This window comes from Streptomyces sp. CA-146814, assembly GCF_050942385.1.
GTDB lineage: Bacteria > Actinomycetota > Actinomycetes > Streptomycetales > Streptomycetaceae > Streptomyces.
Genome location: NZ_CP192068.1, coordinates 4,300,119 through 4,355,779, shown reverse-complemented (window position 1 = coordinate 4,355,779; position 55,661 = coordinate 4,300,119). Strand labels below are relative to the sequence as shown.

Below are 55,661 nucleotides of genomic sequence, written 5' to 3'. Positions count from 1 at the left end.
CCGGAGAGGTGCGCGATGACGTGGTGGAGGCCGGGGAGGCGGGCGAGGCGGCGTTCCAGGCCGGTCCGGTCGCGGGCGCCCTCCAGGAGACCGGCGAGCACCGTCTCGGGGACGCGGTCCGGGCCGATGAGCACGAGCGCGTCGCCGCCCCGGCGGAGGTGGCTGACCTGGCGGACCAGCGGGCGGGCGACGACCCAGGGACGGCCGGAGGGATGGGCGACGGTGACGGTGCCGCCCGCCCCTCCTGCGGTCCGGGTGGTGTCCGGTGAGGGAAGCTGCCCGGCCACCGCGTGGGCCGCCACGCTGTCCGGCAGGACGACGAAGTAGTCACGCAGCAGGCCGGGCATCTTCACCTTTCGGAAGTTCTCACACCGTGCACAGGGAACCGGTCGGCGGATCAGATGATGCGCCGGACCCAGTACTCCTTGTACGAGCCGTAGAAGTACCCGGCGGTCTTCTTCGAAAAGTCCCCCTGCTTGAACAGCGACGGCTTCACGTAAGCCTTCTTCTGCTGCTTCATGACACCTTCCCTTCTGTGCGGTTGACGACCGTTATGCCCAACTGACGTCCGCATAACTGGAGTTATCGCTGCGACTGGTGTTCACCTGGTGAACACCAGAGCCATCATGTCCCGCTGCCGGACCGGTACGCGTGATTCCGACTTACCGTGCGAAGTTGGCCGGATAGCGCGAGCGGGAAGGGTGCGCCGGCGACCGCCGGACGGCCTGCGGAGGAACCGACCGGTCAGCATGTGCAGTCGCACACCGACGCCTTGTCCCGGCTCAGTGGACTGGACCAATGGCTGTACGTGGCCCTCGTACCAGGCCGTACACGGCAGCGAGCTGCCAGAAGATCGAACCGGCGGCGACGGGGCGGAGGAGCCAGCGCCGCACGCTCTCCCCCAGCCCCCGCAGCGGCCTTATCCCACCCGCACCCGTGCGCGCCACCGGAAACCGGCGTTCACGCGAAAGCGCCCTGCCGTACAGGAGTGAGCACTGCAAGTAATCATTCGGCCAAGCCGACTTCCGGCCGCCGGCGGCCGGGACGCCCTGAAGCGCCGGGCACACCGAGGCGTCAGGCGTTCTACGGTGTCGGCGCAGGCGGTGGAGTCGTCAGGATCGCTCGAAGCGGCTCGGGAAGGGGAACTTCCACTCCAGGAAGCCGTCCACGGCCCGCCGGATCGAGTCCCGGGCCGCGACAGCGGTGTCCACGTCGTTGAGGCAGAAGAAGTCGACGTCGTTGTGCTTCCTCAGCCGCGCGAGCCTCTCGTGGAGGTCCGGCCTGCCGACGTCGACGTACCGGAAGGAGTAGTCGCCGGGAACGGCCCGCCCGGTGAGGATCGCCCAGTGGTGGTGGAAGGTCGCGGCCACCGCCACGTCCGCCGTCGAGCGGAACCGCGAGTGCGTGGTGCGTTCGAGCTCCGGGAAGCCCGCTTCCGCTATCTCCCGCATGACCGCGCGCGACTGGGGGTGCGGAGTGTGCAGGAACTTGTTGGTGATGAACCGGTCGTGGTGCTGCTGGATGACCCGGCGCACGTTCTTGCCCGCGGAGTTCGGGGCCGGCTCCGTACTGTGCGGGAGGCCCAGACCCAGCTTGTACGGGGAGAACGGGATGCGGGCGATGCCGTTGCCGTGGAAGAAGTGCTCGGCGCGCACGGGCCGGCCGAAGAACACGTCGTCGTTGAGGTACAGGTAGTCCTCGGAGAGCCCGTCGATCCGGTACAGGCAGGTCTCGATGGCATGCGAGTTGAAGACCGGGAGCGCCGACGCCGGGAGTATGTCCCGGTGGTCGACGACCGTGATACCGGGCGCGTTCACATCGAGCCAGGACGGCGTCTGGCCGTCCGTCACCAGATACACGTGCCGGATGAAGCTGGCGTGCATCTCCAGCGACCGCAGGGAGTACCGCAACTCGTCGCTGTCCGTGTAGCGGGACATCCCGACTTCGCGCTTGGCGATGGCGGAGGAGCCTTCCCGGTAGGCCTCCCGCTTGGCCGCCAGCTCCGGCTCGTCGCCGTCGACCCAGGTGTAGACCGCGTCGACGGCGAAGGAGACCTCTTCCACGGTCCGCTGGGCGAACGGCTGGAACGTCGGTATCTGCAGGCCGCTCACGGTGGCCGTCGCCGGCTTCTGGGCCTCCGACGGGATGACCTCTGATATCCGGTTGAGGCGGGGCGCGACCAGCGACTCCGGAAACGTGTCCGTGAGCTCGCTGCCCGGGACGCTGAACCACAGCCTCCCGCCGTCGCCGGCGGAGCCGTCGGCCTCCTCGCCCTGCTGCCAGAACTCGATGTCGCAGCCGTCCACGAAACCGCCCAGCACCTGGCCGTGCGGGCCGAGGTGGACCACGCCCATACGCAGCACCTCGGCCTCCCGGACGGCCTGCGGCAGCCGGCCGTCCGCGCAGTGTCCGGCAACGGACAGGCTGTCGCCCTGGTCCACGGCTCCCAGGTAGACAGGCGTCCCGGACAGCTCCCGGGTCGCCGCGTCCAGGAAGGCCGCCCGGTGCTTCCTCTCCACGCCGACCACGTGCCGCAGCCAGTCGCGGCCCGGCACCAGGAAGTAGGGGATGCCGGCTGTCTCCAGCACGTCCGAGACGAGCTTCAGCGACTGGGCCGCGGCATCGGTGGAGACATAGCTCTTCGCCGGCGCGCCGAGAACACGCAGCCCCCCCACGGCGACGGGGACCACGTCGGGACGGACCCGTCGCAGGGCGGCTCGCCGCCGGGAGACACGTAGGCGCCAGATCGGCGCGGCCGCCCCCCTCTCAACCTTGCGGGCGGCCCGTGTGCCGACGCGCCAGACGCGTGAGGCCCTCCGGCGCATGAGGCTCATTCCCGCGTTCCATCAGGTCGCCTTTCGAACGAACTGGGGAACGGGAAGTACTGCTCGAGGAAACCGTCCATGCGCATGCTGACTTCTTCGCGCTGCTCCGGGGCGACATCGACGTCGTTGAGGCAGAAGAAGCTGAACCGGCGCGTCGCGAGAAGGTTGTCCAGCCTCTTGTCGGCGTCCTCGCGGCTGATGTTCACGTACCGGAAGCTGAACTTGCCGGGGATGCCCTTCCCGGTGATCAGCGCGTACTGGTACAGGAGGGGCGCGGTGAGCGCCACGTCCTGGGGCGAGCGGAAGCGCGACGCGGTCGTCCGGGCGATGTCCTCGGAGAACATCTCCTCCAGCTCCAGCAGCGTCTTCCGCTGCTGGGGAAGCGGCGTGTGCATGAAGTTGTTCGTGGTGAGCGCCCCGAACTTCTCCATCAGCAGCCGGCGCACGTTCTTGCTCGCGGAGTTCGTCGCCGTCTCCTCGGCGTGCGGCTTGCCGACACCGATCTTCAGCGGCGACACCGGAACCCTCATGACACCGCTGGGGTGGAAGAAGGCCTCGGGCGTGACGGGACGGCCCACGAACACGTCGTCGTTGAAGTAGAGATAGTGGTCGGAAATGCCCGGAATGTGGTGCAGCCGGGTCTCGATGGCGTGGGAGTTGAAGACCGGGAGGACGCCTTCGGGGAAGATGTCCCGGTGATCGACGACGGTGATGCCGTCCGCGTCCGGGTCGAGCCAGCTCGGCGTCTGCCCGTCGGTGACGATGTAGACGTTGCGCACGAAGGGCGCGTACATCTGCAACGAGCGCAGCGAGTACTTGAGCTCGTCGTGGCTGGTGTAGCGGGAAGCGTTGACTTCCTTGTCCAGGATCTCGGCGGTGCCCTGGCCCTTGTACCGCGCCCGCTTCTCGCGCATGGCCGGCTCTTCGCCGTCGACCCAGGTGTAGACGACGTCGACGGGGAACGTCACGTCGCCGATCGTGGGGACGGCGAACGGTGCGAACGTCGGTATGTCCCGGTCGCCGACCCGACGACTCGCCAGCTCCTGCTCGGAGTTGGGAAGCACCTCCGCGACCCGGTTGCGGCGCGGCGCGACCAGCGACTGGCTGAAGATGTCCGCGGAGGCCTGCGGCTGGATCTTGGCCAGCTCCTGCTCCGCCCTCGGACCGGCGATGAGCTCGGCCCCGCTCTTCCAGAACTCGACGTCGCACCCGATCTCGGGCCCGCCGAGGACCTGGCCCGCGGGCCCGAGGTGGATCTCGCCCACCCGCAGCACCGAGGCCGTCAGGAGGGCCGAGGGCAGCTTGCCGTCGAGATACAGAGCGGGGCGCTTCAGGACGCGCCCCACCGTCGGCTGCCCGATGAAGACCGCCTTCCCGGCGTACTCCTCCTCCATCGCGTCATGGAAGCGAGCGCGGTCCGCTTCGTTGACGCCGATGGTGTACCGGACCTTGGAGATACCGGGGACGAGGAAGTAGGAGACGCCCGCCCGCTCCAGGGCGCGGGTGGCGATCGCCAGGTTCTGCGCAGCGGCGTCGGCGGCCGAGAATCCCTGCACGACGCGCCCGTAGAGCTCTTGGCCGTTCACCAGGACCCGGCTGACATCGGGCTGGTCGCTGACGGCCCTGCGCCGGGTGCGCGCCGAAAGCATCCGCCATGACTGTTCCGCGGCCTTCCGCTGAACTCGCGGGCCCATTCTGCGTGCGAATGAACGAACAGTCACATTCTTTCCTCTCTACCGTCGGGAAGCCGGGGAGCCAGTCGTGACCTGAGTGCGATACCTCTGCCCGGTCACGAACATCCGCCGCTTCCCACCCACCGCCCACTCGCCTGGCCGGCGTGCTTCAGCACGCCGAAGGATAGCCCGAAGCAGTCCTTTTACCGAACGGCAGTTTAACGACCGGCAGCCGGTTCCCGTTCCGTGCGCTCCGGCCTCCGAGGGCCGTCGCCGCCGCGATGCCCCTGCCGCCCCACGGCTGTCCTGGTCAGTGCACCGGCATGGGAGCGTCCCCGGGAGCGCCGCGCGGCCCTGACCGCCGTCCGCTCACCTCCTGGACAGTGACCTTTGTCGCACGACGTAACCGCCCCAGGCCGCCAGTCCGGCGCCCAGCAGGAGCGGGATCATGCCGTAGCCGACGATCGTCCCGGAGTGCGCGAACCACCGTCCGCCGTCGGACACCTGGGTCGCGGTGATCGTCTCCGGGTCGTTCCTGCCGTCGTGGTCCGTGAAGCTGATCCGGGTGCGGCCGACGCCTTCCGCCTCACCGAAACAGTGCCAGACCGTCTGGCCCTTGCTGGTGCGGGTGTCACGGCACTCGACGGCGCCGAACGTCTCCACCCGCATGCCGAGGAGACCGGCGAGGCCCGTGCCCGTCGCCACGACGAACAGTCCCGCCGCCGACAACGCGACCCCGGCGAGGAGCAACCCGGCCCCCTTGAGACGCGCCCTGTACCTGGACCCGCCGCGCCCCGCTCCGCCGTACCCCGCCCGCGTAACCGTCATGCCCACCCCCGTACCCGTACCCGTACGCGTACTCGCACGACAGTCGCACTCGTACGCGTACGAACTCGCCAACCGTCCCCCGCAGTGTCCCAGCAACCTCGGACACGCCACAGGGGCGGCGCCTCCCGTGAAGGAGATGCCGCCCCTGCGGGACGTGCGTGGAGCTTCGATCGACCGGCGCGAACCGGACCCGATCAGAAGTCCATGTCACCGCCCGGCATGCCACCCGGGGCGGCCGCGCCGGCCTTCTCGGGCTTGTCGGCGATGACGGCCTCGGTGGTGAGGAAGAGCGCGGCGATGGAGGCGGCGTTCTGCAGAGCGGAGCGCGTGACCTTCGCCGGGTCGAGAATGCCCTCGGCGATCATGTCGACGTACTCGCCGGTCGCGGCGTTGAGGCCGTGACCGATCGGCAGGTTGCGGACCTTCTCCACGACGACGCCACCCTCGAGACCACCGTTGACGGCGATCTGCTTGAGCGGGGCCTCCAGCGCGAGCTTCACGGCGTTGGCGCCGGTCGCCTCGTCGCCCGTGAGGTCGAGCTTGTCGAAGACGGCCGAGGCCTGGAGCAGAGCCACGCCACCACCGGCGACGATGCCCTCCTCGACGGCGGCCTTGGCGTTGCGCACCGCGTCCTCGATGCGGTGCTTGCGCTCCTTGAGCTCCACCTCGGTGGCGGCGCCGGCCTTGATGACGGCCACGCCGCCGGCCAGCTTCGCGAGGCGCTCCTGGAGCTTCTCGCGGTCGTAGTCCGAGTCGGAGTTCTCGATCTCGGCACGGATCTGGTTGACGCGACCCTGGACCTGGTCGCTGTCACCGGCACCGTCGACGATCGTGGTCTCGTCCTTGGTGATGACGACCTTGCGGGCGCGGCCGAGCAGGTCCAGGCCGGCGTTCTCCAGCTTGAGACCGACCTCCTCGGAGATCACGGTGCCACCGGTGAGGATGGCGATGTCCGCGAGCATGGCCTTGCGGCGGTCGCCGAAGCCCGGGGCCTTGACGGCGACGGACTTGAACGTGCCCTTGATCTTGTTGACGACCAGGGTGGAGAGCGCCTCGCCCTCGACGTCCTCGGCGATGATCAGCAGCGGCTTGCCCGACTGCATGACCTTCTCCAGCAGCGGGATGAGGTCCTTGACGCTGCCGATCTTCGAGTTGACGATCAGGATGTACGGGTCGTCGAGCGACGCCTCCATACGCTCCATGTCGGTCGCGAAGTAGGCCGAGATGTAGCCCTTGTCGAAGCGCATGCCCTCCGTCAGCTCGAGCTCCAGACCGAAGGTCTGGGACTCCTCGACGGTGATGACGCCTTCCTTGCCGACCTTGTCCATCGCCTCGGCGATCTTGGCGCCGATCTCGGTGTCGGCGGCGGAGATGGAGGCGGTCGAAGCGATCTGCTCCTTGGTCTCCACGTCCTTGGCCTGCTCCAGCAGAGCGGCGGAGACGGCCTCGACGGCCTTCTCGATGCCGCGCTTGAGGGCCATCGGGTTGGCGCCTGCGGCGACGTTGCGCAGACCCTCGCGGACGAGAGCCTGGGCGAGAACGGTGGCGGTGGTCGTACCGTCGCCGGCGACGTCGTCCGTCTTCTTGGCGACCTCCTTGACCAGCTCCGCACCGATCTTCTCGTACGGGTCCTCGAGCTCGATCTCCTTGGCGATGGATACACCATCGTTGGTGATCGTGGGCGCGCCCCACTTCTTCTCGAGGACGACGTTACGGCCCTTGGGGCCGAGGGTGACCTTGACGGCGTCGGCGAGCTGGTTCATCCCGCGCTCGAGACCGCGCCGTGCCTCCTCGTCGAACGCGATGATCTTGGCCATGTGAAGTGGTCCTCCCGGACAGGGGTGGATTGCTCCGGACCGAGAGGCGCCCGCGACGGACGGCCTGCGTGCGTGGTGGTTCCTTGCCCCACCGCGCCTGCGGGCCTCACCGGCCCGGTCCAAGTTTCTGTCACTCTCACCTGGAGAGTGCTAACGCCAATGATTAGCACTCGACCCCTGAGAGTGCAAGCGCCTCAGGCCAGGGCCCGCCATGTGGTCCGGGCGCGCGAGCCGGGCGCGCACGAAGGGCCCGGTCCCCTAATTCACTCCGGGGCCGGGCCCTGCATGCGTGAGTAGTGACGTCGGACGGCCGCGCCGGGCTCAGCCGACGGCGAGCTTGACCATGTCGGCCTGGGGCCCCTTCTGGCCCTGCGAGATCTCGAATTCAACTCGCTGACCCTCTTCGAGGGTGCGGTACCCGTCCATCTGGATCGCGCTGTAGTGGACGAAAACATCCGCACCACCGTCGACCGCGATGAAGCCGTACCCCTTCTCCGCGTTGAACCACTTGACGGTGCCCTGAGCCATGCCTAACTCCCCTATAACTGGCCCTTGCACGGGACCGCACTTCGCGGGCCCGGGTCGGAACTCACCCTCCGACAGGAGAGGGTGCGCGGCGCCGCAGCGCGTCGACCGCGGCCGAATGTATCCGCCCAACTGCCCTCTGCAACAGGTCAATCGGACGAGAATTCCGGGCACGGGCGAACGCCCGAATATGCGAGATTGCTGAAATTTACGGGCAAGTCGGGCCAGGCAAAGGCCACTTATGCCTCAAGGGGTTCACGTACTTTGGCTGCTTCTTATCGGGGCCGGGCGCATTCTCATATGCGGGCGGCACGCGCAGCGGAGGGGGCTTCCCCAACTCTACCGCGCTCAACCATGCAGAATTGCCCCCTCCGCTTTCTCTCGCGGAGGGGGCAACGGTGGTTCAGCCGATGGCGGTCGGATCAGCAGCCGCCGGCCACGGCCGGGATGATCGAGATGCCGGCGCCGTCGGGCGTGGCCGCGTCGAGCCCGCCCTCGAAACGCACGTCGTCGTCGTTGACGTACACGTTGACGAAGCGGCGCAGCTTGCCCTGGTCGTCCAGGACGCGGGCGGCGATGCCCGGGTGGTCCTTCTCCAGGGAGTCGATGACCTCGGAGAGCTTCGCGCCCTCCGCCGTGACCTCGGCCTGGCCGCCCGTGTAGGTGCGGAGGATGGTGGGGATGCGGACCTTGACGCTCATGGCGGACGCCTTTCTGGCTGCTGCGGTCGGGGCGATCGGGGCGATCGGGGTGGTCAGGCGGAGGCGAGGCCCGCGGCGCGGAACGCGTCCAGGCTCGGCTTGATGGTCGCCGTCGCCTGCGAGGTCGCGGAGACCGCGTCGAGCGTCTTGAGCCCGTCACCGGTGTTCAGGACGACGGTGGTGAGCGCCGGGTCGATCACGCCGGCCTCGATCAGCTTCTTCGTCACGCCGACCGTCACACCGCCCGCCGTCTCGCCGAAGATGCCCTCGGTGCGCGCCAGCAGCTTGATCGCGTCGACGACCTGCTCGTCGTTGACGTCCTCCACCGCACCGCCGGTGCGGCGGGCGATGTCCAGGACGTACGGGCCGTCCGCCGGGTTGCCGATGGCCAGGGACTTGGCGATGGTGTTCGGCTTCTGGGGCCGTACGACATCGTGTCCGGCCTTGAAGGCGGCGGAGACCGGGGAGCAGCCCTCGGCCTGGGCGCCGAAGATCTTGTACGGCTTGTCCTCGACCAGGCCGAGCTTGATCAGCTCCTGGAACCCCTTGTCGATCTTCGTCAGCTGGGAGCCGGACGCGATCGGGATGACGATCTGGTCGGGGAGCTTCCAGCCGAGCTGCTCGCAGATCTCGTACGCCAGCGTCTTGGAACCCTCGCCGTAGTACGGCCGCAGGTTGACGTTGACGAAGCCCCAGCCCTCGCCGAGCGGGTCGCCGATGAGCTCGGAGCAGAAGCGGTTGACGTCGTCGTAGTTGCCCTCGATGCCGACCAGCTCACCGCCGTACACCGCGGCCATGACGACCTTGCCCTGCTCCAGGTCGTGCGGGATGAACACGCACGAGCGCAGTCCGGCGCGGGCGGCGGCGGCGCCGACGGCACCGGCCAGGTTGCCCGTGGAGGAGCAGGAGAGGGTGGTGAAACCGAAGGCGCGGGCGGCCTCGACGGCGATCGCGACGACGCGGTCCTTGAAGGAGTGCGTCGGGTTGCCGGAGTCGTCCTTGACGTACAGACCGCCGGTCACGCCCAGCTCACGGGCGAGGTTGTCGGCCTTGACCAGCTTGGTGAAGCCGGGGTTGATGTTGGGCTTCTCCGCGACATCGGCGGGAACCGGCAGCAGCGGGGCGTAGCGCCAGATGTTGTCCGGGCCGGCCTCGATGCGCTTGCGCAGCTCCTCGGCGGAACCGGTGGGCAGGTCGTATGCCACTTCCAGTGGCCCGAAACAGGACGCACAGGCGAAAAGGGGGCCGAGCTCGAAACGCTCGCCGCACTCGCGGCAGGAAAGCGCCGCGGCGGGACCGAGGTCCACGGAGGCGGTGGTGGCATTACCTGCAACGGTCTGAACAGCCATGATGGCGGAGGCCCTTTCTCCTCATCTTCCTTGCAGCGCATTTCGCCACAAGACGGAATTGGCACCTTCCCCACCGTGACCTCGCGGTCGGTAGGAGGGTTGCCGGGACTTCAACGGGCCGTTCCCTCAGTCCCTCTGGATGAGCTCTGTGGCACTGGATCTTCGATCCAGGCGTTTGTGTGACGACGGACCCCGACATGCGACGGTCATCCGCGTTGTTCAAGACTGTAACCGAAGGACCGGACTGTTGAGATAGTCGTCCGAACGGCGAGATGGATCACACACAGCTCACATGCGAGGAGTTCAGACCGTGCTCGAAGAGGTGGAACGCTGGCTGACCAGGCGTTCCTGGTCGTCCGCCGACCGCCCGCTGAACCGGCTCACCGACGCCCGGGCCGCCGACCCGCACCGTACGTCGGTGAGCGTGGTGCTGCCCGCGCTGAACGAGGAGGCCACGGTCGGCGCGATCGTGGCGACGATCCGGCGCGAGCTGATGGAGAAGGTCCGGCTGGTCGACGAGCTGGTGGTGATCGACTCCGGTTCCACCGACGCCACGGCCGCCGTCGCGCGCGCGGCGGGCGCCCGGGTGGTGCACCGCGACGCGATCCTGCCACGGATCCCGGCCCTGCCCGGCAAGGGCGAGGTGCTCTGGCGGTCGCTCCTGGTGACCAGCGGCGAGATCGTCTGCTTCGTCGACGCCGACCTGAGGGACTTCTCGGCGGACTTCGTCTCGGGAACGGTCGGCCCGCTGCTCACCGACCCCACCGTGCAGTTCGTCAAGGCGATGTACGACCGTCCGCTCGGCGACAGCGCAGGTCAGGGCGGCCGCGTCACCGAGTTGGTGGCACGTCCGCTGCTCAATCTGCACTGGCCGCAGCTGGCCGGCTTCGTGCAGCCGCTGGGCGGCGAGTACGCGGTGCGGCGCTCGCTGCTGGAGCGGCTGCCGTTCCCGGTCGGTTACGGGGTGGAGCTGGGGCTCCTGGTGGACGCGCTGCACACCGTGGGGCTGGACGCGCTGGGCCAGGTGGACGTGGGGGTGCGGCGCCACCGCCACCAGGACGGGCAGGCGCTGGGCCGGATGGCGGCGGCGATCTACCGCACGGCGCAGCTGCGGCTCTCCCGGGGCCATCTGGTGCGGCCGGCGCTGACGCAGTTCGAGCGGGGTGCGGAGGGGTTCGTGCCGCGCACGCACGCGGTGGACACGGAGGAGCGGCCGCCGATGCGGGAGATCGCGGAGTACGCGGAGCGGCGGGCGGCGTGACGCACTGAGGCGTTTGGCGGCTTCCCTTACGGGCTAGGTTCCGCTACATGGTCACCGAGCACGCACCCGCCCCCACCGCCCAGGTCCTCGTCGCGTCCAACCGCGGCCCGATCACGTACACGCTCGGCGAGGACGGAACGCTCGACGCCAAGCGCGGCGGCGGCGGTCTCGTCTCCGGGCTGAGCGCCGTCGACGACAAGCTCTGGGTCTGCGCGGCCCTCGGCGACGGCGACCGCGAGGCGGTGCGGCGCGGGGTCGGTGAGCCGGGCGTACGGATGCTGGACATCGACGCCGAGGTGCACGCCGACGCGTACAACGGCATCGCGAACTCGGTGCTGTGGTTCGTCCACCACCTGCTGTACCAGACGCCCGTGGAGCCGGTCTTCGACGCGGAGTTCCGGCGCCAGTGGGCCTCGTACGAGGCGTACAACCGGGCCTTCGCGCAGGCGCTCGCCGAGGAGGCGGGCCCGGAGGCGTCGGTGCTGGTCCAGGACTACCACCTGGCCCTGGTCCCCGGCATGCTCCGCGAGCTGCGCCCGGACCTGCGGATCGGCCACTTCTCGCACACGCCGTGGGCGCCGGTGGACTACTTCCGGCTGCTGCCGGACGACATCGGTGAGCAGCTGCTGCGCGGCATCCTGGGCGCGGACCGGGCCGCGTTCCTGACCCGGCGGTGGGCGGACGCGTTCATCGGCTGCTGTACGGAGATCCTCGGCGGGACGGGCCGGACCAGGGTCGGCGTGCACGGGCTCGGGGCCGACGCGGACTTCCTGCGGCGGCGCTCGCGCGAGGCGGACGTGGACGAGCGGATGGAGGCGCTGCGGGAGCAGGTGGGCGAGGACAGGAAGACGATCGTGCGGGTGGACCGCACCGAGCTGTCCAAGAACATCGTGCGCGGCCTGCATGCCTACCGGACCCTGCTGGAGACCCGCCCGGAGTGGCGCGAGCGCGTGGTCCACGTGGCCTTCGCCTACCCCTCGCGCCAGGACCTCGCGGTCTACCAGGACTACACGGCGGCGGTGCAGACCCTGGCCACGGAGATCAACGGGGCCTATGGCACGGAGAGTTGGACGCCGGTCGTCCTCCACGTGAAGGACGACTTCGCGCGCTCGCTCGCCGCGTACCGGCTGGCGGACGTGGCGCTGGTCAACCCGATCCGCGACGGCATGAACCTGGTCGCCAAGGAGGTCCCCGTCGTCTCCGACCACGGCTGCGCGCTGGTGCTGTCGCGGGAGGCGGGGGCGTACGAGGAGCTGGGCGAGGACGCGATCGTGGTGAACCCGTACGACGTGGTGGCCACGGCGGAGGCGCTGCACGAGGCGCTGTCGATGGGCGCCGAGGAGCGGACCGGCCGCACGAAGCGGCTGGCGGAGGCGGCGACCGCGCTCCCGCCGCAGCAGTGGTTCCTGGACCAGCTGGAGGCGCTGCGGCAGGAGTGAGGGGCGCCTACAGCTGATCGGCCAGGGCCGCCAGGAAGTCGACCACGGCGGCCGGGCCCGGCACCGACAGATCGGCGCGCTCGGCCAGTTCGGGCACTTCGGCGCTGCCGCTGCAGACCAGGAGGCCCGGGATGCCGTCCGGGCCGCCGCCGCGCAGCTTCTCCACGGCGGCGAAAGCGGCGAGGTCGCCGAGGTCGTCTCCGGCGTACACGACGGACGCGGCGTCGACCTCCCGTACGTACTCCGCGAGCGCCACGCCCTTGTCCATGCCCGGCGGGCGCAACTCCAGGACCTGGCGGCCCGGTTCGAGGATCAGCCCGTGCCGGGCGGCCAGCTCGCCGAGCGGGCCGCGCAGGGTCTCGAAGGCCGCCTGCGGGTCGTCGGCGCGGCGGGTGTGGACGGCGACGGCCTGGCCCTTCTCCTCGGTCCAGGTGCCGTGCCAGGCGCCGAACTCGTGCAGTACGCCGGGGAGTTCGGCCCGCGCCTCGGCGACGCCGGGGTGGGGTGCGGGGGCGGTCACGGTGCCGGTGGCGGCGTCCCAGCGCTCGGCGCCGTAGTGGCCGAGGACGACGAGGCGGTCGAGGCCGGGGACGCCCGCGAAGCCGCCGTACCGTACGGCGACGCCTGCGGGGCGGCCGGTGATCACGGCGATGGAGGCGACCTTCGGCGCGAGCGCGGCGAGCGCCTCCACGGCGCCGGGGTGGGCGCGGGCGCGCTCGGGGTCGGGGACGATGTCGGCGAGCGTGCCGTCGAAGTCGAGAGCGATGACCGCGCGGTCGGGGCGTTCGAGAACGGCCTCCAGGCCCTCGCGGCCGGCCGGGGTGGTCGGGGTCGGGATCGGCGGCTGTGCGGAGTGGCTGCCCATGGGGTGAGCGTAGCGGGGTGCGGCGGGCGACGGGGCCCGGGCCCGACCGGGGCTCCGCCCCGCACCCCGCTCCTCAATCGCCGGAGGGGCTCAAGAATGCTCCCCCCCCAGAGGACAGCCGGGGGCGGCAAAATCAAGCCCCTCCGGCGATTGAGGAGCGGGGGTCCGGGGGCAGAGCCCCCGGAAAGGCTCAGCGCCGCTCGCGCCGCGCCGCTCGCAGCCGGCGGAGGCGGTTCACCGTGACCGGGTCCTCCCGCAGCGCCCGCTCGTCCTCGATCAGCGCGTTCAGCAGCTGGTAGTAGCGGACCGGGGAGATGCCGAGCTCCTCCCGGATCGCCCGCTCCTTCGCCCCGGGCCCCGCCCACGGCCTCCGCTCCAGCGCGAGCAGCGCACGGTCACGGTCGGACAGCCCCGGGGCGGCAGGCTCGGACTCGGCGTCGGATGCGGTCATACAACCAACCTAACCGGGCAACCGACCCCGCCGCGCCCGCCGCTACTCCGCGCTCTCCGCCTTCGCCGCCTCCGCCGCTATCTCCCCGAGCACCCGCTCCGGGGACCCGCCGGGAGCCACCGCCTCGCCGATGTTCGTCTTGATCGACTCGCTCACCGTCGCCCAGGACGTCTTGCCGAAGGGGGGCAGCTGGGAGTTGGGCAGCGCCGCCAGGAACTCGCGCAGCTTCGCGTGCTTGGAGTCGGTCTCCATCTCGGCGGACGCGCTGCCGGTCACCGGGAGCAGGTCGTACTCGTCGGCGAAGGCGAGCACGTTCTCGTCGGAGTAGGCGTAGTCGAAGAACTCGCCGATCGCCTTGCGGTTGCCGTTCTGCTTGAAGCCCATCATCCAGTCGGCGACGCCCATCGAGCCCTTGGTCGGCCCCTCGGCGCCGGGCAGCGGCACCATGCCGACCTTGACGCCCTTGGCCTCGGCCTCCTCCATCAGGGTGGGGTGGCCGTTGAGCATGCCGACCTCGCCCTTGGTGAACGCCTCGAAGGCCTTCGCGCGGTCCAGCTTGCCCGGCGCGACGGGACCGGTGAGGCCCTTGCCGACCAGGTTGTCCCGCAGCCAGCTGAACGTGGCGATGTTCTGCGCCGAGTCGATGTCGTAGAGACCGACGTCGTCGACGTAACCACCGCTGTTGCTGAGCAGCCACATCAGCGTCTCGGCCTGCGACTCCTCCTGGCCGAGCGGCAGGGCGAAGGGGTACTTCACGCCCTTGGCCTTGAGCGCGGTGGCGTCCTTCTGGATGTCGTCCCAGGTCTCGGGTGCGTCCAGGTCCGCCTGGCCGAAGAGCTTCTCGTTGTAGAAGAGGAGCCGGGTGCTGGCGACGAACGGGAGCCCGTACAGCGTCCCGTCGACCTTGCCCGCGTCGGTGAGGGTGGGCAGGAAGTTGGCCTGGGTGCGGATGGAGAGCATCTGGTCGGCGCTGTAGAGCTTGCCGTCCTTGGCGTAGTCCGCGTAGGCGCCGATCTGCGCGATGTCGGGGGCCTTGCCCGCCTTCACCATCTCGGCGACCTTGCGGTCGACGTCCTTCCAGGAGTAGACGTTGACGTCGATCTTGATGCCGGGGTTCTGCTTCTCGAAGCCCGCCGCGACACCGCTCCAGTACTTCTCGGAGCTGTTGGCCGAGCTGTTGCCGTAGTCGGCGGCGACCAGCGTGAGGGTGACGTCGCCCGTGCCGCTGTCACCTCCGCAGGCCGACAACGTTGCCGTCATACCCAGCGCGGCCACCACCGCGGTCAGAACCGTAAAGCGCCGCTGCACAGCCTCGCCCATCCTCGTTGTTCCATCTGGTCTCGGGCGGTGGCGCAACGTCACCGTGCGGACCTCTGATAGATCGGCCACGGCGCCGCCACCCGTCCTGCCACCGTCCGGATGAACTGCGATTTTCCCCCACACCGGAGGGGAGGTCTACACCACCGGCGTATCGCTTCGGCAACGTATGCGGACCTCAGGGGCCACAACTGGCTTACGTGCTCTGGCAGTCGGGGCCCCGAACCCGTATGTTGGTCCAGACCATTGACTCGAACAGACCCGCGCCCGGCGTGCCCATTTCGTGGCTTTCCAGCAGAAAACGGTCCGCCTTCACTCGTTCATCATTTTGTATGGGTGCGCAACAAACCGCGCTAGTGGACTAGACCTTTTAGGGGTCGGCGGGCGAAACTGTCTCTCGTGAGACATGTCATCGCCCTCGATGTGGGCGGCACCGGAATGAAGGCCGCGCTGGTCGGGACCGACGGCACGCTGCTCCATGAGGCGCGGCGGGCCACCGGCCGGAAGCGCGGCGCCGACGCGGTCGTCGAGACCATCCTCGCGTTCGCCGCGGAACTGCGCGCCCACGGCGAGGAGCACTTCGGCGAGAGCGCCGTCGCGGCGGGCGTCGCGGTGCCCGGCATCGTCGACGCCGAGAAGGGGATCGCGGTCTACGCCGCCAACCTGGGCTGGCGCGACGTACCGATGCGCGCCCTGCTCGGCCAGCGCCTCGGCGGGATCCCGGTCGCCCTCGGGCACGACGTCCGCACCGGAGGGCTCGCCGAGGGCCGCATCGGGGCGGGCCGGGGCGCGGACCGCTTCCTGTTCGTGCCGCTCGGCACCGGGATCGCCGGAGCCATCGGGATCGCGGGCCGGATCGAGGCGGGCGCCCACGGGTACGCGGGCGAGATCGGCCACATCGTGGTCCGCCCCGAGGGCCCGGACTGCGGCTGCGGCCAGCGCGGCTGCCTGGAGACGCTGGCCTCCGCCTCCGCGGTGACCCGGGCCTGGGCCGCCGCCTCCGGCGACCCCGAGGCCGACGCCGCCGACTGCGCCAAGGCCGTCGAGTCGGGCGATCCGGCGGCGATCGCGGTCTGGCGGGACGCGGTCGACGCGCTCGCCGCCGGACTCGTCACCGCGCTCACCCTGCTGGACCCCAGCACGCTCATCATCGGTGGCGGTCTCGCCGAGGCCGGGGAAACCTTGTTCACACCACTGCGTGCGGCCGTCGAGGAACGCGTCACGTTCCAGAAGCTGCCCCACATCGTCCCGGCGGCCCTCGGGGACACCGCCGGATGCCTGGGCGCGGGGCTGCTCGCCTGGGATCTACTCTCCACGGAGGTTTCCGCCTGATGGCCGGACGCGCAGCAGACAGCACGGTCCTCGCGGGCGCCCGGGTGGTCCTTCCCACCGGGACCGTGGAGGACGGCCGGGTGACCGTCGAGTCCACCCGGATCTCGGACTCCGCCCCCGAGGACGCCCGGGTCATCGACCTCACCGGCCACTGGGTGGTCCCCGGCTTCGTGGACATGCACAACCACGGCGGCGGCGGGGCCTCCTTCACCTCCGGCACCGTCGACGAGGTCCTGCACGGCATCCGTACGCACCGCGAGCACGGCACCACCACCCTGGTCGCCTCCACCGTCACCGACGGGATGGACTTCCTCGCCCAGCGCGCCGGGATCCTCTCCGAGCTGGTCGAGCAGGGCGACCTGGCCGGGATCCACTTCGAGGGCCCCTTCATCTCGCCCTGCCGCAAGGGCGCCCACAGCGAGCAGCTGCTGCGCTACCCGGACCCGGCCGAGGTCCGCAAGCTGGTCGACGCCGGGCGCGGTGCCGCCCGGATGGTGACCCTCGCCACCGAGCTGCCCGGCGGGCTCGACTCCGTACGGCTGCTCGCCGACCTCGGGGTCATCGCCGCGATCGGCCACACCGACGCGACGTACGAGCAGACCGTCGAGGCGATCGACGCGGGCGCCACCGTCGCCACGCACCTGTTCAACGCGATGCCCCCGCTGGCCCACCGCAAGCCCGGTCCGATCGCCGCGCTCCTGGAGGACGACCGGATCACCGTCGAGCTGATCAACGACGGTACGCATCTGCACCCGGCGGTCCTGGAGCTGGCCTACCGCCACAAGGGCGCCGGCCGGGTCGCGCTGATCACCGACGCGATGGACGCGGCCGGCTTCGGCGACGGGCTGTACGACCTGGGCCCGCTCGCCGTCGAGGTCAGGGACGGCGTCGCCCGGCTGGTGGAGGGCGGCTCGATCGCGGGCTCCACCCTCACCCTGGACACCGCGTTCCGCCGGGCCGTCACCATCGACCGGATCCCGGTGGAGGACGTCGTACGGTCCATCTCGGCCAACCCGGCCCGCCTCCTCGGCGTCGACGACCGGGTCGGTTCGCTGGAGCCGGGCAAGGACGCGGACCTGGTGGTGCTCGACGCGGACTTCGTCCTGGCGGGCGTCATGCGCAAGGGCGAGTGGGTCATCGAGCCCAAGACGGCCTGAGGCCCTCTCCCGGTGAGCACGGGGTGAGCACGTAACGAAGAGATGGCGGTCGAGCCCGGGGACTGGGCCCGGCCGCCCTCCCTTTGACATGATCACCAGGCCCGCAAGCACCGGCACGGGCCCTGCGCGGACGGACCGACGGATCGAGGGAGGTGCCGGGCCAGGTGATCCTGACCGTCACTCTGAACAGCGCGCTCGACGTGACGTACACCGTCGACGCCCTCGTCCCGCACGCCAGCCACCGCGTCGGCGAGGTCACCGAACGCCCCGGCGGCAAGGGCCTGAACGTCGCCCGCGTGCTCGGCGCGCTGGGCCACGACACCGTGGTGACCGGCTTCGCCGGCGGCGCCACCGGAGACGTCCTGCGCACCCTCCTCGCGCCGCTCCCGCCGCGCGACGCCCTCGTCCCCGTAGCCGGGAACACCCGCCGCACGCTCGCGATCACCGACCGCTCGACCGGCGACACCACCCAGCTCAACGAGCCGGGACCGCAGGTGAGCGCCGGCGAATGGGCCGCGTTCCTGCGGACGTACGGAGAGCTCGTCGCGGACGCCGAAGCGGTCGCGCTCTGCGGCTCGCTGCCGCCCGGCGTCCACGTCGGCGCCTACGCGGAGCTGGTCCGGATCGCCCGCGCCGCCGCCGTACCCGTGCTCCTGGACACCAGCGGCGAACCGCTGCGCCGGGGCATCGCCGCCCGCCCCGACCTGGTCAAGCCGAACGCGGACGAGCTGGCCCAGCTCACCGGCTTCCGCGAGCCGCTCCGCGCCGCCCGGGACGCCCGCCGCCGCGGCGCCCACACGGTGATCGCCTCGCTGGGCCCCGACGGCGTCCTCGCCGACACCCCGGACGGCACCTGGCGCGCCGCTCCGCCCGCACCCGTCCGCGGCAACCCGACCGGAGCGGGCGACTCCGCGGTGGCCGGTCTGCTCTCCGCGCTGGCCGAGGGGCTCGACTGGCCGCAGCGGCTGGCGCGGGCGGTGGCGCTGTCCACGGCGACGGTCCTGGCCCCGGCGGCCGGCGAGTTCGACGCGGCGGCCTATGCGGAGCTGCTGCCGCGCGTGCGCGTGGAGCGGGCCGGCGATCCGGCCTGAGCTGCCCGGAACGCGGAACGGCCCGCCGGCGATGAGCCGGCGGGCCGTCCTGCGAGACGGAGCTGCTTACTTCTGCGTGACTTCCAGCCAGTCGAGCAACACGTCGCACTGGTTGCCCTCCTCGCAGGAGATCTTGATCTCGTTCTCGCCCTTCTGGAGGTCGACCGGCGCCCAGGTGGTCTGCCAGTTCTTCTCCAGGTTCGGGTCCGACGAACTGATGAAGTTCTTCAGGCCGATCGGCTGCGAGTTCGGCTTCCCGTTGACCGTCAGGGTCGCGTTGGCGTCGACGGCCGGGATGGCGTAGCGCACGGTGAGGCGGTACGAGCCCTCGGTCGGCATCTTCGCCTTCCAGGTCACCGAGGAACCGACCTGGTTGAAGCCCGAGACATAGCTGCCGCCGACGCCTTCGGCGCCCTTCACGGACTTGTCCGTGATGGTCGAACCGCCGAGCGTCAGCGTCGCCGCGTCCTGCTTCGGGAGCTCGACCGGCTTCGGCTCCTCATCCGGCTTCTTCTCCGGCTGGCCGCTCTCGTCGACCTTCTCGGCGGGGCCCTCCGAGGAGACGGCCTCGTTGTTCTTCTCGTCCTTGTCGCCGTCGCTGCCCGAGAGCAGCGCGGCGCCGATACCGACGAGGACGACCGCGACCACGGCGACCGCCGCGATCAGCAGCGCCTTGGTGTTCGGTCCGCCGCCACGGCCGCCGGAACCGCCGCCGGACACCGAGCCGTGGTGCGCGGCGGGCGCACCGCCGGGGTAGGTCTCGGGCGCCGCGTACTGCGGGTTCGGCTGGTGGTACTGGGGTGCGGGTGGCTGGCCGTAGCCCTGCTGGGGCGGGTAGCCGTAGCCGCCGCCCTGCCCCGGCTGCGACGGGACCTGCTGCTGCCCGTACTGGCGCTCGCCGACCGTCCGTACCTGGTTGTACGACGTCCTGGGCACGCCCGGCTGCGCGGCCGGCCCCGGGTAGCCGTAGCCGCCCTGGCCGGGCGGCTGGGCGCCTGCCGCTTGACCGTCCGCGTACAGGTAGCCGAACGGATCGTCGTCCTCGGGCTTGCTCGCGCCGTTGTTTCCGGCCGTCATCCCTGGGTCACTCCTCACCATCTCGCCAGCCGTCGCCGACCGGCCGAGCCTACCTCGTACGGAGCACAGTCCGAATGGCGATCATGGACCGGGCCGGTTCGGAGGGGCGTGTACGGGGTAAGGGTGCCTGTCGGTCGTGAACATCATCCGGCCCTGCGGTGGACCTTGGACCGCGACCGCTTCTCGACGTACATCCGCTGGTCGGCGGAGCGCAGGACCTCTTCCACGCTCATCCCGCACTCGGCCCAGCCGATGCCGAAGCTCGCCCCGACCCGGACCGCGCGCCCATCGACCCTTATGGGCGGAATGATGGCATTTCGCAGACGTACGGCCAGGTCAGCGGCGTCCGCCGCACCGAGGCCGTCCGCGAGAACGACGAATTCGTCACCTCCGAGCCGCGCGACCGTATCGCCGTCCCGGACACAGGTGGAGAGCCGCCGCGCGACCTCTATGAGAACCGCGTCACCTGTGTGGTGGCCGAAGCGGTCGTTGATGGACTTGAAGCCGTCGAGGTCGCAGAAGAGGACCGCGAGCCCCTTCGTGCCGTCGTCGTGCTCAGCGTCCGGCGCGATCGTGTGCACATGGTGGTCGTAGAGCCCGCCGGGCGCCTCGCCTTCGTACCCGTCGGCCTGGTAGCCGTGGGTGAGGGACGACTCGACGTCTCCGTACGCCGCGTCCAGCGCCTCGATCGCGGTCGCGGCCGGGGAGTTCGGCCGCTCGCAGATCCGGGCGCTGAGGCGGGACTTCAGCTCGGCGCTGTTGGGCAGGCCGGTGAGCGCGTCGTGCGAGGCGCGGTGGGCCAGGTTCAGCTCGTGGCGCTTGCGCTCCTCTATGTCCTCGACGTGGGTGAGGAGGAAGCGCGGCCCGTCGGCGGTGTCGGCGACCACGGAGTTGCGCAGCGAGACCCACAGGTACGTCCCGTCCCGCCGCCCGAGCCGCAGCTCGGCCCGGCCGCCCTCGGCGGAGGTCCGCAGCAGGGTGCCGATGTCCTCGGGGTGGACCAGGTCGGCGAAGGAGTAGCGGCGCAGGACGGAGGCGGGACGGCCGAGCAGCCGGCAGAGGGCGTCGTTGGTGCGGAGCAGCCGGCCGTGCTGGTCGCCGCCCATCTCGGCGATCGCCATGCCGCTGGGCGCGTACTCGAAGGCCTGGCGGAAGGACTCCTCGCTGGCCCGCAGCGCCTGCTGCTCGCGCTCCAGCCTGACCAGTGCGCGCTGCATGTTCGCCCGGAGGCGGGCGTTGCTGATCGCGATGGCGGCCTGGGAGGCGTACATCTGGAGCGCTTCGCGCCCCCATGCGCCGGGGCGGCGCCCGTTGCGCGGCCGGTCGACGGATATGACCCCGAGGAGGTCCCGTCCGCCCCCGGAGGCGTACATCGGCGCGTAGAGCCGGTCCAGCGGGTGCCACTCGTCCTCGAAGCGCGGCTCGGGACCTTCGGTGTGCCACTGCGGTACGTCGTCGTCGAGCAGGACCCAGCCTTCGGTGTGCGGGATGAACCGCAGCTGGTCCCAGGCCTCGCCCATGGTCAGCCGGCGGTCCCAGGAGGCGCGGGAGCCGACGCGGCCGGTGATCAGCGCCTCGGCGGCGGCGTTGCCCGCGAAGGCGGCGATGACGAGGTCGCCGTCGGGCCGGACCAGGTTGACGCAGCCCAGCTCGTAGCCGAGACCGGTGACGATGCCGTCCGCCACGGTCTGCAGCGTGTCCGCCAGACTCCGCGCCGTGTTGAGGTCAGCGACGGCCTGGTGCAGCTGCCGCATGGTCGCAAGGCGGACGTAGGGTTCCGACTCGGCCTCCATCGCTCGCACTCCCCGAGACCTCGACAGCAACTCCAGATTTCATATCGACGTACTTGTTGCAGTGTCACGGCCACTGAATCACAGTGAGCTGTGCACCCGGTACACAGGGTCAGCAGAAAATGGACTCTGTGACTCAAGTCACAACAGATGGTCCAGTGGTTGAGGGTGACTCTTCGGGCGTTCCGTCGTTTTCCTGGCGCACATCCGGCCGTCCGGATCCGGCCACAGTCCGCGGTCCGGACGCCGCGTGGCCCGGTGGGGCTCAGGTCCTAGGACCCGTCTGGTCCCCTGGCCCGATGCCGGGGCCGCCGTACGCGGTTAGCGTTCCGGTGTGCTGCAGACGACTCCCGCGACCCCGAGCCCCGAGCCCATCCCCCATGCTGAGGGGGTGAGCAACGACGAGTTCCGCGCAGCACTCGCGCGGCTGGCCGCCGGAGTGGTGCTGGTCACCGCCCAGGAGCCGCCGCTCGACGAGGAGGGCCGCGGCGAGGACGTCGGGATGACGGCCACCGCCTTCATGTCCGTGTCCCTGGACCCGCCTCTGGTGATGGTGAGCCTGCGCAACGGCTCCCGGATGGACGACCTGCTCGACGAGCAACCGCTGTGGGCCGTCTCCGTCCTGGCGGCGGGCCAGCGGCAGATCGCGGGCCGGTTCGCCATGAAGGGCCGGATCAGCGACCGGCTGCTCTTCCAGGACCTGCCGTACGTACGCGGCGAGGTGACGGCGGCGCCGCTGATCGGCGGTGCGCTGGCGACGCTGGAGTGCCGTACGGAGCAGCGCGTGGTGGCCGGTGACCACACGCTGGTGATCGGGCGCGTGCTGACGGCGGAGGTGCCGAGCGCGGACGGGGAGCCGCTGGCGTACTTCAAGGGGCGCTACCGGCAGCTGGGGTGACGTCTACGCGCTACCGGCGGCGGGGGTGACGTCGACCCGCTACCGGCAGCCGAGGTGACGGCGTGACAGGGGCGTGGGCCCCGTGGTCACCAGTCCCGGCCCGAGCGGCCGCGCTTGGTGTCGCCGCGCTGCTTCTTCTCGCGCAGCCTGCGCTCGTTGATCCCGCGCGGGATCTTCCGCTTGATCCGCGGCTTGGGCGGCGGCGCCGTGGCCTCCGCCAGGAGCGCGGCGAGCCGGACGGCGGCCGTCTCGCGGTTGCGCCACTGGGAGCGGTGCTCGGACGCCCGTACGGAGATGACGCCGCCCACCAGCCTGCTCGCCAGCCGCTCCAGCGCCCGCGCCTTCCAGACCTCCGGGAGCGCGTCGGTCGCCGCGAGGTCGAAGCGCAGCTCCACCTGGGAGTCGCTGGTGTTGACGTGCTGGCCGCCGGGCCCGGAGGAGCGCGAGAAACGCCACATGAGCTCGGCCTCCGGCAGGGAGACCGAGCCGCGGATGACATAGGGCCCGGACATGTCATCCATGTTCCCCGCCCCGCACCGGATTCGTCACCTTCTTTTGCGCCCGTCCTTGCGCCCGAGGCCCGCGCCCGGCACCTCTTCAGGAGGAAGTTCGGCAAAGAAAGTAAAGAGAGCAGGAACCTCATGGTCTGCTGACTGCGTTAGGACGGGTGACGGTAGCTTTCGTGATGGCACGAAAGCCCGCACACGACGAGGAAAGGGACTTCCCATGGCTGTAAGCCTGTCCAAGGGCGGCAACGTCTCGCTCACCAAGGAGGCCCCGGGCCTGACCGCCGTCACGGTCGGCCTCGGCTGGGACGTCCGCACCACCACCGGCACCGACTTCGACCTCGACGCCTCGGCGATCGCGGTCAACGCGGCGGGCAAGGTCGTCTCCGACGGCCACTTCGTCTTCTTCAACAACAAGTCGACGCCGGACCAGACCATCGTGCACACCGGTGACAACGTCACGGGTGAGGGCGAGGGCGACGACGAGCAGATCAACGTCAACCTGGCAGGCCTGCCGGCCGACGTGGACAAGATCGTCTTCCCGGTCTCCATCTACGACGCCGAGGCCCGCAGCCAGAACTTCGGCCAGGTCCGCAACGCGTTCATCCGCATCCTCAACCAGGCCGGCGGCGCCGAGATCGCCCGCTACGACCTGAGCGAGGACGCCGCCACCGAGACCGCCATGGTCTTCGGCGAGCTCTACCGCAACGGTGCCGAGTGGAAGTTCCGCGCGGTCGGCCAGGGTTACGCCTCCGGCCTCAGCGGTATCGCCCGCGACTTCGGCGTCAACCTCTGACCCGAGCCGCACCCCGTTTCCACCGGGAGCCCCCGGCCGCGTACACGTGCGGCCGGGGGCTCCCGCGCGCGTGCGTGATGTCCCGTCAACTCACATGTACGGCCCCATGTACAGCGCAGCGAAATCACGCCACTCCACCGAATACCGGACACCCGCACACCCCAGTCGGACAAGGACTGGTCAAAAAGTTGTGAGGTAATTGTCGGCACACCGTCAACTTCGCCCATTCGGTGGCACGCTCTCCGCTCGTAGTCCCCCCACAGGACGACCAACGGAGAACACACATGAACCTCCACGCCACCCCCCACACCTCCCGCACCACGCGGACCACCCGCACCACCCGTCGGCTCGCAGCGCTCGCGGCGGTCGCCGCGATGGTGGTCGCCGGAGTCCAGACCGGTTCCGCGGTCGCCACCCCCGGCGACAACGGCGGTGACGCACCGGCCCCCTCCACGGCCGCCGCGCTCGGCATCAACTCCTCGGCCGACCGCGCCACCGCCATCAAGTCGGCACGGACCAGGACCGCCGCGGCGGCGAAGGCCCTCAACCTCGGTGCCGGCGAGAAGCTGATCGTCCGCGACGTCATCACCGACGCCCACGGCACCGTCCACACCCGGTACGAGCGCACCTACGACGGCCTGCCCGTCCTCGGCGGCGACCTCGTCACGCACACCGCCGCCACCGGCACGCTCCGAAGCGTCGACAAGGCGACGGACGCGAAGATAGCCGTGGCGTCGACCACGCCGAAGCTGAAGGCCGCGGCGAGCGCCCGCAAGGTGATCTACGCGAGCCACGGCGGAACGCCCGTACTCGCCTGGGAGACCGTCAAGAAGGGCGTGCAGAAGGACGGCACGCCGAGCCGCGTCCACACCATCACCGACGCCACCACCGGCAAGAAGCTGCACAGCTACGAGGCGGTCGAGACCGGCACCGGCCACAGCCAGTACAGCGGCGAGGTCGAGCTCACCACCACGAAGACCGACGCGGGCTTCGAGCTCACCGACGCCGAGCGCGGCGGCCACAAGACGTACGACCTGAACCAGGGCTCCTCCGGCACCGGCACCCTCGTCACGGATGACGACGACACCTGGGGCGACGGCACCGGCGAGGACCGGCAGACCGCCGCCGTCGACGCCCACTACGGCGCCGCGAAGACCTGGGACTTCTACAAGTCGGCGCTCGGCCGGGACGGCATCCGCGGCGACGGCAAGGCCGCGTACTCCCGCGTCCACTACGGCGAGAACTACGTCAACGCCTTCTGGGACGACAGCTGCTTCTGCATGACGTACGGCGACGGCGAGGGCAACAAGAACGCGCTCACCACCATCGACGTCGCGGGCCACGAGATGACCCACGGCCTCACCTCCGCCACCGCGAACCTGGAGTACGCGGGCGAGTCCGGCGGCCTCAACGAGGCGACCAGCGACATCCTCGGCACCTCGGTGGAGTTCTTCGCCGACAACGCATCGGACGCCGGCGACTACCTCATCGGCGAGAAGATCGACATCAACGGCGACGGCACCCCGCTGCGCTACATGGACCAGCCCTCCAAGGACGGCAGCTCCGCCGACTACTGGGACGAGAACCTCGGCAACCTGGACGTCCACCACTCCTCCGGCGTCGCCAACCACTTCTTCTACCTGCTCGCCGAGGGCAGCGGGAAGAAGACGGTCAACGGCGTCGAGTACGACTCGCCTACCTCCGACGGCTCGACGCTGACGGGCATCGGCCGGGAGAAGGCGTACCAGATCTGGTACAAGGCGCTCTCCGTCTACATGACCTCCACCACCGACTACGCGGGCGCGCGCGTCGCGACCGAGAAGGCGGCGACCGACCTGTTCGGCGCGGACAGCGAGGAGCTGAAGGCGGTCTCGGCCACCTGGACCGGCGTCAACGTCAAGTAACCCCGGCCGTACGGAACACGGAAGCCGGTCAGCCCTCCACGGGCGGCCGGCTTTCGCCGTACAGCCAGGCGTCCCACAGCGCGGTGAGGTCCTGGCCGGTCTCCTTCTCCACGTACGCGGTGAAGTCGTCGGTCGCGGCGTTGCCGTGCCGGTGCGCCTTCGTCCACCCCTTGACCAGCGCGAAGAACGCCGCGTCGTCGTCGATGGCGAGCCGGATCCGGTGGACGACCATCGCGCCGCGCCCGTACACCGGCGGTTCGAACAGGTCGGCGGCGTCCGGCGGATCGGCGGGCGGGAAGGCCCAGTTGGCGTCGTCCGCGTACGCCTCGTCGAAGCTCTCCCGGACCGGTACGCCGTCGTGGTCGGCGGCCCAGAGCCACTCCGCGTACGTGGCGAAGCCCTCGTTGAGCCAGAGGTCGCGCCAGGTCGCCGGGGTGACGGAGTTGCCGAACCACTGGTGGGCCAGCTCGTGGACGAGGAGCGCGGTGTCGGGCGGGCCGGGGAAGACGGGCCGGTTCTGGGTCTCCAGCGCGTACGCCGAGTCGCCCTCGCGCTCCACGATCGCGCCGGCGGAGGTGAACGGGTACGGGCCGAACTTCTGCGCCGACCACGCCAGTACGGCCGGGATCTCGTCCAGCACGTCCCGACTCGCGGCCGCCGACTCCGGGTCCACGGCCGTGAACAGCCGGATCCCGTCGGGCGTGCGCGACTGCTCGGTGGTGAACCGGCCGACGGCGACGGTCGCCAGATAGCTCGCCATCGGTTCGGTGGTGCGCCAGCGGTAGGCGGTACGGCCGTTCTCCGTACGGCGGGCGACCAGTTCTCCGTTGGAGACGGCCGTGAGCTTCTCCGGAACGGTGACCTCGATGTCGTACGCGGCCTTGTCGCTCGGGTGGTGGTTGCCGGGGAACCAGGCCATGGAGCCGGCCGGCTCACCGAGGGCGACCGCGCCGTCCGCCGTCCGCAGCCAGCCCTCCTTGCCGCCGTCGGCGTCCGTGATGGCCTGCGGCGCGCCGGAGTAGCGCACGACGGTGGTGAACGTGCGCCCCTTGCGCAGCCGTTCCTCCACCGCGGCGCCCGGCCGGATCGTCAGCTCCCGGCCCGCCCGGTTCACGGCCGCCGGACGCCCCTCCACGGTGGCGGACTCCACGTCGAGCCCGGCCAGGTCGAGGTGGAAGGCGCTCAGGTCCTGCGTGGCGCGGGCGGTGATGGTGGCCGTGCCGCGCAGCCGGTTCGCGGCCGGGTCGACGTCGAGCTCCAGGCCGTAGTGGGTGACGTCGTAGCCGCCGTTGCCGAGCCCCGGGAAGTACGGGTCGCGCAGTCCCACGGCCCCCGGAGTGCCCTCGACGCCGCCGGAGCAGCCCGCGGCGAGGAGGACGAGGGCGAGGAGGACGGAGGTGGCGGCGGCCGGGAGGCGGTGGTTCACCGGACGATCCTAGGCGTCCCTAGGCGTCCCTAGGCGTCCCTCGGCGTCCCTCGGCGTCCCTAGGCATCGGAAGCGGTGCGGCTGTGGACGGCAAGGAGCCGCCCGCCCCGGGGGACGGGCGGACGGCTCTGTCTCAGAGGATGGCGATACCGAGGGGTCGGTTGCCTGCTTCCAGCCGTACTGGCTCGTTTTTCTCGTCGGCGAGGTCGACGACGGTGATCCCGTTCCAGTAGCCGTCGCGGGTGAACCCGCCGGTGACGTACGCCGTGCGGCCGTCCGCCGACACCGCCACGTCCTCGTGCGGCCCCTCCAGCGGAACGACCCGCTCCGTACCGTCGGGGGCGCGGACGGTGAGCGAGGGGTCCTCGTCGTCCGAGCCGATCGGACCGGTGCCGACGACGAGGAGGGTGCCGTCGGGGGTGAGGGTGGCGCCGTGCTGGTGGGTGTCGGCGGTCATGCGCTCGACCGCCACCTCGCCGGTGCGCGGGTCGAGAACGGCGAGCCGCTCGCCTTCGAACGGCAGCAGCAGGGTGCCGTCCGCGGGGCGTACGACGGCGTAGTGCGGCTTCAGCCAGGAGCCGAGCCCGCCTTCGGTGCCGTAGGGGGCGACCTCCATGCGCCGGGTCCTGAGCGTGCGGGCGTCGACCGCCGTGACGTCGAAGGAGTCGTGGTTGGTGGCGTACACCTCACGGCCGTCCGGGGAGACGTCCACGTCGAAGGGGCGGCGGCCGACCGGGGCGGTGCCGGTGACCTCGCGGGTCGCGGTGTCGATGACCTCCAACGTGCCGTTGCCGTCCGGCACGTTGACGCCGACATAGACGTGCCGGCCGTCGGGGGCCAGGGCGATGCCCATGCCGCCGCCCCGGTACTCGCCGGTGGTGACGGGCCCGGTCTCCGTCTCGTACGGGATCAGGGCGAGCCGGGTCCGCCGCTGCGTGTCCACGACGGCGACGCCTTCGGCGGTGGCGACCCAGGCCCGCCCGTCCGCACCGACGACGAGACCGTAGGGGGCGGTGCCGACCTCGACGGAGGCGATGGGGGCGCCGCCCTCCCCGGACCCGTCCCGGCCGGGGTCGACGAAGGTGACGGTGTCGCTGCCGAAGTCGGCTACGAGCAGGGTGCCTTGGGGGGTGCGGCCGGTGGCCTGGGGGGAGGTGGTGGTTCCCGTCGCGTCCGAGGCGGAGGCGGTTGTTCCCGTCGCGTCCGGGGTGGCCTCCGTCGTGCCGGTCGCGCAGCCGGCCAGGACGGCGGCCGCGGCGAGCGCCAGCGTGAGCCGGCGCGCGCGGGAGACACCAGACGCACGAGGCGCACTAGGAGCACTGGAAGCAGTAGGCGTACTGGGAGCACCAGGGGCACGAGGTGTACGGGCCGGAGCGGCGGTCCGCGCCCCGCGTACGCCGGTCACGCGGCGGCCCGCAGCAGCGCGGCGATCTCCGCGAACCCGCGCCGCTCGGCGTGGGCCAGGGCCGTGACGCCGTCCCCGTCCGGCAGCCCAGGGGACGCCCCGGCCGCGAGCAGCAGCTCCACGATCTCCTGGTGCGCCCGGCCGCCGTCGCCGAGGATCACCGCCTCCAGCAAGGCCGTCCAGCCGAGCCGGTTGACGTGGTCCACGTCGCTGTCGGTGCGGCGCAGCACCTCCCGTACGTACGCGACATGGCCGCGCTCGGCGGCGGGGATCAGCGAGATGCCGCCGAACCGGTTGCGCAGGGTCAGATCCGGCCCGGCCGGCAGCAGGACGTCCAGCATCGCGACGCTGCCGGTGACCCCGGTGACCAGCCACGGGCTGTCCTCGCGCCGGTCCTGCGCGTCCGGATCGGCCCCGGCGGCCACGAGCAGCCGGGCCGCCTCCACATGGTCGCCGAGTGCCGCGAGGAGGAGCGGGGTGCGCAGCTCCTCGTCGCGGACGTCGACGCGCGCGCCGCCCTCGATCGCGGTGCGCACACCGTCGGGGTCGCCGGTGCGTGCGGCGGTGAGCAGGGCGTGATCGAGGGCGTTCATGGGCCTCTCCGTTCCGTACGTGGTGCTGAGGTGATTACCGGGCGAGGGCGGCGACGCCCGCCTTGGCGAACTTCTCGTCCAGGTCGCCGCTGGGCGCGCCCGCCACGCCGATGCCCGCGACCGGGGCGCCCTTGACCTGGACCGGGGCGCCGCCGCCGAGGAACAGGGTGCCGGGGATGTCCTTCAGGTTGGGAGCCTGCTCCAGGCGCTTGACCAGCTCGGAGGTGGGCGCGTTCCAGGAGACGGCGGTGAACGCCTTCTTCACGGCGGACTCCGGCGACTGCGGACCGGCGCCGTCGCCGCGGAGCGTCACGATGGTGTTGCCGTTGCGGTCGACGACGGCGACCGAGACCCGCTGGTTCTCCTTCTTCGCGGCGTCCAGCGTGGCCTGCGCGGCCTTGGTGGCGGCGGCCACGGTGAGGTGCGTGCTCTGCTGGAGGTTCCGGTTGTCCGTGTCGGCCTTGACCGCGGCGGCGGGAGCGGCGGCCGGGGCGGAGGCGTTCGCGGAGACGGCCCCGAAGGTCCCGGCCCCGAGGGCGGCGACGGCGACGGTACCGGTGAGGACACGGGCCCGCAGCGACAGCTTCTTCATGGTGGCTCCTTGGTGGTTTCCGGGCCCGTCCCGATGACGGTCCCGGCGTTTCGCTCTCTGCCATCGATCCTCCGGCCGGATCCGGCCCCGTACGGTCGGCGTACCGGCTGCGAACGGCGCGCGGGACGGCTGACGCCCCTGTCGGCCGATCGGTTGATGCGGGGGTGGTCGGATGGGGCCACCATGGAGGGATCCGTGCAGGTCAACGAGGGAACGTGAGGTACAGGGTGGAGCGCCGGACCGGTGTACGGGAAGCGGAGGCGGACGGTACGGCCTCCGGCCCCGACCCCGACGCCCGCTGGCTCGCGCTCCTCATGCACGCGGCGTTCTTCCTGCTGCTCGGGGCCTCGCTGACCCGGTTCCTGATGCGGCACCCGGGCGAGGCCCGTACGCCGTGGATCATCGCGCTGTCGATCACGCTGGCGGTGCTGTACCTGCTCGGCCCCGTCCTCGGCTCGCGGCCCACTCCGCGCCGGCTCGCCTGGCTCGGGGTCCTGGTCGCCGTCTGGATGGTGCTGGTCGTGCTCGCGCCGAGCTTCGCGTGGTGCGCGGTGCCGTTGTTCTACACCGGGCTGCGCATCCTGCCGCCGCGCGCGGCGCTCGCGCTGGTGGCGCTGCTCACGGCCTTCGTGGTGGCCGCGCAACTGCGCCTGGCCACCGGCTTCGACCCGAACCTGGTGCTGGCCCCACCGGCCGTGGCGGCCGTCGCCACCGCCGTATTCGTGCATATGCAACGGCAGGCCGTACGCCAACGGGACCTGGCGGCCCGTCAGCGCGAGCTGATCGACGACCTGCTGCGCACCCGGCGCGAACTGGCCGCCACCGAGCGGCGCGAAGGGACCCTCGCCGAGCGCCAGCGGCTCTCCATGGAGATCCACGACACGCTGGCGCAGGGCCTGTCCAGCCAGCAGATGCTGCTCCAGGCGGCCGACCGCACGTGGGCCGCCGACCCGGACGCGGCCCGCCGCCATGTCCGTACGGCCACGGGCATCGCGGAACGCAACCTCGCCGAGGCCCGCCGCTTCGTCCACGACCTGGCCCCGGCCGACCTGGCGGAGGGCGGCGGCCTGGAGGCGGCCCTGCACGCACTGGCGGCCCGCGAGAGCGCCCAGGCGCCGGGGACGCTCACCGTGCGCTGCCATGTGGAAGGCGCCCCGCATGCCCCGCTGCCGGACCGGGTGCAGTCCGCGCTGCTGCGGATCGCGCAAGGGGCCCTCGCCAACGTACGGGAGCACGCGGGCGCCACCGCCGCCGGGCTGACCCTGACCCACCTGGACGACCGGGTGGTCCTGGACATCGGCGACAACGGCCGCGGCTTCACACCGGAGCCCGGCGCCCCGCGCGCGACGGGCACGGGCGGGGCGGGGAGCACGGGCGGGGCGGCGAGCACCGTACGCGGCCACGGGCTCCCGGCGATCCGGGCCCGCGTGCAGCAGCTCGGCGGCACGCTGACGATCGAGTCGGCGCCGGGCGAGGGCACGGTGCTCTCGGCCGAGATCCCGCTCACCCCGACGGAGAACCCCACGGAGGCCCCCGCATGACCGCCGAGGCACCCCCGCCCGCCCCCTCCCCCGTACGCATCCTCCTCTGCGACGACCACGCGGTCGTCCGCGCCGGCCTGCTGGCCCTCCTCGGCAGCGAGCCGGACATCGAGGTCGTCGGCGAGGCGGGCAGCGGCGAGGAGGCCGTGGTCCTCGCCGCCCGCCTCACCCCGGACGTCGTCCTCATGGACCTCCAGCTCGGCGCCGGCATCGACGGCGTGGAGGCGACCCGCCGCATCGCCGCCGCCGGCACGGTCCACGTCCTGGTGCTGACCACGTACGACACCGACGCCGACATCACGCGGGCCATCGAGGCGGGCGCCACCGGCTATCTGCTGAAGGCGGAGCGCCCGGAGGAACTCTTCGCCGCGATCCGCTCCGCCGCCGAGGGCCGCACCACGCTCTCGGCCCCGGTCGCCAGCCGCGTCATGGCCCGCATGCGCAGCCCCCGCCCCACCCTCACCGACCGCGAACGCGACATCCTGGCCCAGCTCTCCCAGGGCCTCGGCAACCGCGACATCGCCCGCGCGCTGTTCATCAGCGAGGCCACGGTCAAGACCCACCTGGGCCGGATCTACGACAAGCTCGGCGTCGACACGCGGGCGGGCGCGGTGTCGGTGGCGAAGGAGCAGCGGCTGCTGCCGTAGGGGCGGGGGCCCAGGCCTGTCCGACTCCATGGCCGGAAACGGTCCTGCGGAACTTTCGTCCAAGACACGCGCGACGAAGTCGGCAACGGTGGAGCCATGCGCGGACACCAGGACACCGAGAACGGCTGGGAGGTGGCCCACCTCCCAGCCGGCCCATCGCTCGACGGCGTCCGCATGGCGGGCTTCCGGGACCGCGCCGCCGTGGGGCTGGACATGCAGGTGCTGCCTCAGCCCGCCGTGATCGTCGTCATCGGCCTCGGGGACGTCCTCCTCACCGTCGAGGACACCGCCGGCCAACGGCCCATGAGGAGCTTCATCGCCTCTCAGTCGCCCGGCCCTGCCCGGATCCGGGGGGAGGGCGTCGCCTGTGTCGAGGTGTCCTTGGCGCCCCGGGCCGTCCATGCGCTGCTGGGTGTCTCTCCGCGCGAACTGGACGGCTCGGTCACCGCACTCGACGACCTCTGGGGCCGGCCGGCGCGGCGCCTCCACGAGCGGCTGTCCGACGCCACGACGTGGCAGGAACGCCTCGCGCTGACGGACGCGTTCCTTACGAGGCGGGCTGCGGGAACACCGCCGATGTCGCCGGAGGTCGCCGCCGCCTGGGACACCATCGTGGCCCGGCGGGGCCGGATCCGGGTCGCCGACCTCGCCGCGTCCTTCGGCTGGAGCCGCAAGCGGCTGTGGTCCCGGTTCACCGACCAGATCGGTCTCACACCCAAGCGGGCGGCCATGCTCGTCCGCTTCGACCATGCGGCGCGGGCGCTCTGCGCGGGTGAGAGCCCCGGGGACGTGGCTCTGGCCTGCGGCTACGCCGACCAGCCACACCTCCATCGCGACGTACTGGCCCTGGCCGGATGCACACCGGGCGCGCTGGCGAGCAGGACGACGTCCGCCACGTGAAACCACCGCACGAGAAACCACCCCACAGGGAGAGGAAGACACCAGTGACGAACAGCGATGTGTCAGGAGCGGCAGAGGCGGCAGGCGCGGCGGACGCGGCAGGCCGGGACCTGATCGGCCGGCTCGCGTACGGAAGCCTGGCGGCGCAGACCCTGCGCGCGGCGGTGCGGCTGGGGGTGATGGAGCTGGTGGGGGACGCACCCCGCCCGGCCGCCGATGTGGCCGCCGAGGCCGGGGCCGAGCCCCAGCCCATGACCCGGCTGCTCCGCGCCCTGGCCGGGCTGGGCCTGCTGTCGGAACAGCCCCCCGGCTCCTTCTCGGTGACCCCGGCGGGCGCGCTCCTGCGCCCCGGCCGCCCCGACTCGCTCGCCTCCTTCGTCCGGATGTTCACCGAGCCCATGATGCTGCGTGCCTGGGAGCACCTGGACGACAGCGTCCGTACCGGCGAGATCGCCTTCGACACCGTCTTCGGCACCGACTTCTTCAGCCATCTCGCGCAGCACCCCGAGCTGTCCGCCGAGTTCAACGCGGCGATGAGCCAGGCCACCGCGGAGACCGCGGCCGCGCTCCCGTACGCCTTCGACTTCGGCCGGTACACCTCGGTCACGGACGTGGGCGGCGGCGACGGAACGCTTCTGGCCGCCGTACTCGCCGCCCATCCGGGCCTCACCGGGGTGCTGCTCGATACGGCGGAGGGGCTGGCGGGCGCGCCGGACACGCTGGCGGGCCGAGGGCTGGCGGAGCGGTGCTCCCTGACCCCCGGCGACTTCTTCCAGACGGTCCCCGCGGGCTCGGATCTGTACCTCGTGAAGAGCGTCCTGCACGACTGGACGGACGATCAGGCGGTCACGATCCTGAGCAACTGCCGCAAGGTGCTGCCACCCGGCGGGCTCGTCCTGATCGTGGAGCCCGTGCTGCCCGACGTCGTCGACGGCACCGACGCCGGGGCCACCTACCTGACCGACCTCAACATGCTGGTGAACGTGGGCGGCCGGGAGCGCACCCGCCAGGACTTCGAGGAGGTGTGCCACCGCGCGGGCCTGACCCTCACGGCGGTCACCCCGCTCGCGAAGGCCGCACCGTTCACCCTCATCGAAGCCACGGCCGCGGCCACCGGCGACTGAGCGGCACCGAGCAGCCCTGGGGGCCGCCACGGCGGCCCCCACGGTGGTCAGCTCTCGTCGAACACCGCGTCGGCGGTGGACGCGGTGACGGCCCGCTCGAACCACACGTCGAGCACGTCAAGATCCTTGCAGCCGGTGATCCGCTGCCGCACCTCATCCGGCACCTCGACCCCCCGTACCGCGAGGATCCGCAGGATGTCCTCGCCGCGGCCTTCCACCCGGCCTTCCAAACGCCCTTCGTCGCGGAAGGATTCGGCGACGAAGCCGCGGAAGTGACTGAGACCAGTGCCCATCAGGTTCCTCCAGAGCTCGCGGGCCGAGGTCGTTCCCAGGCCCGCTTCGGTGAATTCGGCGAAGACCGCTGCGGCGTCGGCGTCCGTGGCCCGGAGGGCCTCGGCGAGCGCGTCCAGTATGGCAGCGATGTCGTGATCGTTACTATGGGTGATCGCGGAGAAGACAGCCATCGGCAGGTCTTCCGCAGCTCTCGCGGCGTCCGTGATCATCGGTACGTTGTGCGGACCGAGCACCAGCGGGAACACGGCGAGGCTCGGGTGCTTCTCCAGGCCGATACGGATCGGCTCGGCCGCCCACTCGGCCGTTCCCTTGTCCCGGCAGACGACGAGCAGCACCGGCGGGTACCGGAACTTCGCGTAGAGGTGGGCGAGGTAGTAGGCCCAACTGCTCCGCTTGTCCGGGTCCTTCCTGCCCTGCGCCTCGATCGCCAGCAACAGGCTGTCGCCGCCGACCAGGTCGATGCGCAGCAGCGTGTCCACGTGCCGTTCGAGCGGCCTGATCTCCGTGAGATCCGTGTCCATGAGCGACACCGCGACCGATTCCGGGAAGGGGATGCCCAGGGTGCGGAAGGCGCTGGCGAACAAACCCGGATTCTTCTGGAAGATCGGATGATGAGCCTCATGGGGCGAACTGACCATAAGGCGAAGCTAGAGCCGTCTGGCATATGCGTGAGGCATAACGATCTCCGTTCACCCGTTCGTGTCAGCCCGGCCCGACCCGGCATGACACCATCGATCCGTGCTCGACATCGGCTACTCCCTCTCCCGCCGCTTCCCCGATCCCCCGCAGACCGACTACCGCCGCGCGGAGGTCCGCGCGCTGCGGCACGATCTGTTCTCCGGTGACGTCTACCTCGCGGACACCAAGGTGGACCGCGAGGTGTCCACAGCCTGGGGATGGGTGCCGGTGCTCGACTTCGCGTGGGCGCTGTGCGACATCGTCGAGCAGATCGACCAGGACCCGCGCGGCAACCGCTCGCACCGGCGGCAGTACGCGGAACTGGACTTCACCGAGTCCTCGGACGTCATGATCTTCGAGCGGCGGTTCGGCTGGGTCGACGTCGAGGCGGACTGGATGCCCGGCGACGAGCCGCCGCTGACCTTCAGCCACTCGCTCCTGCGCCGCGAGGCCCGCGACTTCCTGCACGACCTGATCGCCGACCTGGCCGACCTGCACGACGGCCTCGCCGACAACCCGGTGATCTGGGACCTCCAGGCCCGCTTCCCCCGCCTCTGACCGCGCCCCGCGGACGCGTCACCCCTCCACCCGCACCCCGATCTGCGCCGCGAACGCCGGGGCCAGCTCCATCAGCTGCGCCGGGCTGATCACCGCGCCCGCCAGCCGGTCCACGCCCCGGGCGATGTCCAGCTCCGCCACCGACCGCAGGTCCACCGACTCCATCCGCACCGCGCTGAAGTCCGCCCGCTTCAGCACACAGTCCCGGAACTCCACCCGCACCAGGTGCGCGTCCCCGAAATCGGGCTCCGAGAGCACGCAGCCCTCGAAGACCACGTCCTTCAGCCGGGCCTTGCGCAGGTTCAGGTAGTCGATCTTCCCGCCGCGCACCACCACCCGCTCCAGCACCGCCCCGTGCAGCTGCACCCCGCCCAGCCGTGCGTCCACCACCTCCACGTCCCGCAGCGACGCCTCCGCGAGATCCGTGCCCACGCCCCGTACGCCGGTCAGCACCGAGTCCATGAAGCGGGCCCGCGCCAGCTCCGTACGGTCCAGGGCGCAGCCCTCCAGCGCGCAGTCCATGAACCGCGCGCCCCGCCCCGACGCGTCCGCCAGGTCCACGCCGTCGAACCGCACCCCGTCGTAGTCGCCGTCCGGCTCCAGGCCCTCGCCGTCGTACGGAACGAGCGGCGGCAGCCGCACCTCCGGGCGCCGCGCCGCCGCGACGGTGTCCTTCTTGGCCTTGGCCGTCCTGGTCGTCCTGCCCGCACTCGTCGCCATGCCCCCATCGTGACGCACCCCACTGACAACGCCCCGGGCCGCATGTCACGCGCCGCCGCCTCCGATCCGTCGCATCATCAAAGAGGCGAAGGAGTTCCAGCCATGGAGCGCATCCAGAGCAACACCCGCACCCACATCCACGTCATCGGCGGCGGCCTCGCCGGGCTCACCGCCGCGATCACCGCGGCCGAATCCGGCGCGCGGGTCACCCTGTACGAGGGCCACCGGACGCTCGGCGGACGGGCCAGGACCGCCGACGGGCCGTACCGCACGAACGAGGGACCGCACGCCCTGTACCACCGCGGGCCGCTCTGCACCTGGCTGGCCCGGCGCGGTCTGCTCGGCCCGGTCGCCTCCGTACCGCTCCTCGAAGGGCTCCGCTTCCGCTTCCGGCGGGCCGGAGCCCTGCGCGCGCTGCCGCCCGCCGCCCTGCTGCGGCTCTCCCGCCGCAACCCGCGCACGGCCCCGGTGGACGCCACCTTCCAGGAGTGGGCCGCCGGCCAGGCCGGGGACGAGGGCGCCCGGGCGGCCGCGCGCTTCGTCGCCGCCGCGCTCTTCCACCACGACCCCGGCGCGCTCTCCGCCCGGTTCGTCCAGGAGCGCTTCAGCCGCCTCACCTCGCTGCCGCCCGAGGCCCGCTACCCGGTCGGCGGCTGGGCGCGGCTCGTCGAGCGGATGGCCGGCCACGCGCGCGGCCTCGGCGTGGCCGTCGAGACGGGCGCCCGCATCGACACCCGTACGCTCGGCGAGCTGGCCCGCACCGGACCGGTCACCGTCGCGACCTCGCTCGACGCCGCCCGTGTCCTCCTCGACGACGCGTCGCTGACCTGGGAGAGCGGCCGCACCGTCCTGGTGGACCTGGCCGTACGGACCCGGCGCGGCGACCCGTTCATCGTGTCGGACCTGGACGCGCCCGGCTGGCTGGAACGGTTCACCGCCCAGGACCCCGGACTCGCCCCGTCCGGGGAACAGCTGCTCCAAGGCCAGTTCCCGGTCGGCCCGGACGTGCCCAGGGCCGAAGGCACCGCCCGCGCCGAGCAGCTCCTCGACCTCGGCTTCCCCGGCTGGCGCGAGCGCACCACCTGGCGCTCCGAGGCCCTCGCCGACGGCCGCACCGGCGCCGTCGACCGCCCCGGCACCACCTGGCGGGACCGGCCCGCGATCGTCCGCGGCGACGGGATCTTCCTGGCGGGCGACCAGGTCGCCGCCCCGGGGCTCCTCAGCGAGGTCTCTTTCACCAGCGGCCTCGAAGCCGCGCTGCTCGCCGTGAAGGACGCCGGAGGGTCATCCGGCCGCCGCTCCGGATCCGGGGTTGACCTCAACCGAACCTGAGGTACGAGGGTGAGGGCACAAGCCCGCCAGGCCCCGCCGCGCCAGCCCGCCAGCCCGCCAGGCCTCGCCCGCCGCCCCGTCCCGCCGCCCCGAGGGAGCCCTTCATGCACGCCATCCGCCTCCACGCCTTCGGCCCCGCCGAGAACCTCACGTACGAACGGACCGAGGATCCCGTCCCCGGCCCCGGCCAGGTCCGCATCGCCGTGGAGGCGGCCGGCGTGCACCTCCTGGACACCGCGCTCCGGGAAGGACACACCGGCCCCTTCCCGGCACCCGCCACGCTCCCCACCATCCCCGGCCGCGAGGTCGCCGGAACCGTCGAGTCGCTCGGCGAGGGCACCGACCCCTCCTGGCTCGGCAAGCGCGTCGTCGCGCACATCGGCACGGCACCGGGCGGGTACGCCGAACTCACCGTCACCGAGGCCGACAAGCTCCACGAGATCCCCGGAAACCTCGGCGCCGCCGAAGCCGTCGCCATGATCGGCACCGGCCGCACCGCGCTCGGCATCCTCGCCTTCACCGACCTCGGCCCCGACTCGGTGGCCGTCGTCACGGCGGCGGCGGGCGGGATCGGCACCCTCCTCGTCCAGTACGCCAAGAACGCCGGGGCCACCGTCATCGCGCTGGCCGGCGGCCCCGCCAAGGTCGCCCGGGCCCAGGCGAACGGCGCCGACCTCGCCCTCGACTACACCCTCCCGGACTGGCCCCACCACGCCCGCGCCTTCCTCGACGCGACCGGCCTGCGGGCCACCGTGGTCCACGACTCCGTCGGCGGGACCACCGCCCGCAGCGCGGTCGACCTGCTCGGCAAGGGCGGCCGGCACATCGTCCACGGCTGGTCCGGCGAAGGCCTCCACGACGGCCGGCCCCTCACCTTCACCCCGGAGGAACTGGCCGAACGGGCCATCACCTCCACCTCCGTCCTCGGGCCCCGGCTGATCGAACGCGGCGGCGGTCTCCGCACCCTGGAGACCCGCGCCCTCGCCGAAGCGGCGGCCGGCCGGCTCCGCCCCGCCGTCCAGCGCTACCCGCTCGCACAAGCGGCCGCCGCGCACCGGGCGTTGGAGACGCGCGGCACGATCGGCAAGGTGGTGCTGGAGCCGTAAGCCATAAGGAATCAGCCTCCTCAGGCCCCCAGCCGCGCCAACGCCCCGTCCGTCAGCCGGTACACCGTCCACTCGTCCTGCGGCCGCGCGCCCAGGGACTCGTAGAACGCGATGGACGGGGCGTTCCAGGCGAGCACCGACCACTCCAGCCGCTCGTACCCGCGCTCCACGCAGATCCGCGCCAGCTCCGTCAGCAGCGCCTTGCCGTGGCCGCCGCCGCGCCGGTCCGGGCGGACGTACAGGTCCTCCAGGTAGATGCCGTGCACCCCGCGCCAGGTGGAGAAGTTCAGGAACCACAGGGCGAAGCCGACCACCTCGCCGCCGTCCTGTCCGGCCGTCGCCACATGCGCGTACGCGGCGGGCCGCTCGCCGAACAGGGCCTCCCGCAGCTGCTCCTCGGAGGCGACCACCTGGTCGAGAGCCTTCTCGTACGCGGCGAGTTCACGCACCAAGGCGTGCAGGACAGGAACGTCATCAGGGACAGCGGTACGGATCATGGGGGCAGCGTAGACAGCCCTTCCCGGCGCACCCGTCACCGCGTCCGCAGCAACCGTCACCGCATCCGCCGCACGCGCCACGCATCCGCAGCACCCGTCACCGCACCGCGTCCACAGCACCCGTCACCGCATCAGCAGCAACCGCCGCGCGATCTCCGCATGATCCGGCGCGATCCGCCGCTCCCCGCCGCCGACCGCCCACACCGCGTTCTGGAGCACCCGCCCCAGCGTCCAGGCCCGCGCGCGCTCCCGGTCCCGCTCCAAGCCCAGCGCCTCCGTCAACGCGTCGAACCGCCACACCACCTCACCGGCGTCGAACAGGTTGTGCAGCGCCGGGAACAACTCGAACCCCGGGTCCCCCGCCAGCGGCTTCGGGTCCAGCGCCACCCACTCCCCCGCCCGCCCCGAGTCCGCGCGCCCCGCCAGGATGTTGTCGTAGTGCAGGTCCCAGTGGAGCAGCCGGTCCCCCGGCTCACCCGCCACCTCCCGCACCGCCGCCACGCAGTCCGCGAGCAGCCGCCGTTCCTCCTCGTCCGCCAGCCGCTCCACCACCCCCGGAGCCGCCGCCAGCATCCGCTCCACCGCATCGCCCAGCGTCCGCAGCCCCGCCGGCGCGGGCACCGCCGCCAGCCGGCCCAGCACCTCACCGAGCACCGTCACCGCCGCACGCGCCCCGGCCACGTCAACCACACCACCCGCACCACCCCCAGCAGCCACCCGCGACAACGGCCGCCCCTCGTCCAGCCGCTCCAGCAACAGCGCCCCGGTCTCCGGGTCATGGCCGAGCACCTCCACCGCCCCGGCCCCCGCCGCACCCCACGCCCGCAGCGCGACCGGCTCGCCCGCCGTCTCCTCGTCCACCAACTGGAGCTTCAGCACGGCCGGCACCCCGTCCGCCTCCCGCACCACCGGCAGGACCAGCGCACACATGCCGTACATCACGGCCCCGTCCCGCCGCAGCCCCCACTCCTCCAGGAACCGGCCGGCAAGGCCCGGCAACGCGGCGACGAAGGCCCGTCCGGCCGCGCCGTTGAATGCGTACTGAGAGGCGATCAGCTCGTCCGGGATGTCAATCACGCCAAGGATCCTAGGGGCGTGCGTCAATCGGACCATGCCCCGAAAACGGCCGGGCCCCACCACCGAGGGCAACGGGAGACCCGCCGGCCTCCGCGCCACCGCCGTACGCCGCTGGATCGCCACCGCACCCGGCACCTACCTCTGGCTGGCGGTCCTCTTCGTCACCACCGTCGTCCTGCACCGGATGTCCCCCGCCTTCGAGGACGACTTCCTGCGGGACCGCTCCACCAACCTCCACGAGCTCGCGCAGAACCCCGTCCGCGCCCTGATCTCCAGCGCCTTCTGGATCGACGGCGGCCGCTGGCTCCCGTACGCCGTCCTGTTCACCGTCTTCCACGCCACCGCCGAACACTGGCTCGGCACCCTGCGCTGGCTCGCGGTCGCCGTCGCCGCGCACGTCGTGGCCACGCTGGTCAGCGAGGGCGTCCTCGCCTGGGCCATCCGGGACGGGCACGCCCCGCAGTCGGCCACCACCACCCTCGACGTCGGCGTGAGCTACGCCCTCGCCGGGGTGATCGCCGTCCTCACCTACCGCGTCCCGCACCCCTGGCCGTACGTCTACGTCTTCGCCGTCCTCGTCTTCTACGGCATCCCGCTGGTCGCCGACGGCCGCACCTTCACCGACGTGGGCCACTTCACCGCCGTACTGACCGGCCTGGCCTGCTACCCCCTCACCCGCACCCGCCGGAAGACGCGGAAGACGAAACACCCCGCCGCGCAGTAACGTCCCGCCACACATACGCTCGGCGTCAACGGAGAACCGGCGCAGCGGCACACCGAGCACCACCGTCACACCCGACAGGGACCCAGGGGCATCATGAGCACCGTCAGCAACGCCAGTACCGTCAACGGCGGCATATCGTTCTGGTACGCGCAGGAGGGCACACCGGCCCCCCGTGAACCCCTCCCCGGCGACGCGAGCGCCGACGTCTGCATCGTCGGCGGCGGCTACACGGGGCTCTGGACGGCGTACTACCTGAAGAAGGCCGTCCCCTTCCTCAACATCACCGTGCTGGAGGCCAAGTTCTGCGGTTACGGGGCCTCCGGCCGTAACGGCGGCTGGCTGTACAACGGCATCGCGGGCCGGGAGCGGTACGCGAAACTCCACGGCCACGACGCCGCCGTACGGCTCCAGAAGGCGATGAACGAGACCGTCGGCGAGGTCGTCCGGACCGCCGCCGAGGAGAAGATCGAGGCCGACATCCACCAGGGCGGCGTCCTGGAGGTGGCCCACACCCCGGCGCAGCTCGCCCGCCTCAAGGACTTCCACAGCGTCGAGGTCGCGTTCGGGGAGACCGACCGGGTCCTGCGCGGCGCCCGCGAGACAGCCGAACGCGTCCACGTCACCGGAGCCGTCGGCTCCACCTGGACCCCGCACGGCGCCCGGCTCCACCCGGCCAAGCTGGTCAAGGGGCTCGCGGACACCGTCGAGGCGCTCGGCGTCACCATCCACGAGTCGACACCGGTCACCGAGATCAAGCCCAAGCACGCCGTCACCCCGTACGGCACGGTCCGCGCCCCCTACATCCTGCGTTGCACCGAGGGCTTCACGGCCGGCCTCAAGGGGCTCAAGCGGACCTGGCTCCCGATGAACTCCTCCATGATCGCCACCGAACCGCTCCCCGCCCGCATCTGGGACACCATCGGCTGGGAGGGCCGCGAGACCCTCGGCGACATGGCCCACGCCTACCTCTACGCCCAGCGCACCGCCGACGACCGCATCGCCATCGGCGGCCGCGGCTACCCCTACCGCTACGGCTCCGCTACCGACAACGACGGCCGCACCCAGCCCGCCACCATCGCCGCCCTGCGCGACCTCCTGGTCCGCCTCTTCCCGACCACGGCGGGCGTCCGCATCGACCACGCCTGGTCCGGCGTCCTCGGCGTCCCCCGCGACTGGTGCGCCACCGTCACCCTGGACCGCTCCACCGGCCTCGGCTGGGCGGGCGGATACGTCGGCTCCGGCGTCGCCACCGCCAACCTCGCCGCCCGCACCCTGCGCGACCTCATCCAGCAGGACTCCGGCCAGGCCGGCCCCACCGACCTCACCACGCTCCCCTGGGTCAACCACAAGGTCCGCCGCTGGGAACCGGAACCCTTCCGCTGGCTCGGCGTCCACGGCCTGTACGCCGCCTACCGCACCGCCGACCGCCGCGAGACGACCTCACCGCGCCCCGGCACCGACCCCATCGCGAAGGCGGCGGACCGCATCGCGGGCCGCCACTGACGATCTAGTCGGACTCCTCGGCCACCAGCACCCCCACCTTGTCGATCCGGTGCTCCGGATTGCCGAGACCGTCCCGCCAGAAGTTCCCGGCCGCGTCGTCCTCGGGCGTCGCACAGGTGGAGATCGTGATCATGGCCCGGGACGGCTCGGCACCGGGCCGCCCCGGCACCTCGGCCCGCTGCTCGGCCAGCGAACGCTCACTGCGGAAGGAGGTCTGCCGGGTCGCGGTGATCTCGTACGTGTACCGGGTGCCGTCCTCCACCACGTACACGGGATCGCCCTTGCCGAGATCCGGCAGCTCCCGCAACACACCCCCGGCGCTCAGCCGGTGCGCGGTGACGAGGTAGTTGCCGACATCTCCCGGCCCGACCCCGCCCTCCTCCCCGTACGGACTGGAGGCCACGCCCCGGTCCTGGATCCGGCTGCCGGGCACGTCGTCGGTGGTCCCCTCGTACGGCACGACGTCCAGGTCCGCGACACCGATGGCGGGGATCGCGAGGACGGCGGTCCCGGTACGGGGTTCGGTGCGGTCGGCGGGCGCGGCGGAGACGAAACCGGTGGTCAGCAGGGCGGCGGCCCCGGCACAGGCCAGCGCCCTGGGCAGCGTACGGCGTGTACGAAGACGACGGCGGCGGCTCATGGGCATCCATCCCCATCCCTGTCCGGGTCCGGTACGTCCAGTACACCAGGGCAGGCTCAGTCGCGCGGCCAGGGCCGCCCGTCGAGACGCTCGATCGAGAGGTTCAGGCGGCTGAGCGAGGCGGCGAGCTGCTCGGCCTCCTCGGGCGTCCAGTCGGCCATGACCTTCGCCAGACCCGCCACGTTCCGGTCGCGGTCGCTGTCGAGCCGGCGCGCGCCTTCCTCGGTGATGGCGAACTTGCGGGCGATGCCGCCGTCGGGATCCGGGATGCGCTCGACGACACCGGAGCGGAGCATCGCGGCGGTCTGCCGGTTGAGCGTGGAGGCGTCGAGGCCGAACGCCTCGCTGAGCTGGCTGATGGACATGGGGCCCTCCACCTGGATCCGGCTGAGCAGGATGTAGGCGCTGCGATCGAGCCGCCACTCCACGCGCGGGGTGAGCAGGTGCATGTACCGGCCGAGCAGCATGGTCTCGCGTTCGATCCGGTCGATGGGCATGTCCACGCGTCCAGGTATATCACGGCAGATATGCACACTACACAAGATGTGCATGATGCACATTCAAGGTATCTTGCACAGCTGAACGTCACCTATGACGCCCCGACACAGCAGGCCCGCAAGGGCGAGAAGGAGACACCTCGTGGAGAGCTCACCGCCCGCAGCGGCCCACCCGGGAGGGCCCGCGGCCGACCCCGCGGAACGCACGGCCCGTCCCGGAGGCATCGTCGGGATCCTCGCCTTCGCCGGCATCGTGGCCGCACTCACGCAGACGCTGGTGGTGCCGCTGATCGCGCAGCTGCCGACCCTCTTCGACACCTCCGCGTCCAACGCCTCCTGGGTCATCACCGCCACCCTGCTGGCCGCGGCCGTCTCCACGCCCGTCGCCGGACGGCTCGGCGACATGTACGGCAAGCGGCGGATGCTGCTCGTCTCCCTCGTACCGCTGGTCCTCGGCTCAGCGGTCTGCGCACTGTCCTCCTCCGTCGTCCCGATGATCGCCGGACGCGGCCTCCAGGGCCTCGGCATGGGCGTGGTGCCGCTCGGCATCAGCCTGCTGCGGGACGTCGTCCCGGCGGAGAAGCTCGGCCCGTCCATCGCGATCATGAGCGCGTCGATGGGCGTGGGCGGCGCGCTGGGCCTGCCGTTCGCCGCCGCGATCGCGGAGAACACCAGCTGGCGGGTGCTGTTCTGGGTCGTCGCCGTACTGGCCCTCGCGGTCGGCGCACTGATCGCCGCCCTGGTCCCGGCGGACCGCCCCGCCACCGGGCGCGGCGGCTTCGACCTGCCCGGCGCCATCGGCCTCGGCGCCGCACTGATCGCCCTCCTCCTCGCCGTCTCCAAGGGCGCCGACTGGGGCTGGGGCGGCGCCACGACTCTCACCCTCTTCGCCGCCGCGCTCGTCCTCCTGCCCGCCTGGGGCTGGTGGGAACTGCGCCTGCGCGACCCGCTCGTCGACCTCCGCGTGACCGCCCGACCCCAGGTCCTGATGACGAACACGGCCTCGGTCCTGGTCGGCTTCGCGATGTACGCGCAGTCCCTCGTCGTCCCCCAGCTGCTCCAGCTCCCCGAGGCGACGGGCTACGGCCTCGGCCGGTCGATGCTGGCGATGGGCCTGTGGATGGCCCCGGCCGGACTGATGATGATGGCGATGTCCCCGCTCGGCGCGAAACTCTCCGCCGCCAAGGGCCCCAAGGTCACCCTGACCGTCGGCAGCCTCCTCATCGCCGCCGGTTACGGCCTCTCCGTCCCCCTGATCGGCTCAGGCTCCCCGTGGAGCCTGCTGCTGGTCACCCTCGTCTGCAACTCGGGCGTCGGCTTCGCGTACGGAGCCATGCCGGCCCTCATCATGAGCGCGGTCCCGCCGTCCGAGACCGCCTCCGCCAACAGCTTCAACGCCCTGATGCGCTCCATCGGTACGTCGTTCGCCGCGGCCGTCATCGGCGTGGTCCTGGCCCGCATGACGACCGACTTCGGCGGCTTCCCGCTCGCCTCCGAGAACGGCTTCCGCGTGGCGATGCTGATCGGCTGCGGCGTGGGCCTGGCAGCGGCGGCGGTGGCCGCGCTCATCCCCGTACGAACGGCGAAGTCCCCGCTCGAACCCCCCGCGCCCGCCACCGCACCGACACGGGCCCGTCAGGAGGCATGAGCAAAAGAGTTCACAAACGGGAACCGTCTCCTCCCGAAGAACGTGTTCGCTCCTGCAGATGGCCGGGGCCCCCGACCGGGGCCCCGGACGCGCAATGGGGGGAACATGTCGCGTTGGAGAGAACTGCCCGCCGAACTGGATCCGGCGGCCTACCGGTTAGTCGTACGCCTGCGCGCACTGAAGGACCATTCCGGCCTCAGCACACGGCAGTTGGCCGTGAAAACGGGGTACAGCACGAAGTCGTGGGAGCGGTATCTCGGAGGCAGGACCCTGCCGCCGCACGACGCCGTGGACGCCATGGCCCGGATCGCCGGAGAGGATCCGACGCGGCTGCTCGCACTGCGCGAGATCGCCGCCGCGGTCCGGCAACGGCGTCGCACGTTCACACCCGCACCGGAAACAACCGCACCCGGAACACCGTCCCCGGAACGCACCTGCCTCGCCACGGCCTTGCGCGAACTGAAGGACCGCACCGGCCTGAGCCTGGCCGGCCTGGCGGAGCGGACCACGTACAGCAGGTCCTCCTGGCACCGCTGCCTCACGGGCACGACGCTGCCACCGCGCCGGGCGGTGGAGGACCTTTGCCGCCTGGCCGACGAACCGCCCGGCCGCTGCCTGGCCCTGTGGGAGATCGCGGAATCCACGGAGAGCGGCCGCACGACACGGCGCGCGGCCGGCCCCGGCTGACCGGACCCTGTAGGCAGAACCGGACACCGCCGTACCCCCACCCCACCACCCACTCCGGGAGCCCCCGCATGGACCCGAACGACACCACCACGTTCCTGGCGATCTGCAGCCACACCCACCTCTTCCCAGGCGCCCGCTGCCACCTCCAGGGCCTCCCCGACCCCACCACCTTCGCCGCGGCCCCACACCCGCTCGACCTCTACCTCCGCTTCCCCGACGGAGCGGCCACGGACGCGGAACTGCACACGGACCCCCCGGCGCTCAGCGTCCCGGCGTACACAACAGGCGCGGGCACAGCCATCGCGGCCCACACCTGGACCGTCCGCGACATCACCGCGACGGGCGCCGAGGTAGAGCTGACGATCGGCGCCGGAAGCGAGAGCTGACGATCGGCGCCGGAAGCGAGAGCTGACGATCGGCGCCGGAAGCGCGACCTGACCCACCGAGCACAGCACGGAAGCCAACAAGAAAGCCCAGGTCAGAAACCATCTGACCTGGGCTTCCCACCGGGCCCCCTGTCGGATTCGAACCGACGACCTACGCATTACAAGTGCGTTGCTCTGGCCAGCTGAGCTAAGGAGGCGTGCCGGAGCAGTGTATCCAACCGCGCAGCCGGCCCGTCCGTGATTTCCCTGTGCCCTGAGCTACTGACAGATCGGAAAACGCCAGGTAGCGTCACGGCAGGTCCACTCAAGTGGACCAGACCACTCCCTACTCGGATCGTCCGGCACGTTCCTGCCGGTGGAGGAGAAGATTCAGCATGGCCAGTGTCACGTTCGACAAGGCGTCCCGCGTCTACCCCGGCTCCACGAAGCCGGCGGTGGACCAGCTCGAGATCGACATCGCGGACGGTGAGTTCCTCGTCCTCGTCGGTCCTTCCGGTTGTGGCAAGTCGACCTCCCTGCGCATGCTCGCGGGTCTTGAGGACGTCAACGGCGGTGCCATCCGCATCGGTGACCGCGACGTCACGCACCTGCCGCCGAAGGACCGGGACATCGCCATGGTGTTCCAGAACTACGCGCTCTACCCGCACATGTCCGTCGCGGACAACATGGGCTTCGCGCTGAAGATCGCCGGTGTGAACAAGACCGACATCCGGGCGAAGGTCGAAGAGGCCGCCAAGATGCTGGACCTCACCGACTACCTGGACCGCAAGCCGAAGGCGCTCTCCGGTGGTCAGCGGCAGCGTGTGGCGATGGGCCGGGCCATCGTGCGGGAGCCGCAGGTCTTCCTCATGGACGAGCCGCTGTCGAACCTCGACGCCAAGCTCCGTGTCTCCACCCGTACGCAGATCGCCTCGCTGCAGCGCCGCCTCGGCATCACCACCGTGTACGTCACCCACGACCAGGTCGAGGCCCTCACCATGGGCGACCGGGTCGCGGTGCTGAAGGACGGGCTGCTCCAGCAGGTCGACTCGCCGCGCAACATGTACGACCGGCCGGCCAACCTCTTCGTCGCCGGCTTCATCGGCTCGCCCGCGATGAACCTGGTCGAGGTCCCGATCACCGACGGTGGCGTGAAGTTCGGCAACAGCGTCGTCCCGGTCTCGCGTGAGGCGCTGTCCGCCGCCGCGGACCGCGGCGACACGACCGTCACGGTCGGCATCCGCCCCGAGCACTTCGACATCGTCGAGCACGGCAGCGCCGCCGCGAAGTCCCTGACCAAGGGCTCCTCGGACGAGCCGGCCGGTCTCGCGGTCTCCGTGAACGTCGTCGAGGAGCTCGGCGCCGACGGGTTCGTCTACGGTGCCGCGCAGGTCGGCGGCGAGCACAAGGACCTGGTCGTCCGTGTCGGCGGCCGTGCCGTGCCGGAGAAGGGCACCGAGCTGCACGTCGTGCCGCGCCCGGACGAGCTGCACGTCTTCGCCACCTCGACCGGCGAGCGCCTCACCAACTGACCCCGTCAGGCTTCTCGGCCCCGCCTCCCCTTCCCGGGGACGCGGGGCCGTTTGCGTGCCCGGAAGCGTGTTGAGGTTTCAGCGCCGAGCCGCGTCAAATACCCCGGCACACAGGGCATTTCCCCCTGCTTCGTCAACCTGGCATTCGAAAGGACGCGTCGAACCATCCCCCGGAGGGGTGACGAAATGTCATCGCACCACCACCGACCGCTACGCTCGCTGCGTGACCCACACCGCTCGGCGCATCGGCCGATCCTTCGCCCTCGTCCTGCCCGTCGTCATGGTGCTCTCCGGGACCCTCGCGGTCAGCAGTGTTCCGTGGGCGGGATCGGACAAAGACTCCACGCTGCTGGCCGCCTCCTCGGAGACCGTGTCCAAGCCCGCGAAGCCCCGCGCCGCCCAGGACATCCTGCGCGACAAGCTGCTCGTCGAGCTCCAGGAGAAGGACCCGGGCACCGCGCTCACGGGCCTCCAGCGCGCCGTCGAACAGCGCCCCTCGCTGGCGCGCCACTGCATGTCGATCGCGAAGGCGCTCGGCAAGGCCGCGGTCGAGCAGTACGGCCCGTCGCGCGCGCAGCGCTTCTCCCGTCCCGTCTGCGACACCTCGTTCGCCTCCGGGGTCGCCCAGTTCAGCTGAAGGTGAGCGGAGACGGAGCGGGCTGAGCCGCGTACGTACGTCTCCGTGCCGTGAAGGAGCTGCCGTCGCCCGGCCGTCGTCGGGCAGCGGCGGCTTCTGCGTGCCCGCACCGCATATCGTGCGTGCCATGCATACGTATCCGACGCAGGCCGTGATCCTCGCCGGTGGCCAGGGGTCGCGGCTGCGGCCGTACACCGATGACCGTCCCAAGCCGATGGTGGAGATCCCGGGGACCGGGACTCCGATCATCGGCCATCAGCTGTCCTGGCTCGCCGCCGAGGGCGTGACCGATGCCGTGGTCTCCTGCGGCCACCTCGCCGAGGTGCTCCAGGAGTGGCTGGAGTCCGCCGTGCTGCCGCTGCGGGTGACGACGGTGGTGGAGAGGGAGCCGCTGGGCCGTGGCGGCGGGCTGAAGTACGCGGCGCAGCGGCTGCCCGATCCGGAGCAGCCCTGGTATGCCACCAACGGCGACATCTGGACGCGGTTCTCGTTGCGCGAGATGGCCGCGTTCCACACGGAGCGCGATGCCACCGCCACGCTGGCGCTGGCGCGGCCGCGGATTCCGTGGGGTGCGGTGGAGACGGACGCGTTCGGGCACATCACGGACTTCATCGAATCGCCGCCCTCGCCGTATCTGATCAACGCGGGCGTGTACGTGTTCTCGCCGGCGTTCACGGGGATGCTGCCGGACCAGGGTGACCATGAGCGGACGACGTTCCCGCGGCTGGCCCGGGAGCGGCGGCTGGCCGGGTATCCGCTGCCTCATGGGGCGTACTGGCGGGCGATCGACACGGCGAAGGACCTGACCGAGGCGGCGCGCGAGCTGGGCGCGCAGGGCGGCGGCTGACGCGTACGCACGTCGAAGAGGGGCGGCCCCCACCCGATGCCCGGGTGGGGGCCGCCCCTCTGGCCGTGTGCCGCTGCGGTCAGCCGAGGAGGCCGCCGATGGGGTTGCGGCCGCCGCCGGTGGAGCCGCCCGGGTCGGCGCCTTCGCCGCCGCCGTTGGCGGGCGGGGCTTCGGGTTCGGCGGCGCCGCCGCCGGTGGAGCCGTCGCCGCCGGTGGAGCCGGAGGAGGTGGGGCCGGCGCTGGTGGCGGCGGGGGGCTGCTGGGGGGTGGTCTGGGGCGGGGGTTCCTGGCCGGTGCCCTGGGTCTGGCTGGGCTGGGTGTCGTTGCCGGTGCCGGCGCTCTGGCCGCCGCCGGATTCGCGGGTGGCGCCGGGCGTGGTGGCCTGGCCGCCGGTGGCGGGGGTGGTGGGGGCTCCGGAGCTGGTGGGCTCGGGGGTGCGCTCCTGGTCCTCGGGCGTACGGGAGGCCTGGCGCTCGCCGGTGGACTCCTGCGGGAGCGGCTGGCCGGGGAGCTGATTGGTGGGGTAGTCGTTGCGGCCGGGGACGGTGACGACCTCGGCCGAGCGGACGGCGCCGCCGAGGATGGAGCCGATGAGGAGGGTGAGGCCGATGACGACGGAGGCGACGACGCCTCCGCGGCGCAGGACGCGGCGGCGCAGGTCCCAGATCTCGGAGCGCGGTCCGAGCGTGCGCCAGGCCTCTCCGGCGAGCCGTCCGTCGACGGAGTAGACGGGGGCGCCCGCGATGATCAGCGGGCTCCAGGCGGCCAGCAGGATGATGTCGGGCGCGTCGTACACGGCGACGGTGCGCCAGCTGACGGTCACCAGGAGGGCGGCGGAGAGCAGAGCGCCGACGGAGGCGGCGACGCGCTGCCAGAGGCCGAGGACGGTGAGGACGCCGACGACGACCTGGAGGAAGGCGACGGTCAGTCCGGCGCCGACCGGGTGGGAGAGGGCGAAGTCGCGGAGCGGTTCGGCGAGCGCCCAGGGGTGCAGCGAGGTGAGCCACTTGACCATGGAGCCGCGTTCGCCGCCGTCGAAGTAGACGGGGTCGCAGAGCTTGCCCATGCCGGCGTAGATGGAGATGAAGCCGAGGAGGACCCGCATGGGGAGCAGGACGACGCCGAGGTTCATCCGGTGGCCGGGGTAGTAGGCGTGGCGGACGGGGTCGTTGCCGTGGCGGCGGGCGCGGGCCTCGGTGCTCTCCTCGTAGCCGTCGTCGTCACCGTCGGGGCCGGTTCCGGTGGCGGTGGTGGCCGGCGCGTCGTCGAAGGAGTCGTACGCGCCGACGGCCTGGCGCATGGGCGGCAGGAGCGGGCCGGTGCGTCCGGGCTGCTGCGGTGCGGTCAGTACGGGGTTGGGCTGGGTCTCCTCCAGGAGCGGGATGACCTGGGTCGCGCCCGCCGCGAGGCCGTCCGCGGCTCCGGCGGTGAGCGCGGTGTCGAGGTGGCCGGCGGTGGAGTTGCGTACGGCCTGGAGGAGGCCGGTGGCGCCGGGGTCGCCCGGGGCCGATCTGCCGCTCCAGACGACCGGTGCCCGCCTGCGGCCGCCGCCGGCTCCTGCACCGCTCATGGCGGGGATGCGGGCGGTGTCGGCGAGACCGCGCAGCCGTGCGCGCTGGCCCGGGGCGAGCTGCACCCGGAAGCTGGCGTGGTTGACGATGACCTGCGCGGGGTCGCTGTCCACCTTGGTCATGCTCAGGGCGGGTTGCTCGTCGAACCGAGGCGTTCTGGTGTCCACACTCATCTAACCGAGTGATGGGTGGTTAGGACACTGCCTTGACGGGCCCGATGTGTCCGAGACCCGTCAAGATCCGGCCAAACTCGGGCATCCTGGAACCCTGTTCGGCGTTCGCGCGTCAACTCGGTGAGCGGGCGAGCCCGTTGCCGAGGTGGTCACCGCGCGAACGCCGTACGGACGTCCGGTTCCGCTATCCGCGGCGGCGTGCCACCTCGTACAGCACGATGCCCGCCGCGACACCGGCGTTGAGCGATTCGGCGCCGCCCGGCATGGAGATCCGGACGCGGTAGTCGCAGGTCTCGCCGACGAGGCGGCCGAGGCCCTTGCCCTCGCTGCCGATGACGATGACGACCGGGCCGGCCAGCTCCTCCAGGTCCTCGACCGTGTGCTCGCCGTCGGCGGCGAGGCCGACGACCGTGAGGCCCGCCTTCTGGTAGCCCTCCAGGGCGCGGGTCAGGTTGGTGACCCGGGAGACCGGGGTGCGGGCCGCCGTACCGGCCGAGGACTTCCACGCTCCGGCGGTCATACCGGCCGCGCGGCGCTCGGGGACGACGACGCCGTGGCCGCCGAACGCGGAGACCGAGCGGACGATCGCGCCGAGGTTGCGCGGGTCGGTGACGCCGTCGAGGGCGACGATCAGCGGGTCCTCGTGGTTGTCCTGCGCGGCGACGAGCAGGTCGTCCGGGTGCGCGTACTCGTACGGCGGGACCTGGAGGACGAGGCCCTGGTGGTTCAGGCCGTTCGTCATCCGGTCCAGCTCGGGGCGCGGGGCCTCCATCAGGTTGATGGTGCCGCGGTCGCCCGCGAGCTTGAGCACGTCGCGGACGCGCTCGTCGTTGTCGATGTACTGCTGGACGTACAGGGTGACGGCGGGCACACCGTCGCGCAGGGCCTCGTAGACCGGGTTGCGGCCGACGACCATCTCCGAGGTGCCCTTCACACCGCCGCGCCGGGGCGCGGGGCGGCGGGCGGCGGCCTGCTTGGCCTGGGCGTTGGCGACCCGGTTCTTCTTGTGTCCCTTGCGGGCGGAGGCGGGCGGCGTGGGTCCCTTGCCTTCGAGACCACGGCGTCGCTGACCACCGCTGCCGACCTGCATGCCCTTCTTGTTGGACGTGCGGCGGTTCCTGCGCTGGCTGTTCCCGGCCATGACCTACCTGTTTCGTTGCTTTCAGACGTGCGTACGTATGAGGACAAGTGTGCCGCCCGGATCGCCGGGCGGCACAACTGTGCTGTTCGGAGGGGTGCGGCTCAGCGCGGTCCCAGTGTCCACCGGGGACCGTTGGCGCTGTCCTCGATGACCAGTCCGGACTGGTTGAGCTGGTCGCGGATGGCGTCGGCGGCGGCCCAGTCCTTGCGGGTGCGGGCCGACTGCCGCTGGTCGAGGACGAGGCGTACGAGGGTGTCGACGACGCCATGCAGGTCCTCGCCCCGGTCGCCCTCGCCCGCCCAGTGCTCGTCGAGCGGGTCGAGTCCGAGGACGCCGAGCATGGCCCGGACCTCGGCGAGGCGGGCGACGGCGGCTTCCTTGTCGTCGGCGGCGAGCGCGCTGTTGCCCTGGCGGACCGTGGTGTGGACGATCGCGAGGGCCTGCGGCACGCCCAGGTCCTCGTCCATCGCCTCGGCGAAGGCGGGCGGCACCTCGGCGGCGGGCGGGACGGTCTCGCCGGCCTTCTCGGTGACGCGCTGGACGAAGCCCTCGATCCGCGCGAACGCGGACTCGGCGTCGCGCAGGGACTCCTCGCTGTACTCGATCATCGAGCGGTAGTGCGGGGTGCCCAGGTAGTAGCGCAGGACGATCGGGCGCCAGTGCTTGACCATCTCGCTGACGAGGACGGAGTTGCCGAGCGACTTGGACATCTTCTCGCCGGACATGGTGACCCAGGCGTTGTGCACCCAGTAGTTGGCGAACGCGTCGCCGTACGCCTTGGCCTGGGCGATCTCGTTCTCATGGTGCGGGAAGACCAGGTCGAGTCCGCCGCCGTGGATGTCGAACGCGGAGCCCAGGTACTTGTGGGCCATCGCGGAGCACTCCAGGTGCCAGCCGGGCCGGCCGCGGCCCCACGGGGTCTCCCAGCTCGGCTCGCCGGGCTTGGCCGCCTTCCACATGGCGAAGTCGCGCGGGTCGCGCTTGCCGGTCTCGCCCTCGCCGGCGGGCTGGCGCAGGTCGTCCAGCTCCTGGTTGGAGAGGGAGAGGTAGCCGGGGAGGGACCGGACGTCGAAGTAGACGTTGCCGTCGGCCTCGTAGGCGTGGCCGCGCTCGATCAGGCCGCGCATCATCTCGATCATCTCGGTGATGTGGCCGGTGGCGCGGGGCTCGTAGGTGGGCGGCAGGCAGCCCAGCGCGTCGTAGCCGTCGTTGAACGCGCGCTCGTTCTCGTAACCGATCGACCACCAGGGGCGGCCCTGTTCGGCGGACTTCCAGATGATCTTGTCGTCGATGTCGGTGACGTTCCGGATGAACGTCACGTCGTAGCCGCGGTAGGTGAACCAGCGGCGCATGATGTCGAAGTTCAGCCCGGAACGGATGTGGCCGATGTGCGGTGCCGCCTGGACGGTAGCGCCGCAAAGGTAGATCGAGACGCAGCCCGGCGTGAGCGGGACGAAGTCACGGATCTGCCGGGCGCTGGTGTCGTGCAGGCGAATAGTCACGCCTCAAGGGTAGTAGGCCGACACCAGTGCCCCGCGACCCTTGGACGATCGCGGGGGCAACTTTCTGATACCGGCTGGTCCGAGCGGCTCCGCAAGGGGCGCGAGGCGGCTCTTTCGGGGCGCTCCGGGGGCGTTGGGGGCTTGTTCCGGGGCGCGCCCGGGGCTTTCGCCGGCCCTTTCGGGCCGGCGGATGCGCTCAGATGCTGCCGACGACCTTGCGCGGCGTGATCCGGACCACGACCCGGGGGTCGTCCTGGCCGGAGTTCGGGTTGAACTCCCCGTACGGCTTGCCGGTGTACTTCACCGACAGCTCGTCGATCAGCTCCTGGCCGCCCTCCGTGGTCAGCTCCGCCTGGCCCCGGATCTCGGCGTAGGAGTAGGGGTTGTCGGCCGGCTGGACGACGACGGTGACGCGCGGGTCGCGGCGGAGGTTCTTCTCCTTGCGGCGGCCGACCGTGGTGGAGATCAGGACGTCGTCGCCGTCGCGCTTCACCCAGACCGGGGAGACCTGCGGGCTGCCGTCCGGCTGGATGGTGGCGATGTTGACGAAGACCGGGGTGTCGAGAAGGTTCTTGAGCTCGGTGGAGAGTGCGGCGGTCATGACGTACGTCCTCCTGGTGGCCGGCGTGGTTCGAGTGCTCCTACCCCCCAACCTCGCGGAGTCTCCGTTTCCTTCCCGCGTCGCCCTACTTGTCGACGCCGTTGGGCCGTACGGGTGACGGAGCGTCCCGTACGGCCTGACGGCGGCGTCGTCGTGGCGGTGGCGTGGCGACGGCGTGGCGACGGCGGCGTGACGGTGGTGTGGCGACGGCGTGGCGACGGCGGCGTGGCGGTGACGTACGTCAGCGCGCCCGGTACACCAGTGCCGTCGCGATCCCCGCGAGCCCCTCGCCGCGGCCGGTGAAGCCGAGGCCGTCCGAGGTGGCGGCGGAGAGCGAGACCGGGGCGCCCACGGCGGCGGACAGCACCTTCTGCGCCTCGTCGCGCCGCTTGCCGATCTTCGGGCGTACGCCGACGACCTGGACGGCGACGTTACCGATCTCGTACCCCTCGGCGCGGACGATCCGGGCGGCCTCGGTGAGCAGGGTCACGCCGGCGGCGCCGGACCACTCGGGGCGGCCGGTGCCGAAGTGCTGCCCGAGGTCGCCGAGGCCGGCGGCGGAGAAGAGCGCGTTGCAGGCGGCGTGCGCGACGACGTCGGCGTCGGAGTGGCCGGCCAGACCGGGGCCCTCGCCCTCCCACTTCAGGCCCGCGCACCAGAGCTCGCGGCCCTCCTCGAAGGCGTGGATGTCGGTGCCGATGCCGACGAGCGGGATGACGGGGGCGCCGGGGCCTTCGGCCGCGTGCTGGTCAGAAGCCATCGTTGGCCCTCCTGCGGGCGAGTACCGCTTCGGCCAGCACCAGGTCGAGCGGCCGGGTCACCTTGAACGCCTCCTCGTGGCCGGGGACGACGACGACCGGCTTGCCGAGGCGTTCGACCATGCCCGCGTCGTCGGTGGCGCCCTCGCCGTCGAGTGCGACCTCGGCGTGGGCCCGTACGAGCGTGTCCCGGTCGAAGCCCTGCGGGGTCTGCACCGCGCGCAGCCTGGCCCGTACGGGAGTGGAGAGCACCGGTTCCGGCTCGCCGGCCACCTCGGCGGGCTCGACCTCCTTGACGGTGTCGGTGAGCGGCAGCGCGGGGACGACGGCCGGTGCCCCGTTCCGTACGGCCTCGACGACCGCGTCCACCGTGTCGACCGGCACCAGCGGGCGGGCGGCGTCGTGGACCAGGACGACGGAGATGTCCTCGGGCAGCGCGTCGAGTCCGAGGCCCACGGACTCCTGGCGGGTGTCGCCGCCGGGCACGACCAGGTAGTCGGTGCGCTCGGGCAGGGCATGCTCGTCGAGGAGGTGCTTCACCTCGGGCGCGCCGTCCGGCGGGGCGACGACCACGACGAGGGAGACGGTCCGGGAGGCCGCCATGGCGCGTACGGCGTGGATGAGCATGGGCGTGCCGCCGAGCGACCGGAGGGCCTTGGGGGCGCCCGGTCCGAGCCGTATGCCCCGCCCGGCCGCCGGGATGACCGCTGCGGTGCGCGGCGGACGCGGCCGGTCGGGCGGGG

Annotated in this window: 54 protein-coding genes, 1 tRNA gene and 1 riboswitch (2 of these 56 cut by a window edge); of the genes, 23 read left to right on the top strand and 32 right to left on the bottom strand. The window is 71.6% G+C overall.

The genetic code is table 11. From position 1 onward, the window contains the following. From ACQP09_RS19380 to thrC, 9 genes are all read right to left on the bottom strand, one after another. Window positions 1-347, bottom strand: partial view of an asparagine synthase-related protein gene (locus tag ACQP09_RS19380; RefSeq protein WP_433406658.1) — the 5' portion only. Its footprint begins 1,576 nt before the window's first position; only the first 347 of its 1,923 coding nucleotides appear in the window; its start codon is at window positions 345-347; its stop codon lies beyond the left edge, outside the window. A gap of 50 nt (window positions 348-397) precedes the next feature. Further along, window positions 398-520, bottom strand: a complete 123-nt coding sequence (locus ACQP09_RS19375; protein ID WP_018511015.1) for a keywimysin-related RiPP — start codon at window positions 518-520, stop codon at window positions 398-400. A 592-nt stretch (window positions 521-1,112) separates the two neighbouring features. Next, window positions 1,113-2,690 carry a stealth family protein gene (locus ACQP09_RS19370; RefSeq protein ID WP_433401415.1) on the bottom strand — a complete coding sequence of 526 codons (1,578 nt, stop codon included), beginning with the start codon at window positions 2,688-2,690 and terminating at the stop codon, window positions 1,113-1,115. Window positions 2,691-2,830: 140 nt separating this feature from the next. Beyond that, window positions 2,831-4,474, bottom strand: coding sequence for a stealth family protein (locus tag ACQP09_RS19365; RefSeq protein ID WP_433401412.1), 1,644 nt, complete (start codon window positions 4,472-4,474; stop codon window positions 2,831-2,833). Window positions 4,475-4,867: 393 nt separating this feature from the next. Further along, window positions 4,868-5,248 (bottom strand): hypothetical protein, encoded by a 381-nt coding sequence (locus tag ACQP09_RS19360; RefSeq protein ID WP_433401409.1) that lies wholly within the window; start codon window positions 5,246-5,248, stop codon window positions 4,868-4,870. Between the two features lie 272 nt (window positions 5,249-5,520). Further along, a complete protein-coding gene (gene groL / locus ACQP09_RS19355) occupies window positions 5,521-7,143 on the bottom strand; it encodes a chaperonin GroEL (protein ID WP_361333079.1) in 1,623 nt (540 codons plus the stop codon). 321 nt (window positions 7,144-7,464) lie between these two features. Then, a complete protein-coding gene (locus tag ACQP09_RS19350) occupies window positions 7,465-7,671 on the bottom strand; it encodes a cold-shock protein (protein ID WP_003967346.1) in 207 nt (68 codons plus the stop codon). 419 nt (window positions 7,672-8,090) lie between these two features. After that, a complete protein-coding gene (locus ACQP09_RS19345) occupies window positions 8,091-8,369 on the bottom strand; it encodes a MoaD/ThiS family protein (protein WP_018511018.1) in 279 nt (92 codons plus the stop codon). Window positions 8,370-8,422: 53 nt separating this feature from the next. After that, window positions 8,423-9,718, bottom strand: coding sequence for a threonine synthase (gene thrC / locus ACQP09_RS19340; RefSeq protein ID WP_432147521.1), 1,296 nt, complete (start codon window positions 9,716-9,718; stop codon window positions 8,423-8,425). Window positions 9,719-9,736: 18 nt separating this feature from the next. Then, window positions 9,737-9,864: riboswitch (SAM riboswitch) on the bottom strand. Between the two features lie 164 nt (window positions 9,865-10,028). Between thrC and ACQP09_RS19335 the strand changes: the two genes are divergently transcribed. Together ACQP09_RS19335 and ACQP09_RS19330 are read left to right on the top strand one after the other, a co-directional pair. Next, complete coding sequence (locus ACQP09_RS19335) at window positions 10,029-10,979, top strand: glucosyl-3-phosphoglycerate synthase (protein WP_433406657.1); 951 nt, start codon at window positions 10,029-10,031, stop codon at window positions 10,977-10,979. 47 nt (window positions 10,980-11,026) lie between these two features. Beyond that, window positions 11,027-12,418 carry an alpha,alpha-trehalose-phosphate synthase (UDP-forming) gene (locus ACQP09_RS19330; protein ID WP_433401402.1) on the top strand — a complete coding sequence of 464 codons (1,392 nt, stop codon included), beginning with the start codon at window positions 11,027-11,029 and terminating at the stop codon, window positions 12,416-12,418. A gap of 7 nt (window positions 12,419-12,425) precedes the next feature. Here ACQP09_RS19330 and otsB read toward each other — a convergent pair whose 3' ends face one another. The 3 genes from otsB to ACQP09_RS19315 all read right to left on the bottom strand — a co-directional run bounded on the left by otsB (window position 12,426) and on the right by ACQP09_RS19315 (window position 15,054). Beyond that, a complete protein-coding gene (otsB, locus tag ACQP09_RS19325) occupies window positions 12,426-13,283 on the bottom strand; it encodes a trehalose-phosphatase (protein WP_433401399.1) in 858 nt (285 codons plus the stop codon). A gap of 190 nt (window positions 13,284-13,473) precedes the next feature. Beyond that, window positions 13,474-13,734: a DUF3263 domain-containing protein gene (locus tag ACQP09_RS19320; protein WP_433401396.1), complete on the bottom strand. Its 261-nt coding sequence runs from the start codon at window positions 13,732-13,734 to the stop codon at window positions 13,474-13,476. 42 nt (window positions 13,735-13,776) lie between these two features. After that, a complete protein-coding gene (locus ACQP09_RS19315; protein WP_433401393.1) occupies window positions 13,777-15,054 on the bottom strand; it encodes an ABC transporter substrate-binding protein in 1,278 nt (425 codons plus the stop codon). Between the two features lie 435 nt (window positions 15,055-15,489). Between ACQP09_RS19315 and ACQP09_RS19310 the strand changes: the two genes are divergently transcribed. The 3 genes from ACQP09_RS19310 (at window position 15,490) to ACQP09_RS19300 (ending at window position 18,631) form a co-directional block, all read left to right on the top strand. Next, window positions 15,490-16,383, top strand: coding sequence for an ROK family protein (locus tag ACQP09_RS19310; RefSeq protein ID WP_433406656.1), 894 nt, complete (start codon window positions 15,490-15,492; stop codon window positions 16,381-16,383). Further along, on the top strand, window positions 16,383-17,540 hold the full coding sequence (gene nagA / locus ACQP09_RS19305) for an N-acetylglucosamine-6-phosphate deacetylase (RefSeq protein ID WP_433401390.1): 1,158 nt from the start codon (window positions 16,383-16,385) through the stop codon (window positions 17,538-17,540). Before ACQP09_RS19310 ends, nagA begins: the two co-directional genes overlap by 1 nt. Window positions 17,541-17,704: 164 nt before the next feature. After that, the gene (locus ACQP09_RS19300) at window positions 17,705-18,631 is read left to right on the top strand and encodes a 1-phosphofructokinase family hexose kinase (RefSeq protein WP_433401388.1); all 927 of its coding nucleotides are present in this window, start codon (window positions 17,705-17,707) and stop codon (window positions 18,629-18,631) included. Between the two features lie 66 nt (window positions 18,632-18,697). Here ACQP09_RS19300 and ACQP09_RS19295 read toward each other — a convergent pair whose 3' ends face one another. Both ACQP09_RS19295 and cdgB read right to left on the bottom strand, forming a co-directional pair. Beyond that, window positions 18,698-19,708 carry a CBM35 domain-containing protein gene (locus tag ACQP09_RS19295; protein ID WP_433401385.1) on the bottom strand — a complete coding sequence of 337 codons (1,011 nt, stop codon included), beginning with the start codon at window positions 19,706-19,708 and terminating at the stop codon, window positions 18,698-18,700. Window positions 19,709-19,851: 143 nt separating this feature from the next. Continuing rightward, window positions 19,852-21,501: a diguanylate cyclase CdgB gene (cdgB, locus tag ACQP09_RS19290; protein WP_433401382.1), complete on the bottom strand. Its 1,650-nt coding sequence runs from the start codon at window positions 21,499-21,501 to the stop codon at window positions 19,852-19,854. Window positions 21,502-21,889: 388 nt separating this feature from the next. Here cdgB and ACQP09_RS19285 point away from each other — a divergent pair, with 388 nt between their 5' ends. Beyond that, entirely contained in the window at window positions 21,890-22,396 is a 507-nt protein-coding gene (locus ACQP09_RS19285; protein WP_356755236.1) for a flavin reductase family protein, read from the top strand. Between the two features lie 86 nt (window positions 22,397-22,482). Here the strand turns inward: ACQP09_RS19285 and arfB are convergent, their stop codons facing one another. Then, window positions 22,483-22,917, bottom strand: a complete 435-nt coding sequence (gene arfB / locus ACQP09_RS19280) for an alternative ribosome rescue aminoacyl-tRNA hydrolase ArfB (protein WP_433401378.1) — start codon at window positions 22,915-22,917, stop codon at window positions 22,483-22,485. A gap of 205 nt (window positions 22,918-23,122) precedes the next feature. Between arfB and ACQP09_RS19275 the strand changes: the two genes are divergently transcribed. Further along, window positions 23,123-23,698, top strand: coding sequence for a TerD family protein (locus tag ACQP09_RS19275; RefSeq protein ID WP_161263697.1), 576 nt, complete (start codon window positions 23,123-23,125; stop codon window positions 23,696-23,698). A gap of 284 nt (window positions 23,699-23,982) precedes the next feature. Then, entirely contained in the window at window positions 23,983-25,602 is a 1,620-nt protein-coding gene (locus tag ACQP09_RS19270) for a M4 family metallopeptidase (RefSeq protein ID WP_433401375.1), read from the top strand. Window positions 25,603-25,630: 28 nt separating this feature from the next. Here ACQP09_RS19270 and ACQP09_RS19265 read toward each other — a convergent pair whose 3' ends face one another. The 4 genes from ACQP09_RS19265 to ACQP09_RS19250 form a co-directional block, all read right to left on the bottom strand. Further along, window positions 25,631-27,028: a M1 family metallopeptidase gene (locus tag ACQP09_RS19265; RefSeq protein WP_433401372.1), complete on the bottom strand. Its 1,398-nt coding sequence runs from the start codon at window positions 27,026-27,028 to the stop codon at window positions 25,631-25,633. Between the two features lie 133 nt (window positions 27,029-27,161). Continuing rightward, window positions 27,162-28,433: a YncE family protein gene (locus ACQP09_RS19260; RefSeq protein WP_433401369.1), complete on the bottom strand. Its 1,272-nt coding sequence runs from the start codon at window positions 28,431-28,433 to the stop codon at window positions 27,162-27,164. After that, window positions 28,430-29,026 (bottom strand): ankyrin repeat domain-containing protein, encoded by a 597-nt coding sequence (locus ACQP09_RS19255; protein WP_433401366.1) that lies wholly within the window; start codon window positions 29,024-29,026, stop codon window positions 28,430-28,432. The genes ACQP09_RS19260 and ACQP09_RS19255 overlap by 4 nt, the downstream gene beginning before the upstream one ends. A gap of 34 nt (window positions 29,027-29,060) precedes the next feature. Next, complete coding sequence (locus ACQP09_RS19250; protein WP_433401363.1) at window positions 29,061-29,618, bottom strand: GlcG/HbpS family heme-binding protein; 558 nt, start codon at window positions 29,616-29,618, stop codon at window positions 29,061-29,063. Between the two features lie 227 nt (window positions 29,619-29,845). On the opposite strand from ACQP09_RS19250, the gene ACQP09_RS19245 reads away from it, so the two are divergent. From ACQP09_RS19245 to ACQP09_RS19230, 4 genes are all read left to right on the top strand, one after another. After that, window positions 29,846-31,159 (top strand): sensor histidine kinase, encoded by a 1,314-nt coding sequence (locus tag ACQP09_RS19245; RefSeq protein ID WP_433406655.1) that lies wholly within the window; start codon window positions 29,846-29,848, stop codon window positions 31,157-31,159. Beyond that, on the top strand, window positions 31,156-31,806 hold the full coding sequence (locus ACQP09_RS19240; protein WP_433401360.1) for a response regulator: 651 nt from the start codon (window positions 31,156-31,158) through the stop codon (window positions 31,804-31,806). The genes ACQP09_RS19245 and ACQP09_RS19240 overlap by 4 nt, the downstream gene beginning before the upstream one ends. A gap of 96 nt (window positions 31,807-31,902) precedes the next feature. After that, window positions 31,903-32,706, top strand: coding sequence for a helix-turn-helix transcriptional regulator (locus ACQP09_RS19235; RefSeq protein ID WP_433401357.1), 804 nt, complete (start codon window positions 31,903-31,905; stop codon window positions 32,704-32,706). Window positions 32,707-32,750: 44 nt separating this feature from the next. Continuing rightward, window positions 32,751-33,830 (top strand): methyltransferase, encoded by a 1,080-nt coding sequence (locus ACQP09_RS19230; protein WP_433401354.1) that lies wholly within the window; start codon window positions 32,751-32,753, stop codon window positions 33,828-33,830. A 47-nt stretch (window positions 33,831-33,877) separates the two neighbouring features. Here the strand turns inward: ACQP09_RS19230 and ACQP09_RS19225 are convergent, their stop codons facing one another. Continuing rightward, entirely contained in the window at window positions 33,878-34,762 is an 885-nt protein-coding gene (locus ACQP09_RS19225; RefSeq protein WP_433401351.1) for a hypothetical protein, read from the bottom strand. A gap of 100 nt (window positions 34,763-34,862) precedes the next feature. Between ACQP09_RS19225 and ACQP09_RS19220 the strand changes: the two genes are divergently transcribed. Continuing rightward, window positions 34,863-35,360, top strand: a complete 498-nt coding sequence (locus ACQP09_RS19220; protein ID WP_433401349.1) for a hypothetical protein — start codon at window positions 34,863-34,865, stop codon at window positions 35,358-35,360. 18 nt (window positions 35,361-35,378) lie between these two features. Here ACQP09_RS19220 and ACQP09_RS19215 read toward each other — a convergent pair whose 3' ends face one another. Further along, window positions 35,379-36,080: a pentapeptide repeat-containing protein gene (locus ACQP09_RS19215; RefSeq protein ID WP_433401346.1), complete on the bottom strand. Its 702-nt coding sequence runs from the start codon at window positions 36,078-36,080 to the stop codon at window positions 35,379-35,381. A 102-nt stretch (window positions 36,081-36,182) separates the two neighbouring features. On the opposite strand from ACQP09_RS19215, the gene ACQP09_RS19210 reads away from it, so the two are divergent. Together ACQP09_RS19210 and ACQP09_RS19205 are read left to right on the top strand one after the other, a co-directional pair. Next, the gene (locus ACQP09_RS19210; RefSeq protein WP_433401343.1) at window positions 36,183-37,412 is read left to right on the top strand and encodes an NAD(P)-binding protein; all 1,230 of its coding nucleotides are present in this window, start codon (window positions 36,183-36,185) and stop codon (window positions 37,410-37,412) included. Between the two features lie 104 nt (window positions 37,413-37,516). After that, the gene (locus ACQP09_RS19205) at window positions 37,517-38,518 is read left to right on the top strand and encodes a zinc-binding dehydrogenase (RefSeq protein ID WP_433401340.1); all 1,002 of its coding nucleotides are present in this window, start codon (window positions 37,517-37,519) and stop codon (window positions 38,516-38,518) included. 20 nt (window positions 38,519-38,538) lie between these two features. Here the strand turns inward: ACQP09_RS19205 and ACQP09_RS19200 are convergent, their stop codons facing one another. Beyond that, complete coding sequence (locus ACQP09_RS19200; protein WP_433401337.1) at window positions 38,539-39,015, bottom strand: N-acetyltransferase family protein; 477 nt, start codon at window positions 39,013-39,015, stop codon at window positions 38,539-38,541. 123 nt (window positions 39,016-39,138) lie between these two features. Then, complete coding sequence (locus ACQP09_RS19195; protein ID WP_433401334.1) at window positions 39,139-40,128, bottom strand: aminoglycoside phosphotransferase family protein; 990 nt, start codon at window positions 40,126-40,128, stop codon at window positions 39,139-39,141. Between ACQP09_RS19195 and ACQP09_RS19190 the strand changes: the two genes are divergently transcribed. Together ACQP09_RS19190 and ACQP09_RS19185 are read left to right on the top strand one after the other, a co-directional pair. Beyond that, on the top strand, window positions 40,127-40,816 hold the full coding sequence (locus tag ACQP09_RS19190) for a rhomboid-like protein (protein ID WP_433401331.1): 690 nt from the start codon (window positions 40,127-40,129) through the stop codon (window positions 40,814-40,816). The two genes, ACQP09_RS19195 and ACQP09_RS19190, sit on opposite strands and share 2 nt — an antisense overlap. Window positions 40,817-40,909: 93 nt before the next feature. Further along, entirely contained in the window at window positions 40,910-42,319 is a 1,410-nt protein-coding gene (locus ACQP09_RS19185; RefSeq protein WP_433401328.1) for an NAD(P)/FAD-dependent oxidoreductase, read from the top strand. A gap of 4 nt (window positions 42,320-42,323) precedes the next feature. On the opposite strand, the gene ACQP09_RS19180 is transcribed toward ACQP09_RS19185, so the two are convergent. Next, on the bottom strand, window positions 42,324-42,959 hold the full coding sequence (locus tag ACQP09_RS19180; protein WP_433401325.1) for a class E sortase: 636 nt from the start codon (window positions 42,957-42,959) through the stop codon (window positions 42,324-42,326). A gap of 56 nt (window positions 42,960-43,015) precedes the next feature. Then, window positions 43,016-43,462, bottom strand: coding sequence for a MarR family winged helix-turn-helix transcriptional regulator (locus ACQP09_RS19175; RefSeq protein WP_433401322.1), 447 nt, complete (start codon window positions 43,460-43,462; stop codon window positions 43,016-43,018). A 136-nt stretch (window positions 43,463-43,598) separates the two neighbouring features. On the opposite strand from ACQP09_RS19175, the gene ACQP09_RS19170 reads away from it, so the two are divergent. The 3 genes from ACQP09_RS19170 (at window position 43,599) to ACQP09_RS19160 (ending at window position 46,177) form a co-directional block, all read left to right on the top strand. Beyond that, window positions 43,599-45,104: an MFS transporter gene (locus ACQP09_RS19170; RefSeq protein ID WP_433401319.1), complete on the top strand. Its 1,506-nt coding sequence runs from the start codon at window positions 43,599-43,601 to the stop codon at window positions 45,102-45,104. A 105-nt stretch (window positions 45,105-45,209) separates the two neighbouring features. Beyond that, on the top strand, window positions 45,210-45,791 hold the full coding sequence (locus ACQP09_RS19165) for a helix-turn-helix domain-containing protein (RefSeq protein WP_433401316.1): 582 nt from the start codon (window positions 45,210-45,212) through the stop codon (window positions 45,789-45,791). Window positions 45,792-45,859: 68 nt separating this feature from the next. Beyond that, window positions 45,860-46,177, top strand: coding sequence for a hypothetical protein (locus ACQP09_RS19160; RefSeq protein WP_433401313.1), 318 nt, complete (start codon window positions 45,860-45,862; stop codon window positions 46,175-46,177). A 123-nt stretch (window positions 46,178-46,300) separates the two neighbouring features. On the opposite strand, the gene ACQP09_RS19155 is transcribed toward ACQP09_RS19160, so the two are convergent. Continuing rightward, window positions 46,301-46,374: transfer RNA gene (locus ACQP09_RS19155), tRNA-Thr, on the bottom strand. A gap of 177 nt (window positions 46,375-46,551) precedes the next feature. Between ACQP09_RS19155 and ACQP09_RS19150 the strand changes: the two genes are divergently transcribed. The 3 genes from ACQP09_RS19150 to ACQP09_RS19140 all read left to right on the top strand — a co-directional run bounded on the left by ACQP09_RS19150 (window position 46,552) and on the right by ACQP09_RS19140 (window position 49,172). After that, window positions 46,552-47,688 (top strand): ABC transporter ATP-binding protein, encoded by a 1,137-nt coding sequence (locus ACQP09_RS19150; RefSeq protein ID WP_433401310.1) that lies wholly within the window; start codon window positions 46,552-46,554, stop codon window positions 47,686-47,688. Window positions 47,689-47,911: 223 nt separating this feature from the next. Continuing rightward, a complete protein-coding gene (locus tag ACQP09_RS19145; protein WP_404070906.1) occupies window positions 47,912-48,325 on the top strand; it encodes a hypothetical protein in 414 nt (137 codons plus the stop codon). A 127-nt stretch (window positions 48,326-48,452) separates the two neighbouring features. Further along, window positions 48,453-49,172, top strand: coding sequence for a nucleotidyltransferase family protein (locus ACQP09_RS19140; RefSeq protein WP_433401307.1), 720 nt, complete (start codon window positions 48,453-48,455; stop codon window positions 49,170-49,172). 79 nt (window positions 49,173-49,251) lie between these two features. Here ACQP09_RS19140 and ACQP09_RS19135 read toward each other — a convergent pair whose 3' ends face one another. The 6 genes from ACQP09_RS19135 to ispD all read right to left on the bottom strand — a co-directional run. Beyond that, window positions 49,252-50,916, bottom strand: a complete 1,665-nt coding sequence (locus tag ACQP09_RS19135; RefSeq protein ID WP_433401304.1) for a DoxX family membrane protein — start codon at window positions 50,914-50,916, stop codon at window positions 49,252-49,254. A 184-nt stretch (window positions 50,917-51,100) separates the two neighbouring features. After that, entirely contained in the window at window positions 51,101-52,057 is a 957-nt protein-coding gene (gene rlmB, locus ACQP09_RS19130) for a 23S rRNA (guanosine(2251)-2'-O)-methyltransferase RlmB (RefSeq protein WP_433401302.1), read from the bottom strand. 101 nt (window positions 52,058-52,158) lie between these two features. Continuing rightward, window positions 52,159-53,559 carry a cysteine--tRNA ligase gene (gene cysS / locus ACQP09_RS19125; protein ID WP_433401299.1) on the bottom strand — a complete coding sequence of 467 codons (1,401 nt, stop codon included), beginning with the start codon at window positions 53,557-53,559 and terminating at the stop codon, window positions 52,159-52,161. Window positions 53,560-53,755: 196 nt separating this feature from the next. After that, window positions 53,756-54,160, bottom strand: a complete 405-nt coding sequence (locus ACQP09_RS19120) for a PPOX class F420-dependent oxidoreductase (protein ID WP_161268705.1) — start codon at window positions 54,158-54,160, stop codon at window positions 53,756-53,758. 241 nt (window positions 54,161-54,401) lie between these two features. Beyond that, window positions 54,402-54,920, bottom strand: coding sequence for a 2-C-methyl-D-erythritol 2,4-cyclodiphosphate synthase (ispF, locus tag ACQP09_RS19115; protein ID WP_433401295.1), 519 nt, complete (start codon window positions 54,918-54,920; stop codon window positions 54,402-54,404). Next, window positions 54,910-55,661, bottom strand: partial view of a 2-C-methyl-D-erythritol 4-phosphate cytidylyltransferase gene (gene ispD / locus ACQP09_RS19110; RefSeq protein WP_432147557.1) — the 3' portion only. The gene runs 16 nt beyond the window's last position; 752 of the gene's 768 nt are visible here — the last part of the coding sequence; its start codon lies off the right edge, out of view; the stop codon is at window positions 54,910-54,912. The genes ispF and ispD overlap by 11 nt, the downstream gene beginning before the upstream one ends.

What these genes read in the sequence shown, in the direction of transcription:
- ACQP09_RS19375 (WP_018511015.1), bottom strand. Translation starts at nt 520, where the DNA reads ATGAAGCAGCAGAAGAAGGCTTACGTGAAGCCGTCGCTGTTCAAGCAG.
- ACQP09_RS19365 (WP_433401412.1), bottom strand. Translation starts at nt 4,474, where the DNA reads ATGCTTTCGGCGCGCACCCGGCGCAGGGCCGTCAGCGACCAGCCCGAT.
- groL (WP_361333079.1), bottom strand. Translation starts at nt 7,143, where the DNA reads ATGGCCAAGATCATCGCGTTCGACGAGGAGGCACGGCGCGGTCTCGAG.
- ACQP09_RS19350 (WP_003967346.1), bottom strand. Translation starts at nt 7,671, where the DNA reads ATGGCTCAGGGCACCGTCAAGTGGTTCAACGCGGAGAAGGGGTACGGC.
- ACQP09_RS19345 (WP_018511018.1), bottom strand. Translation starts at nt 8,369, where the DNA reads ATGAGCGTCAAGGTCCGCATCCCCACCATCCTCCGCACCTACACGGGC.
- thrC (WP_432147521.1), bottom strand. Translation starts at nt 9,718, where the DNA reads ATGGCTGTTCAGACCGTTGCAGGTAATGCCACCACCGCCTCCGTGGAC.
- ACQP09_RS19330 (WP_433401402.1), top strand. Translation starts at nt 11,027, where the DNA reads ATGGTCACCGAGCACGCACCCGCCCCCACCGCCCAGGTCCTCGTCGCG.
- otsB (WP_433401399.1), bottom strand. Translation starts at nt 13,283, where the DNA reads ATGGGCAGCCACTCCGCACAGCCGCCGATCCCGACCCCGACCACCCCG.
- ACQP09_RS19320 (WP_433401396.1), bottom strand. Translation starts at nt 13,734, where the DNA reads ATGACCGCATCCGACGCCGAGTCCGAGCCTGCCGCCCCGGGGCTGTCC.
- ACQP09_RS19315 (WP_433401393.1), bottom strand. Translation starts at nt 15,054, where the DNA reads ATGGGCGAGGCTGTGCAGCGGCGCTTTACGGTTCTGACCGCGGTGGTG.
- ACQP09_RS19310 (WP_433406656.1), top strand. Translation starts at nt 15,490, where the DNA reads ATGAAGGCCGCGCTGGTCGGGACCGACGGCACGCTGCTCCATGAGGCG.
- nagA (WP_433401390.1), top strand. Translation starts at nt 16,383, where the DNA reads ATGGCCGGACGCGCAGCAGACAGCACGGTCCTCGCGGGCGCCCGGGTG.
- ACQP09_RS19295 (WP_433401385.1), bottom strand. Translation starts at nt 19,708, where the DNA reads ATGACGGCCGGAAACAACGGCGCGAGCAAGCCCGAGGACGACGATCCG.
- cdgB (WP_433401382.1), bottom strand. Translation starts at nt 21,501, where the DNA reads ATGGAGGCCGAGTCGGAACCCTACGTCCGCCTTGCGACCATGCGGCAG.
- arfB (WP_433401378.1), bottom strand. Translation starts at nt 22,917, where the DNA reads ATGGATGACATGTCCGGGCCCTATGTCATCCGCGGCTCGGTCTCCCTG.
- ACQP09_RS19275 (WP_161263697.1), top strand. Translation starts at nt 23,123, where the DNA reads ATGGCTGTAAGCCTGTCCAAGGGCGGCAACGTCTCGCTCACCAAGGAG.
- ACQP09_RS19270 (WP_433401375.1), top strand. Translation starts at nt 23,983, where the DNA reads ATGAACCTCCACGCCACCCCCCACACCTCCCGCACCACGCGGACCACC.
- ACQP09_RS19255 (WP_433401366.1), bottom strand. Translation starts at nt 29,026, where the DNA reads ATGAACGCCCTCGATCACGCCCTGCTCACCGCCGCACGCACCGGCGAC.
- ACQP09_RS19250 (WP_433401363.1), bottom strand. Translation starts at nt 29,618, where the DNA reads ATGAAGAAGCTGTCGCTGCGGGCCCGTGTCCTCACCGGTACCGTCGCC.
- ACQP09_RS19240 (WP_433401360.1), top strand. Translation starts at nt 31,156, where the DNA reads ATGACCGCCGAGGCACCCCCGCCCGCCCCCTCCCCCGTACGCATCCTC.
- ACQP09_RS19235 (WP_433401357.1), top strand. Translation starts at nt 31,903, where the DNA reads ATGCGCGGACACCAGGACACCGAGAACGGCTGGGAGGTGGCCCACCTC.
- ACQP09_RS19225 (WP_433401351.1), bottom strand. Translation starts at nt 34,762, where the DNA reads ATGGTCAGTTCGCCCCATGAGGCTCATCATCCGATCTTCCAGAAGAAT.
- ACQP09_RS19215 (WP_433401346.1), bottom strand. Translation starts at nt 36,080, where the DNA reads ATGGCGACGAGTGCGGGCAGGACGACCAGGACGGCCAAGGCCAAGAAG.
- ACQP09_RS19210 (WP_433401343.1), top strand. Translation starts at nt 36,183, where the DNA reads ATGGAGCGCATCCAGAGCAACACCCGCACCCACATCCACGTCATCGGC.
- ACQP09_RS19205 (WP_433401340.1), top strand. Translation starts at nt 37,517, where the DNA reads ATGCACGCCATCCGCCTCCACGCCTTCGGCCCCGCCGAGAACCTCACG.
- ACQP09_RS19200 (WP_433401337.1), bottom strand. Translation starts at nt 39,015, where the DNA reads ATGATCCGTACCGCTGTCCCTGATGACGTTCCTGTCCTGCACGCCTTG.
- ACQP09_RS19190 (WP_433401331.1), top strand. Translation starts at nt 40,127, where the DNA reads ATGCCCCGAAAACGGCCGGGCCCCACCACCGAGGGCAACGGGAGACCC.
- ACQP09_RS19195 (WP_433401334.1), bottom strand. Translation starts at nt 40,128, where the DNA reads ATGGTCCGATTGACGCACGCCCCTAGGATCCTTGGCGTGATTGACATC.
- ACQP09_RS19185 (WP_433401328.1), top strand. Translation starts at nt 40,910, where the DNA reads ATGAGCACCGTCAGCAACGCCAGTACCGTCAACGGCGGCATATCGTTC.
- ACQP09_RS19180 (WP_433401325.1), bottom strand. Translation starts at nt 42,959, where the DNA reads ATGAGCCGCCGCCGTCGTCTTCGTACACGCCGTACGCTGCCCAGGGCG.
- ACQP09_RS19165 (WP_433401316.1), top strand. Translation starts at nt 45,210, where the DNA reads ATGTCGCGTTGGAGAGAACTGCCCGCCGAACTGGATCCGGCGGCCTAC.
- ACQP09_RS19160 (WP_433401313.1), top strand. Translation starts at nt 45,860, where the DNA reads ATGGACCCGAACGACACCACCACGTTCCTGGCGATCTGCAGCCACACC.
- ACQP09_RS19150 (WP_433401310.1), top strand. Translation starts at nt 46,552, where the DNA reads ATGGCCAGTGTCACGTTCGACAAGGCGTCCCGCGTCTACCCCGGCTCC.
- ACQP09_RS19140 (WP_433401307.1), top strand. Translation starts at nt 48,453, where the DNA reads ATGCATACGTATCCGACGCAGGCCGTGATCCTCGCCGGTGGCCAGGGG.
- ACQP09_RS19135 (WP_433401304.1), bottom strand. Translation starts at nt 50,916, where the DNA reads ATGAGTGTGGACACCAGAACGCCTCGGTTCGACGAGCAACCCGCCCTG.
- rlmB (WP_433401302.1), bottom strand. Translation starts at nt 52,057, where the DNA reads ATGGCCGGGAACAGCCAGCGCAGGAACCGCCGCACGTCCAACAAGAAG.
- ACQP09_RS19120 (WP_161268705.1), bottom strand. Translation starts at nt 54,160, where the DNA reads ATGACCGCCGCACTCTCCACCGAGCTCAAGAACCTTCTCGACACCCCG.
- ispF (WP_433401295.1), bottom strand. Translation starts at nt 54,920, where the DNA reads ATGGCTTCTGACCAGCACGCGGCCGAAGGCCCCGGCGCCCCCGTCATC.